Origin of the sequence: Pseudomonas syringae pv. cilantro (assembly GCF_001293775.1) — a bacterium.
Taxonomy (GTDB): Bacteria; Pseudomonadota; Gammaproteobacteria; order Pseudomonadales; family Pseudomonadaceae; genus Aquipseudomonas; species Aquipseudomonas syringae_P.
Window position 1 is genome coordinate 192,636 of record NZ_LGLN01000033.1, and the last position, 57,671, is coordinate 250,306.

38 protein-coding genes and 2 pseudogenes are annotated in these 57,671 nt (G+C 58.5%); 17 read left to right on the forward strand and 23 right to left on the reverse strand.

Going from position 1 to position 57,671, the window contains the following annotated elements; all coding sequences use genetic code 11:
* Window positions 1-145: 145 nt before the first annotated feature.
* From ABJ99_RS07860 to ABJ99_RS07880, 5 genes are all read right to left on the reverse strand, one after another.
* Complete coding sequence (locus ABJ99_RS07860; protein WP_054085338.1) at window positions 146-847, reverse strand: ABC transporter ATP-binding protein; 702 nt, start codon at window positions 845-847, stop codon at window positions 146-148.
* Entirely contained in the window at window positions 848-1,615 is a 768-nt protein-coding gene (gene livG / locus ABJ99_RS07865) for a high-affinity branched-chain amino acid ABC transporter ATP-binding protein LivG (RefSeq protein WP_054085339.1), read from the reverse strand.
* Entirely contained in the window at window positions 1,612-2,877 is a 1,266-nt protein-coding gene (locus ABJ99_RS07870) for a high-affinity branched-chain amino acid ABC transporter permease LivM (protein WP_054085340.1), read from the reverse strand. The genes livG and ABJ99_RS07870 overlap by 4 nt, the downstream gene beginning before the upstream one ends.
* Window positions 2,874-3,797: a high-affinity branched-chain amino acid ABC transporter permease LivH gene (livH, locus tag ABJ99_RS07875; RefSeq protein ID WP_054080074.1), complete on the reverse strand. Its 924-nt coding sequence runs from the start codon at window positions 3,795-3,797 to the stop codon at window positions 2,874-2,876. The genes ABJ99_RS07870 and livH overlap by 4 nt, the downstream gene beginning before the upstream one ends.
* 223 nt (window positions 3,798-4,020) lie before the next feature.
* Window positions 4,021-5,145 carry a branched-chain amino acid ABC transporter substrate-binding protein gene (locus ABJ99_RS07880; protein ID WP_054085341.1) on the reverse strand — a complete coding sequence of 375 codons (1,125 nt, stop codon included), beginning with the start codon at window positions 5,143-5,145 and terminating at the stop codon, window positions 4,021-4,023.
* 328 nt (window positions 5,146-5,473) lie between these two features.
* Here ABJ99_RS07880 and ABJ99_RS07885 point away from each other — a divergent pair, with 328 nt between their 5' ends.
* Entirely contained in the window at window positions 5,474-5,779 is a 306-nt protein-coding gene (locus ABJ99_RS07885) for a DUF2288 family protein (RefSeq protein WP_054085342.1), read from the forward strand.
* Window positions 5,780-5,904: 125 nt separating this feature from the next.
* Here ABJ99_RS07885 and ABJ99_RS07890 read toward each other — a convergent pair whose 3' ends face one another.
* Window positions 5,905-8,217 (reverse strand): putative bifunctional diguanylate cyclase/phosphodiesterase, encoded by a 2,313-nt coding sequence (locus ABJ99_RS07890; protein WP_054085343.1) that lies wholly within the window; start codon window positions 8,215-8,217, stop codon window positions 5,905-5,907.
* Window positions 8,218-8,555: 338 nt separating this feature from the next.
* Here ABJ99_RS07890 and ABJ99_RS07895 point away from each other — a divergent pair.
* Window positions 8,556-8,798, forward strand: a pseudogene (locus ABJ99_RS07895) (MFS transporter); the annotation flags it as partial.
* A 479-nt stretch (window positions 8,799-9,277) separates the two neighbouring features.
* Here the strand turns inward: ABJ99_RS07895 and rapA are convergent.
* On the reverse strand, window positions 9,278-12,124 hold the full coding sequence (gene rapA, locus ABJ99_RS07900) for an RNA polymerase-associated protein RapA (RefSeq protein ID WP_054085345.1): 2,847 nt from the start codon (window positions 12,122-12,124) through the stop codon (window positions 9,278-9,280).
* A 231-nt stretch (window positions 12,125-12,355) separates the two neighbouring features.
* On the opposite strand from rapA, the gene ABJ99_RS07905 reads away from it, so the two are divergent.
* Together ABJ99_RS07905 and ABJ99_RS07910 are read left to right on the forward strand one after the other, a co-directional pair.
* The gene (locus ABJ99_RS07905; RefSeq protein WP_054085346.1) at window positions 12,356-12,703 is read left to right on the forward strand and encodes a hypothetical protein; all 348 of its coding nucleotides are present in this window, start codon (window positions 12,356-12,358) and stop codon (window positions 12,701-12,703) included.
* Window positions 12,704-12,793: 90 nt separating this feature from the next.
* The gene (locus ABJ99_RS07910) at window positions 12,794-12,949 is read left to right on the forward strand and encodes a hypothetical protein (RefSeq protein ID WP_054085775.1); all 156 of its coding nucleotides are present in this window, start codon (window positions 12,794-12,796) and stop codon (window positions 12,947-12,949) included.
* A 229-nt stretch (window positions 12,950-13,178) separates the two neighbouring features.
* On the opposite strand, the gene ABJ99_RS07915 is transcribed toward ABJ99_RS07910, so the two are convergent.
* Both ABJ99_RS07915 and ABJ99_RS07920 read right to left on the reverse strand, forming a co-directional pair.
* Complete coding sequence (locus tag ABJ99_RS07915; RefSeq protein WP_054085347.1) at window positions 13,179-14,783, reverse strand: pectate lyase family protein; 1,605 nt, start codon at window positions 14,781-14,783, stop codon at window positions 13,179-13,181.
* 176 nt (window positions 14,784-14,959) lie between these two features.
* Window positions 14,960-15,430: a MaoC family dehydratase gene (locus tag ABJ99_RS07920; RefSeq protein WP_007248673.1), complete on the reverse strand. Its 471-nt coding sequence runs from the start codon at window positions 15,428-15,430 to the stop codon at window positions 14,960-14,962.
* Between the two features lie 400 nt (window positions 15,431-15,830).
* Between ABJ99_RS07920 and ABJ99_RS07925 the strand changes: the two genes are divergently transcribed.
* The 6 genes from ABJ99_RS07925 to ABJ99_RS07950 all read left to right on the forward strand — a co-directional run bounded on the left by ABJ99_RS07925 (window position 15,831) and on the right by ABJ99_RS07950 (window position 31,420).
* A complete protein-coding gene (locus ABJ99_RS07925) occupies window positions 15,831-17,519 on the forward strand; it encodes a long-chain-fatty-acid--CoA ligase (protein ID WP_054085348.1) in 1,689 nt (562 codons plus the stop codon).
* A gap of 368 nt (window positions 17,520-17,887) precedes the next feature.
* Window positions 17,888-19,579, forward strand: a complete 1,692-nt coding sequence (gene fadD1 / locus ABJ99_RS07930; RefSeq protein WP_054085349.1) for a long-chain-fatty-acid--CoA ligase FadD1 — start codon at window positions 17,888-17,890, stop codon at window positions 19,577-19,579.
* Between the two features lie 325 nt (window positions 19,580-19,904).
* Window positions 19,905-23,816, forward strand: a complete 3,912-nt coding sequence (gene hrpA / locus ABJ99_RS07935) for an ATP-dependent RNA helicase HrpA (protein WP_054085350.1) — start codon at window positions 19,905-19,907, stop codon at window positions 23,814-23,816.
* 241 nt (window positions 23,817-24,057) lie between these two features.
* Window positions 24,058-25,179 carry a beta-ketoacyl-ACP synthase III gene (locus ABJ99_RS07940; RefSeq protein WP_054085351.1) on the forward strand — a complete coding sequence of 374 codons (1,122 nt, stop codon included), beginning with the start codon at window positions 24,058-24,060 and terminating at the stop codon, window positions 25,177-25,179.
* A gap of 175 nt (window positions 25,180-25,354) precedes the next feature.
* Window positions 25,355-30,250: an NEL-type E3 ubiquitin ligase domain-containing protein gene (locus tag ABJ99_RS07945; RefSeq protein WP_054085352.1), complete on the forward strand. Its 4,896-nt coding sequence runs from the start codon at window positions 25,355-25,357 to the stop codon at window positions 30,248-30,250.
* 42 nt (window positions 30,251-30,292) lie between these two features.
* Complete coding sequence (locus ABJ99_RS07950; protein ID WP_054085353.1) at window positions 30,293-31,420, forward strand: GNAT family N-acetyltransferase; 1,128 nt, start codon at window positions 30,293-30,295, stop codon at window positions 31,418-31,420.
* Window positions 31,421-31,507: 87 nt separating this feature from the next.
* On the opposite strand, the gene ABJ99_RS07955 is transcribed toward ABJ99_RS07950, so the two are convergent.
* From ABJ99_RS07955 to ABJ99_RS07970, 4 genes are all read right to left on the reverse strand, one after another.
* On the reverse strand, window positions 31,508-33,340 hold the full coding sequence (locus ABJ99_RS07955) for an ABC transporter ATP-binding protein (protein WP_054085354.1): 1,833 nt from the start codon (window positions 33,338-33,340) through the stop codon (window positions 31,508-31,510).
* Window positions 33,341-33,441: 101 nt separating this feature from the next.
* Window positions 33,442-34,005 (reverse strand): peptidylprolyl isomerase, encoded by a 564-nt coding sequence (locus ABJ99_RS07960; RefSeq protein ID WP_054085355.1) that lies wholly within the window; start codon window positions 34,003-34,005, stop codon window positions 33,442-33,444.
* A gap of 128 nt (window positions 34,006-34,133) precedes the next feature.
* A complete protein-coding gene (locus tag ABJ99_RS07965) occupies window positions 34,134-34,922 on the reverse strand; it encodes an alpha/beta fold hydrolase (protein ID WP_054085356.1) in 789 nt (262 codons plus the stop codon).
* Window positions 34,923-34,935: 13 nt separating this feature from the next.
* Window positions 34,936-35,859, reverse strand: coding sequence for a LysR family transcriptional regulator (locus ABJ99_RS07970; protein WP_054085357.1), 924 nt, complete (start codon window positions 35,857-35,859; stop codon window positions 34,936-34,938).
* 67 nt (window positions 35,860-35,926) lie between these two features.
* Here ABJ99_RS07970 and ABJ99_RS07975 point away from each other — a divergent pair, with 67 nt between their 5' ends.
* The gene (locus tag ABJ99_RS07975; RefSeq protein WP_054085358.1) at window positions 35,927-36,241 is read left to right on the forward strand and encodes a hypothetical protein; all 315 of its coding nucleotides are present in this window, start codon (window positions 35,927-35,929) and stop codon (window positions 36,239-36,241) included.
* A 227-nt stretch (window positions 36,242-36,468) separates the two neighbouring features.
* Here ABJ99_RS07975 and ABJ99_RS07980 read toward each other — a convergent pair whose 3' ends face one another.
* Window positions 36,469-41,301: a M10 family metallopeptidase C-terminal domain-containing protein gene (locus tag ABJ99_RS07980; RefSeq protein WP_054085359.1), complete on the reverse strand. Its 4,833-nt coding sequence runs from the start codon at window positions 41,299-41,301 to the stop codon at window positions 36,469-36,471.
* Window positions 41,302-41,566: 265 nt separating this feature from the next.
* Here ABJ99_RS07980 and ABJ99_RS07985 point away from each other — a divergent pair, with 265 nt between their 5' ends.
* Entirely contained in the window at window positions 41,567-42,445 is an 879-nt protein-coding gene (locus tag ABJ99_RS07985; RefSeq protein ID WP_054085776.1) for a carboxylate/amino acid/amine transporter, read from the forward strand.
* Window position 42,446: 1 nt separating this feature from the next.
* On the opposite strand, the gene ABJ99_RS07990 is transcribed toward ABJ99_RS07985, so the two are convergent.
* Window positions 42,447-43,181 (reverse strand): SDR family NAD(P)-dependent oxidoreductase, encoded by a 735-nt coding sequence (locus tag ABJ99_RS07990; RefSeq protein WP_054085360.1) that lies wholly within the window; start codon window positions 43,179-43,181, stop codon window positions 42,447-42,449.
* 162 nt (window positions 43,182-43,343) lie between these two features.
* Here ABJ99_RS07990 and ABJ99_RS07995 point away from each other — a divergent pair, with 162 nt between their 5' ends.
* A complete protein-coding gene (locus ABJ99_RS07995) occupies window positions 43,344-43,919 on the forward strand; it encodes a DUF1349 domain-containing protein (RefSeq protein ID WP_054085361.1) in 576 nt (191 codons plus the stop codon).
* A gap of 84 nt (window positions 43,920-44,003) precedes the next feature.
* On the opposite strand, the gene ABJ99_RS08000 is transcribed toward ABJ99_RS07995, so the two are convergent.
* Window positions 44,004-44,924, reverse strand: a complete 921-nt coding sequence (locus tag ABJ99_RS08000; RefSeq protein WP_054085362.1) for a LysR family transcriptional regulator — start codon at window positions 44,922-44,924, stop codon at window positions 44,004-44,006.
* Between the two features lie 84 nt (window positions 44,925-45,008).
* Here ABJ99_RS08000 and ABJ99_RS08005 point away from each other — a divergent pair, with 84 nt between their 5' ends.
* Window positions 45,009-45,785: an NAD(P)H-dependent oxidoreductase gene (locus tag ABJ99_RS08005; protein WP_054085363.1), complete on the forward strand. Its 777-nt coding sequence runs from the start codon at window positions 45,009-45,011 to the stop codon at window positions 45,783-45,785.
* 80 nt (window positions 45,786-45,865) lie between these two features.
* Here the strand turns inward: ABJ99_RS08005 and ABJ99_RS08010 are convergent, their stop codons facing one another.
* Complete coding sequence (locus tag ABJ99_RS08010; RefSeq protein ID WP_054085364.1) at window positions 45,866-46,624, reverse strand: SDR family oxidoreductase; 759 nt, start codon at window positions 46,622-46,624, stop codon at window positions 45,866-45,868.
* 99 nt (window positions 46,625-46,723) lie between these two features.
* Between ABJ99_RS08010 and ABJ99_RS08015 the strand changes: the two genes are divergently transcribed.
* Window positions 46,724-47,317 (forward strand): TetR/AcrR family transcriptional regulator, encoded by a 594-nt coding sequence (locus ABJ99_RS08015; RefSeq protein ID WP_054085365.1) that lies wholly within the window; start codon window positions 46,724-46,726, stop codon window positions 47,315-47,317.
* 58 nt (window positions 47,318-47,375) lie between these two features.
* Here ABJ99_RS08015 and dctA read toward each other — a convergent pair whose 3' ends face one another.
* On the reverse strand, window positions 47,376-48,683 hold the full coding sequence (gene dctA, locus ABJ99_RS08020; protein ID WP_054085366.1) for a C4-dicarboxylate transporter DctA: 1,308 nt from the start codon (window positions 48,681-48,683) through the stop codon (window positions 47,376-47,378).
* Between the two features lie 103 nt (window positions 48,684-48,786).
* Window positions 48,787-49,956 (reverse strand): mandelate racemase/muconate lactonizing enzyme family protein, encoded by a 1,170-nt coding sequence (locus ABJ99_RS08025; protein WP_007248651.1) that lies wholly within the window; start codon window positions 49,954-49,956, stop codon window positions 48,787-48,789.
* A gap of 99 nt (window positions 49,957-50,055) precedes the next feature.
* Between ABJ99_RS08025 and ABJ99_RS08030 the strand changes: the two genes are divergently transcribed.
* Entirely contained in the window at window positions 50,056-50,931 is an 876-nt protein-coding gene (locus ABJ99_RS08030; protein ID WP_007248650.1) for a LysR family transcriptional regulator, read from the forward strand.
* Between the two features lie 29 nt (window positions 50,932-50,960).
* On the opposite strand, the gene relB is transcribed toward ABJ99_RS08030, so the two are convergent.
* Together relB and ABJ99_RS08040 are read right to left on the reverse strand one after the other, a co-directional pair.
* Entirely contained in the window at window positions 50,961-51,155 is a 195-nt protein-coding gene (gene relB / locus ABJ99_RS08035) for a type II toxin-antitoxin system RelB family antitoxin (protein ID WP_054085367.1), read from the reverse strand.
* Between the two features lie 460 nt (window positions 51,156-51,615).
* Window positions 51,616-54,222 carry an AAA family ATPase gene (locus tag ABJ99_RS08040; RefSeq protein ID WP_054085368.1) on the reverse strand — a complete coding sequence of 869 codons (2,607 nt, stop codon included), beginning with the start codon at window positions 54,220-54,222 and terminating at the stop codon, window positions 51,616-51,618.
* Window positions 54,223-54,387: 165 nt separating this feature from the next.
* Between ABJ99_RS08040 and ABJ99_RS26770 the strand changes: the two are divergent.
* Window positions 54,388-54,679: pseudogene (locus ABJ99_RS26770) on the forward strand (transposase); the annotation flags it as partial.
* Window positions 54,680-54,958: 279 nt separating this feature from the next.
* On the opposite strand, the gene xopAF reads toward ABJ99_RS26770, so the two are convergent.
* On the reverse strand, window positions 54,959-55,813 hold the full coding sequence (gene xopAF, locus ABJ99_RS29050) for a XopAF/AvrXv3 family type III secretion system effector (protein ID WP_080378074.1): 855 nt from the start codon (window positions 55,811-55,813) through the stop codon (window positions 54,959-54,961).
* A 373-nt stretch (window positions 55,814-56,186) separates the two neighbouring features.
* Window positions 56,187-57,464, reverse strand: a complete 1,278-nt coding sequence (locus ABJ99_RS08050; RefSeq protein WP_054085370.1) for a mechanosensitive ion channel family protein — start codon at window positions 57,462-57,464, stop codon at window positions 56,187-56,189.
* Window positions 57,465-57,671: the final 207 nt, after the last annotated feature.

The window sequence follows — 57,671 nt, forward strand, 5'->3', positions numbered from 1 at the left end:
CCGGCAGCAAAACCAGCCGCCTCGGTGTGCCTGACACAACCGAAGTGACCGGCTTTGGGGCCGCTTCGCAGCCGTCGTAACCTTCTGAAGCTCCTGCGTCATCCGGGCAGAAACCGGGGCGTGGATGACGGTGCCTTGGGCAATCTCAACCGCCCAGGTACGCATCCCGCACTTTCGGATCGACCAGCAGTTCTTCGCCTGTGCCTTGCATGACCACGCGGCCGTTCTCCAGGACGTAGGCGCGGTCGGCGACTTTCAGGGCCTGGTTGGCGTTTTGCTCGACCAGAAACACGGTCACGCCATCCCGGCGCAGCTGTTCGACGATCTCGAAAATCTGCTGGATGATGATCGGTGCCAGCCCTAGCGAAGGCTCGTCGAGCAGCAGCAGCTTGGGTTTGCTCATCAGCGCGCGGCCGATGGCAAGCATCTGCTGTTCGCCGCCGGACATGGTGCCGCCGCGCTGATTGAAGCGTTCCTTGAGACGCGGGAAGAGGTGCAGGACCTTGTCCATCTGCTCCTGATAATCAGCCTTTTCCGTGAAGAAACCGCCCATCGCCAGGTTTTCTTCGACCGTCAGGCGCGCAAACACCCGGCGGCCTTCCGGCACCACGGCGATGCTCTTGCGCATGATGATCGACGATTCCTGACCGACCAGTTCTTCGCCCATGTAACGGATGCTGCCACTCTGGGCGCGGGGTGAACCGCACAAGGTCATCAGCAGGGTGGACTTGCCCGCGCCGTTGGCGCCGATCAGGGTCACTATCTCGCCTTGACGCACTTCCACGTTGACGCTGTGCAGCGCCTGAATCTTGCCGTAGAAGGTGGAAACGTTTTCGAATTGCAGCATTTACGCTTCCCCCAGATAGGCTTTGATCACGTCAGGATTGTCGCGAATCTGTTCCGGTGTGCCGTCGGCCAGCGGGGTGCCCTGATTGATCACTACGATGTGGTCGGAAATGCTCATCACCAGTTTCATGTCGTGCTCAATCAACAACACGGTGGCGTCATGATCGTTGCGCAGCACGCCGATCAGCGCTTTCAGATCGTCGGTTTCCCGAGGGTTCAATCCGGCAGCCGGTTCGTCGAGCATCAGGATGCGTGGGCGGGTCATCATGCAGCGGGCGATTTCCAGGCGACGTTGCTGACCGTAGGCCAGCGTGCCGGCAGGACGGTTGGCGAACTCCCGCAGGTTGACCGCTTCCAGCCAGTGCTCGGCGTAGTCCATGGCTTCGCGTTCGCTGCGGCGGAACGCTGGAGTCTTGAACAGTCCGGACAGGAAGTTGGTGTTCAAATGCCGATGCTGGGCAACCAGCAGGTTTTCCACGGCGGTCATTTCCTTGAACAGGCGCACGTTCTGGAAGGTGCGTACCACGCCTTTGCGTGCGATCTGATGACCGGCCAGGCCTTGAATCGGTTCGCCGTCCAGCAGAATGGTGCCTGCGCTGGGCCGGTAGAAACCGGTAAGGCAGTTGAAGACCGTGGTCTTGCCTGCGCCGTTGGGGCCGATCATCGACACGACCTGCCCTTTATTGACTGTAAGGGCGACACCGTTGACCGCCAGCAGGCCGCCGAAACGCATGCTCAAGCCGGTGGCTTGCAGTAATGGGCGGCTCATTTCGGCAGCTCCGCTTTCAATTTCATTTCGGGCCGCTGCATCGGCAGGAAGCCCTGTGGACGCCAGATCATCATCAGCACCATCAGCGCGCCGAACATCAGCATGCGGTAGTCACTGAACTCACGCATCAGCTCAGGCAGCAGGATCATCACGATGGCCGCCAGGATCACGCCCAGTTGCGAGCCCATGCCGCCCAGCACGACGATGGCCAGAATGATTGCCGACTCGATGAAGGTGAAGGATTCCGGTGTGATCAGACCCTGGCGCGCGGCAAAGAAGCTGCCCGCGAAACCTGCGAAGGCCGCGCCGAGGGTGAAGGCCGAAAGCTTGATCACCGTCGGGTTCAGGCCCAGTGCGCGGCAGGCGATTTCGTCTTCACGCAACGCTTCCCAGGCCCGACCGATCGGCATGCGCAGCAGGCGGTTGATGACGAACAGTGCCGCCAGCGCCAGCAGCAGGGCGATCAGGTAGAGGAAGATGACCTTGTTGATCGAGTTGTACGGCAGGCCGAAATACTCGTGAAAGGTCTGCATGCCCTCGGCAGCCTTGCGCTCGAAGGTCAGGCCGAAGAAGGTCGGCTTTTCGATGTTGCTGATGCCGTTCGGGCCGCCGGTGATGTCGGTCAGGTTACGCAGGAAAATCCGGATGATCTCGCCGAACCCGAGCGTCACAATGGCCAGATAGTCGCCGCGTAGACGCAACACCGGAAAGCCCAGCAGGAATCCGAACAACGCCGCCATCAACCCCGCAATTGGCAGACAGATCCAGAAACCGAACCCGTAGTAATGCGAGAGCAGGGCGTAGCTGTAGGCACCGACTGCATAGAAACCCACGTACCCGAGGTCGAGCAGGCCTGCGAGCCCGACCACGATGTTCAGGCCGAGGCCGAGCATGACGTAGATCAGGATCAGGGTGGCGATGTCCACCGCGCCGCGCGAACCGAAGAAGGGCCAGATGAAGGCCAGCACGATCAACGCTGCCAGACCCCAGCGTTGGGTGGTCGGCCGGGTCAGGAAGTCGCTGGTCTTTTGCGGGATCAGTGGCTTGTCGGAGCCGCGACGCAGGCCGCTGATCTGTGCGGCGAACAGCACGCGCAGAAACAGCAGGACCGAGCATACGGCAATGATGGTCAGGGTCAGCGGGCTGGCATTCTGCACTTGCAGCGTGACGCCGGAGAAGGCCAGCTTCAGGCCGAACACCGGGTAGGCCACTGCCCAGACCAGTGCGGCGCTGAACAGCGCCTGTTTGAAAGACTTGCTCATACTTTCTCAACCTCCGGACGACCCAGAATACCGGTCGGTCGGAACAGCAGCACCAGGACCAGCAGGCCGAAGGCCACGACGTCCTTGTACTGATCACCAAAAATGTCGGCGCCGAAGGCTTCGGCGACACCCAATACCAGGCCGCCGAGTACGGCGCCGGGGATCGAGCCGATACCGCCCAGCACCGCGGCAGTGAACGCTTTGAGCCCGACGAGGAATCCGGCATTGGGGTTGATCACGCCGTACTGCATGCTCAGCAGCATGGCCGCGACAGCCGCCAGTGCCGCACCGACCACAAAGGTCAGGGCGATGATGTTGTTGGTGTTGATCCCCAGCAGATTGGCCATCTTCATGTCTTCGGCGCAGGCGCGGCAGGCGCGACCCATGCGTGAGCGGGAGATGAACAGGGTCAGACCGGTCATGGCCAGCAGGGTGACGACGAACACCACGATCTGCATGTAGGAAATCAGCACTTCCTGCGAACCGCCGGGCCCGAACGACAGGCTGCCGGGCAGCAGGTTGGGAATGGCATAGTTGCCGGAACCCTGGGAAAGCTGAACCGAGTTCTGCAGGAAGATCGACATGCCGATCGCAGAAATCAGTGGAATCAGACGGTTGCTGTTGCGCAACGGACGGTAGGCCACGCGCTCGATGCTGTATCCGTAGGCGCTGGTCACGATGATGGCAGCGGCAAAACCGGCAATCATCAGCAACGGCAGGCTGTGAATCCCCAGCATCGCCAGGCCGGCGAGTGCCATGAAAGCAACATAGGAACCGATCATGTACACCTCGCCGTGGGCGAAGTTGATCATTCCGATGATGCCGTAGACCATCGTGTAACCGATGGCGATCAATGCATACGTACTGCCAATGGTCAGGCCATTGACCAGCTGTTGCATGTAGTGGAATAACTCGGGCATTTACCGCGCTCCTAAAAACCTGATCTGCATTTCTCCGAATCGAGCCGGGGCGCATTCTATCGATGCGTTGCTCGTGACGCTGTCAGAGAACCGCTGGTAACGGTTTTAAGATTTTCAGGGGGCCTCGTTGCGCTGCTCTGCTTTCAGAGCGGGCGAACGGGCCGGGATTTGTAAAACAAAGCCCACTGCACAGGCAGTGGGCTTCGGTGGTTGACGCAGCAGCTTATTTGGCGGCTTCGGTCTTCGGCTTGCCGAAGTGCCACTCGTAGACCACGAACTGGAAGTTCTTCAGATCGCCTTTTTCGTCGTAGCTCAGATCGCCCATCGGCGTTTTGAAGGAGCCCGCATGGATGGCGGCTGCCACTTTCGCGGTGTCTTCGGACTTGGCGGCAGCGATGCCGTCAGCAATGACCTGAACGGCGGAGTAGGACGGGTACACGAACGGGCCGCTCGGGTCTTGCTTCTTGTCCTGGAACGCCTTGGTCAGCGCCTGGTTGGCCGGGTCCTGATCGAAAGATTTCGGCAGGGTCACCAGCATGCCTTCGGAAGCTTCGCCAGCGATTTGCGAGATGGACTCGTTGCCGACACCTTCAGGGCCCATGAACTTCGCTTTCAGGCCTTTTTCCTTGGACTGGCGCAGGATCTGGCCCAGCTCAGGGTGGTAGCCGCCGTAGTAGACGAAGTCGACGTTGGCTTGCTTGAGCTTGGCGATCAGCGAGGAGAAGTCCTTGTCGCCCGCGTTGATGCCTTCAAACAGCGCAACCTTGACGCCTTTGGCTTCCAGAGTCTGCTTCACCGCTGACGCGATGCCTTCGCCGTACTGCTGCTTGTCATGAATGACCGCAACGATTTTCGGCTTGGCGACGTCAGCAATGTAGTTGCCTGCGGCCGGGCCCTGGGCGCTGTCGAGACCGATGGTACGGAATACCAGTTTGTAGCCACGGCTGGTGATGTCCGGGCTGGTGGCGGCTGGCGTCACCATGATGATGCCTTCATCTTCGTAAACGTCGGACGCGGGCTGAGTGGAGCTGGAGCAGAGGTGACCGACCACGAATTTCACGCCGTCGTTGACCACTTTGTTGGCGACTGCAACGGCCTGCTTCGGGTCGCAGGCATCGTCGTACTCGACGGCTTCAAGCTGTTTGCCATCCACGCCGCCTTTGGCGTTGATCTGCTCGATGGCCATCCTGGCACCGTTGAACTGCATGGTGCCGTACTCGGCGACGGGGCCGGTTTTAGGGCCGGCGATGCCGATCTTGATGGTGTCAGCTGCGAACGAATGGCTGGCAACTCCTGCGATAACCAGTGCGGCAAACAGCCGGGACAGCTTATTAGTACCCTTAGTCATGATGCTCCACTCTTGCGTTGTAGTTTTTATAATCCTGATGGCCAAAGCCTCGGGACCGGATTCGGTCACCGGTTTTCCTGCGCGCCGCCAACTGTACCGGAACAGTTTAGAGCGCCGTTCGCTGGCTTGGAAAGCCGGGCGTTCAGGGGCAAACCGGTGCGTGTCGCTTAATCGAAAGAAAGTTACAGAATCCAACCGCTTGAGTGCCTGAAAACACTTCAGATCCATATGGTTATCTGCACTTCCCTGCGACCAATCACCTGCTTTCGGGTTTTTCCCGGAGAGGGTCGGCGCTATCATTGGGCCGATTTTCTTTCTGGTGAAACCCATGACGCAAGAACCTAGCACCCTCTATGCCAAACTGCTCGGAGAAACCGCATCAATTCGCTGGGCAGAATTGCAACCATTCTTTGCCAAGGGTGCCCTGTTGTGGGTCGAGCCACCACTGGATCTCATCGAAGTCGCCGAGGCTGTGGCCGAAAATGAGGCAGCCAGGGTGGCTGCGTGGCTGGCTGACGGGCAGGTTGACAAGGTCTCTGAAACCAAGGCGCTTGAGCTGGTGCAGAGCGATCCGCTGCTGTGGGCAGTCGTAGTGGCACCTTGGGTTCTGATTCAAAACAGGGCGAGCGACTGAGTGCTGCACCCTTAAGGTGCCTGCGCGGCTGGCAGATTGGGTTGGAAGGTAACTGTCCGGGTGCTTGAGTAGCGCAGGGCCACACTTTACGGAGATGCGATTTCAGCGCGTTGATCAGGCGCTCATCAATCGTTGGCGCGAGTGCGCTGTGCACGCGGCGACCGGTAGGCGGAAAGGATGTCGCCGTCTGGCATTTCGCCAAAAAGATCCTTTGAATGCTGGCCGTGGCTCGCGGCCTCGGACATATCCGCTGCCAGCGATGAGGGCAAGGGTCGAGTCGGGACAGGCAGGTTCATTTGCCTGACCAGCGGCAAAATGCGCTCGAGTGGTTGCGGCGTGCTGAACAGGTAGCCTTGTACGTAATCACTGCCAAACTTGCTGAGGAACTCCAGTTGCTCCGGGGTTTCCACACCTTCTGTGACCACTTTCAGGCGCAGCGTGTGCGCCATGACGATAATCGCCTGGACAATTTCCATGTCCTGCGGGGAATTGGGGATGTCGATGATGAACGAGCGGTCGATTTTCAGCGTGTCCAGCGGCAGGCGTTTCAGATAGGCCAGCGACGAGTAGCCGGTGCCGAAGTCGTCGATCGACAGCGAAACGCCCAGGCTGCGAATCTGTTTGAGCATCAGGATGGTGTTGCTGATGTTGCCCATCAAGGCGTTTTCGGTCACCTCCAGTTCCAGCCTGCCGGGGGCGACGTTGGCGTCGGCCAGCGCGTGTTCCACTTCTTCGACCAGCTCGTCGCGGCCCAGGTTGAGCGCTGAACAGTTCACAGCAATGATCAACTGATCGAGGCCTTCCTGGCGCAAGGTGCCCAGATCATGGCAGGCACGGCGCAGCACCCAGTTGTCCAGCTCGGCAATCAGACCGTTAGCCTCGGCAATGCCGATGAACCGGTCCGGCACCAGCAGACCGTGATGCTGATGATTCCAGCGCACCAGCGCTTCCAGCTTGGCGATATGCCCGGTGCGCAGGTCAACGATAGGCTGGTAATACACCTGCAGACCGGTCTCTTCGCGCAAGGCACTGCGCAGTTCTTCCTCCAGATGCAGCTCCATGCTGGCCTTGGTCTTGAGGTCCGGGCTGAAGAAATTGACCCGGTTGCGCCCGGCGTCTTTTGACTGATACAGCGCCAGGTCGGCATGCTTGAGCAGTTCGTCACAGGTGATGCCATCGCGTGGGAACACGGCGATGCCGATGCTGGTGGTCATGACCATGCGCCTTCCCGCGAGGGCGATGGTTTCCTTCATTTTCTGCATGACCCGATGAGCCAGATGTCGGGCCTCTTCGTAGTCGGGGATGCTCAGCAGAATGCAGAATTCGTCGCCACCAAAGCGCGAGACAACGTCCTGCACGCGCGTGGCGCTGCGAATGCGTTCGGCGATAACCTTGAGCAACTCGTCACCGGCATCGTGCCCCAGGCTGTCGTTGATGCGCTTGAAATGGTCGATGTCGAGAAACATCACCGCGAGCATGCCTTTGCCGAGGGTATGTTCCAGCAGTTTCTCGGCAAATATCTGGTTGAAGCCGCGACGGTTGATCAGGTTGGTCAGTGGGTCGTAATGCGCGACTTGCTGCAGTGAGACACGGGCCTGATCCAGCTGGCTGAGCAGGGCGTTGACCCGTTGCAGATCATGCTCTTTGCTTTGCAGCTTTTTGTCAGCCATTGCGGCGCTGATGCTCCCGGCAATAATCAGCAACGTGATGGCGGCGATGGTCAGCCCCAGTTGCTGGCTGTTTCCGGTGCTGGGGGTCAAAAGCTCGGCACCCTCCGGCATGACCAGCCGCAACGCGCGCATGCCCATCAGGTGCATGGTCAGCAGGCCGGCACCCAGCAACAGACTGACGCCATATCGAAACATCTGATGGAACATGCCGTTGTGCTGGCGAAGGTGGCGAGCCAGGGTCAACAGCGCGATGCTGGACAGGATGGCTACCAGGATCGACAGCGAGAACATCTGCGGTTCGTAGTATTGAGTGGCCTCGGAACGCATTGCCGACATGCCGAGGTAATGCATGACGCTGATGCCGATCCCCATGACCACTGAGCTGAACAGGCAGTTTTTCAGGGTCAGCGTCGGTACCGTCAGCGCCCTCATGGCCAGCAGTGCGGTGACCAGCACGATCAGCAGCGATGTCAGCGTGATGGTCAGGTCATAGGAAATGGTCAGCGGTGCCTGGAACGCCAGCATGCTGATGAAGTGCATGGCCCATACGCCCCCCGCCAGACACAACGCGCCCAAGGCCTTCCACAGGCGACGGCTGTTGACGGCTTCGACGTGAATGACCCGGTCGGCAATGTCCAGCGTGGCAAAACAGGAGGCGCACGCCACTCCGTAGGCCAAAGCCACCAGTAACATATTGTGACTACAGTCGATCAGCAGTTGCCCGTCCGCCGGCAGGCCGGCGAACAAGTTTAAACCCAGCCACTCCATAGCGTGCCCTATATATTCACTACCAGGGCGCCGGAGCCTGAAACCCGGCGATCTAAGGTGAGTATAGAGGCTGTTTTCAACCTGCCAATGTCTGAGCTGCCATTTTGGCATCAAAGTGATAGCCGGTGGTTATACCGCGCAATCATGTGCCGAGTTCACACTTATGAATGTTTACAGGCAGAGAGCGTGCAGGCTTCTAGATTGAGGTGACTGGGCGCTGTCGTGGCTGTTGCTGGCGCTGTTCATTTTCTTCATCAAGGAACCGCAGCGCGGTGCGGCTGAAAACTAGCGCATGTCGCAGGCAACGATCGAAAAGCCGATCCGCCGCGTGCTGTCGATCCGATCACTTCGCCCATACGGCCATGGCCGTGGCGGGTGTCGACGTCATGAACGAAAGCTTCAAAGCCATTGGCCTGCACGACGCCACGTACCTGATTCCGGCAGCACTGATCCTGACCCTGCTGTTTCTGTATCAGGCATCGCGATGTTTCAGCCGGGATGCGCAACGGATGACGGCGCGCATGGTGGCTGAAGAGCCAGTGGCAGGGCTGGCGGAAGGGATTGTGGTGGCCAGGCAGTAATCGCGCTGACGACGCGTTATACGGCGGTCTGCGATGGCAGTAAAACCCAGGCCATGCTACTGACTCTCGTTTCTCAGCGTGGGAATGCATTTCATGACGCTCTGCGTCACACAGCGGTTCTGCGATGTCAGAGGGAGGGAGGCTCGACTCAGGTCACCTTTTCGCNCAGAGCTCAGCCGTCACTTACGTCGCAATCTGCGTTGTCAGTGCCATCGTGGTTGAAAAGCACATCAAAAGCATTTGTGTGTCAGCGGCCCACGGCGCGGCATGACGTTTTGCCAAAGCAGAGTGATTGGCACGACGCGGAGCGTCACCAAATGGATCCCCACGCGGAGCACTCGACGTTATACAGAAGTCCGCTTTTGATTCTGGCNCTCCCACGCCCTGCGGGCAGAAGCCTGAACGCCCCAATTTTCCGGGTTCTTCAGGACTCATGTTAGCGATGAGCGCGGAGCATGGGGACAAGAGTCAGCGTGGCTTCAACCCGCGACCAGAACCCGAATCGCCTCCAGACGCAGCGCCGCTTTTTCCAGCATCGCCAGACCTTGCTCACGCTGAGTGCGCAAGGCAACCAGTTCGCTGTCACGTACAGTCGGGTTGACCGCTTGCAGCGCAGTCAGACGCGCCAGCTCCTCTTCGGTATCGGCTGCCAGACGACGCTGCGCTTCGGCCACGCGCTCGGCGTGCTTCGGCGCGATCTTCTCTTCGCCCGCGTTGATCCTCGGTGTCAGCAGATCACGTTGCGCCTGGATAAACTTGTTGGCACTCGCGCGCGGTACGCTTTCGAGCTGATCGTTCAGCGTGTTGAACGACACGCGGCCCGACAGGTCATTGCCGTTTGGATCAAGCAGGCAGCGCAGGGCTGCAGGCGGCAGGTAGCGGCCCAACTGCAACGAACGCGGCGCGACCACCTCACTGACATAAATCAGCTCCAGCAGCACAGTGCCCGGTTTGAGCGCCTTGTTCTTGATCAGCGCCACGGCGGTGTTGCCCATCGAGCCGGACAGCACCAGATCCATGCCGCCCTGAACCATAGGATGCTCCCAGGTGATGAACTGCATGTCTTCGCGAGACAGCGCCTGATTGCGGTCGTAGGTGATGGTCACGCCTTCGTCGTCGCCCAGCGGGAAGCTGGCGTCGAGCATCTTCTCGCTCGGTTTGAGGATCAGCGCGTTTTCCGAGTGGTCTTCACTGTCGATGCCAAACGCGTCGAACAGGGTTTCCATGTAGATCGGCAGACTGAACTGGTCGTCCTGATCCAGGATCGCTTCAACCAGCGCCTCGCCCTCGCCAGCACCGCCCGAGTTGAGTTCCAGCAGACGGTCGCGGCCGGTGTGCAGCTCGCTTTCCAGGCGTTCGCGCTCGGCGCGGGCGTCGTTGATCAGGCTTTGCCACTCGTCATCGTCACCGCTTTCCAGCAGTGGCAGCAGGCGTGGGCCGAACTGATGCTGCAAGGCGTTGCCGGTCGGGCAGGTATTGAGGAAGGCATTGAGCGCTTCGTGATACCACTGGAACAGGCGCGCCTGCGGGCTGGTTTCCAGAAACGGTACATGCAGTTCGATGGTGTGCTTCTGGCCGATCCGGTCCAGACGACCGATACGCTGCTCCAACAAATCCGGGTGCGACGGCAGATCGAACAGAACCAGGTGGTGAGAAAACTGGAAGTTGCGGCCTTCACTGCCGATTTCCGAACAGATCAGCACCTGAGCGCCGAACTCTTCGTCTGCGAAGTAGGCTGCAGCCCGGTCGCGCTCGAGAATGTTCATGCCTTCGTGGAAGACCGTGGCCGGGATGCCGGAGCGCACGCGCAGGGCGTCTTCCAGGTCCATGGCGGTTTCGGCGTGGGCGCAGATGACTAGCACTTTGACGCGCTTGAGCATCTTGAGGGTATCGATCAGCCAGTCGACGCGTGGGTCGAAGCGCCACCAGCGTTCTTCTTCGCTGACGTCCGAATGCGCCTGGAAGCTCACCTCAGGGTAAAGATCGGCGTGCTCGCCAACCGGCAACTCGAGGTATTCGACCGGGCAGGGCAGCGGGTATTCGTGCAGCTTGCGCTCCGGGAAGCCCTGCACGGCGGCGCGGGTGTTGCGGAACAGCACGCGGCCGGTGCCGTGACGGTCCAGCAGCTCGCGAATCAGTCGCGACTTGGCTTCGTCGTCACCGGCATTGACTGCCGCCAGCAGCGTATCGCCTTCAGCACCAAGGAAACCATGGATGGTGGCTTGTGCTTCAGGAGACAGCTTGCCCTTGTCGAGCAGTTCCTGAACGGCCTTGGCCACCGGGCGATAGTTGTCGCTTTCGGCACGGAAGGCTTTCAGGTCGTGGAAACGGTTCGGGTCGAGCAGTCGCAGGCGCGCGAAGTGGCTGTCCTGACCCAGTTGCTCCGGGGTTGCAGTCAGCAGCAGGACGCCAGGGATGACCTCGGCCAGTTGCTCGACCAGCGAATACTCGCGGCTGGCCTTGTCTTCGTGCCAGACCAGGTGGTGCGCTTCGTCGACCACCATCAGGTCCCAGCCCGCTGCAAACAGCGCGTCCTGGGCTTTTTCATCCTCGACCAGCCATTCCAGGGCGACCAGCGCGAGCTGGGTGTCTTCGAACGGGTTGCCGGCATCGCTTTCCATGAAGCGCTCGGCATCAAACAGTGCAACCTGCAGGTTGAAGCGGCGGCGCATCTCTACCAGCCACTGATGCTGAAGGTTTTCCGGGACCAGAATCAGCACGCGGTTGGCGCGCCCCGAGAGCAGTTGGCGGTGAATCACCAGGCCGGCTTCGATGGTCTTGCCCAGGCCCACTTCGTCAGCCAGCAGAACCCGCGGCGCGATACGGTCGGCGACTTCGCGGGCAATGTGCAGTTGGTGCGCGATAGGCTGCGCCCGCACGCCACCCAGGCCCCAGAGCGAGGACTGCAATTGACGGCTGGTGTGCTCCAGCGTGTTGTAGCGCAGCGAGAACCATGACAACTGGTCGATCTGACCGGCGAACAGACGATCGGTCGCCAGACGGAACTGAATGAAGTTCGACAGCTGGGTTTCCGGCAGCGTGACTACTTCGTTCTGTGCGTTCAGGCCGTGATAGACCAGCAGGCCGTCGACATCATCGACTTCGCGAACGGTCATCTTCCAGTTTTCGAAGTGCGTGATCACATCGCCCGGAGAGAAGCGTACGCGGGTCAGCGGAGCATTCCGCAGTGCGTACTGACGCGTTTCGCCAGTGGCCGGATAGAGCACGGTCAACAAGCGGCCGTCCTGTGCCAGAACGGTGCCCAAACCCAGCTCGGCTTCGCTGTCGCTAATCCAGCGTTGCCCCGGTTGATACTGCTGCGCCATGCTGCCTGTCTCCCGCTTGAAAAAGCTGACTATGTTAACGGAACGCGCACCGAAGACCAAAGGTGGCGTGAAAAAACCCTGCCAAAGCGCCTGCTGCGCACTGAATATTCAGTTCCATGACACTTATTTCACTAAAGGCAGTCAAAAAATCCCTATAAATTACTGTAACCCTTTCATATCGGTTCAAGTTGCCCTGCGCACGGCCGAAACCCCGGTAAGAGGAGAACAACCATGCTGCAACCTATGCTTCCTTTAAGTGTGGTGCCCTTGACATCACAGACCGACCCGGCCAGACGCGTGCCGGACATCCCGCCCGTTGCGCGGGTACAGGAGAGCTCCAACGAGACCTCCATCGACCTGCACAATGAAGATACTGAACGCAGCGCATTGCTATTGCGTGAAGAGCAGCAGCGTCAGCAACAGCAGCACGGTCAGCACGGCCGCGGTTCTGAAGAGGCCGAGGAGTATCAGGGGCTGGTGGTTCCCGGACATTCGCTGAATGCCGACAACACGGTTCCGGTTGTACCGCTCATCGATGACGAGCCGCGTCAGGGGCTCTGGGTCGATATTCAGATCTGACAGCAGGTTTTCCCCGGTTTTTGCGCTGGTCATGGCCGCTGCGATTGAGCATTATTGGGTTTGATTTCCCGTGTTCGAGAACCGCAAGCCATGAGCGACGATGAAAAACTGATCGACTTGAGCGCCGAACGTGCCAGGCGCGTGCACGATCTGAACGACAAACGTCTCAATGAAGTGCGCAACGCCTTCGAGCAGGCTATGCCGTTAGGCAAGAAAAAGTCCGGGAAAAAGCCCAAGAAGCGCTGATTCAACTTCTGCTACCGCGTTCTGATCGGCTCGCTACGCTCTGCGTAGACGAATGGCTGATCTGTATCAACTCGCCTCAGGCCACCCTCGTTTATTCTCCATCCATCGATTACAGCGTCGGCGGCCAAATCCGCACGCGCAGGCAATGAGCACGCAAGGCACTTGGGGCGACTTCGGTCGCCCTTTTTTTCGTCTGTGTGCCGGTTGCTCCGTTGATTGCCGGGCGACGTCACCTTACGGCTTCGGCGCCTGCATTGGCCAGGTCATAGGCTCTCGCTGCTTCTGCTGTCTTGATGTCGCGGTTGTAGCTCGGTGTCCAGGCGGTCACAGGTGATTTCTGGGTGAAGCTGACATTGCTGCCGATGTCCTTGAAGTGCGCATCGCCGTAGTCATCCAGCACGCCGCTATTACTGGCCTTTTTGGAAACATCGACACCGTTGCTGAAATAGTTGGCCTGCGACAGGATGGTCGCGTTCCCGGTCGCAGTGAAACCAAGGTGGAATTTGTCTATTGAGTTGTTGAATACGTGAAACTGTCCCTGACGAAACAGACCGGGTCCGCGGACATCAAGGTCGCTGAACACGTTGTTGGCGATGGTCATTCGCGGGTAACCCTTGTACTCGGCCTTGGCGGCTGCCGAGTCGTCCGGCTGACCGAGAATCACGCCATACTCATTGTTCTGGAATTTCGAATTGGTCAGGCTGACGTTATCGGCCTTGCCGCCCACGTAGAGCAGTTTATCCAGCCCTTTGGGGTCTTGATCCTTGGTTCCGGTAGCGGTGATGTGGTCGATCCAGTATTTCTGGCCGCTGTTGATGAACATCTGCATGTCACCGTTTTCACGGTAACGGCTGTCGTGGGTGAAATTCAGGTTCTGGAAAATGTCGTTGCTGGCGGTTTTGCCGCTGGCCAGATAAATGTTGTGCAGACTGTCGCCCTTGTCGGTCCCCAGCAGGGTCTTGTTGGCCCCGAAGTTTATCGACACTTTACTGTCGGCAGACAGATTGGCCCCCAGCTTGACGGTGCGGGCTGTGTCGTCCTCCATGTACTTCTTGAGGTCCGCCACGGTATTGACCGTAACCACTTCGCCGTTGTTACCGCCCGTGGTGTTCGCTTCTTTGGCGAAACCCAGCATGCCTGACATGTCCGCCCCCTGGCCGTGAGCGGCGCGGGGTTGAGGTTTTGCCACTTTTTCTTCGCTGTCAGGTTTTTCGGTGACGGGCGTCGTGGCCTTGGGTTGCACGGCCGGCGTGGTGGCGACAGGTTTGGGCGGCGCGGTCACTGACGTTTTATCTTGAGTCTGCACAGGGCCAGGCGGTGTCGGTGCAGTATTTTTCTGCAGCGTGACAGGCTTGTCCGCCGGATGATCGTTCTGTACTACAAAAGGTTTTTCTGTTGGTGTTGGTGTCGGGGCCGCTGAAGGCGACGAAGGTGACGCGGATGAAGGCGTCTGCGACAGTTGAGAGAAGCTCGGTGCCTGCTCGCGTTGAGTCTGTGCAGGGGGCGGTGCCTGATCCTGCTGCTGATCGCCTTTGAAAAGAGAAAGCAGATCTTTGAGGATGTTGCGAATAGCCTCTACCAGTTTGTTCAGCAGCAATTCGACAGGGTTTTCGGATGCGTCTGCAGCCGTGCGCGTGGCAGGTATCTGCGGCCGTGAGCCAGACAGCGACAGCGATGAGTGCAGACCGTTTACCTGTCGCGGCGAGCTGAAGTCGATCAATTGGCTGTTGTGGCCCGATTTCACGTCCGGTGGCTGGATTCCATCAGACTCTGGATTGACGCTCTGTGTTGTCAGTCCTGAGACGGGGTAAACGTTTCTGTAGATCGTATTCATTACTGATATCCCCGCCTGCGGGCATGAACAATTCGTGATCCCGGATAGAAAGTACTGCTCTGCCCCTGAGTGGAAAGGAGCGGAAAAGAGTTCCGGGATGCATCATGAATTTTGTGTGCAGGCGTAGAAAAAAGATCTGGCACGCGTGTTGGCTGGACGCGCGCCCGGTTCAGCTATCAGCCGAAGGTAATCTCCGGCAATACGGTCAGGTCGACTGTCTGCTGTTTGCGCGGGGCAAGAATTTCGGCTTCGCCGTCTACCACCAGTTCATCGTTCTGGTTGAACACGCGAGTGGCGATACGCACGCGGAATTTCGGCAGTTTTTCCAGAATTTCCAGGCGCACCGTCAGAGTGTCACCCAGTTTTACGGGTTTCTGGAAGGTCATCTGCTGACCGATATAAATAGTGCCAGGGCCGGGCAGCTCGCAGGCGACGGCGGCACTGATCAGCGCGCCACTGAACATGCCGTGGGCGATGCGCTCCTTGAACATGGTCTTGGCCGCGTATTCGGCGTCCAGATGGACAGGGTTGTGGTCACCGGACATAGCGGCGAACAACTGGATGTCACGCTCTTCCACCTTCTTGCTGTAGCTGGCGGTCTGACCAACTTCGAGGGCTTCGTACGGCGTGTTGGTGACTTGAGTCATGTGGCTGTCCTGACAATGAAAATGAATTTAGCGAGCCGGTTCGTTCCGCCCGATACAGCCGCGCCCTTGGGCCGCGGCTGTGGATAGGCGCTGATTTGTAACACTTGATGAGCCGTTGCCGCCATTACACCGGCAAGATCAATCAGACGTTTGTTGGCGCTCACCGGAGCACATCGTTCTGCATAAATAGCTGAGGACCCCGGAATACGGCCATTTCAACACTGAAGCGCGGCCTGATACCGGTTGCCATCGCACGTCGGCAGGGCAGTGTATAGCGCGCAGCGAATGGCAGTCTGAACGGAGGCGAGATTCATGCCGCTTATGGCACTCAGGTGACTTTGCCTGATGCGCGTTAACTGCTAACGTCGGGCCAGGCATAAGCAGGCAAGGGATAAAAATAATGCAAGCTGATTTCTGGAATGACAAGCGCCCGGCCGGCGTCGCCCCGGACGTTGATCTGCAGGCCTGGCAATCGGTCATGGACGTGTTTGATCGCTGTTGTAAGAAATTTGCCGATCGCCCGGCGTTCAGCAATATGGGCGTGACCCTGACCTATGCCGACCTCGAGCGCCACTCGGTGGCCTTTGCCGGGTATCTGCAACAGCACACAGGGCTGCTGCCCGGCGACCGCATCGCCGTGCAGATGCCCAACCTGTTGCAGTATCCGATTGCCGTGTTCGGTGCGATACGTGCCGGTCTGATCGTCGTCAACACTAACCCGCTGTACACCGCGCGCGAAATGCGTCATCAGTTTCAGGATTCCGGTGCCAAGGCGCTGGTCTACCTCAATGTGTTCGGCAAGCTGGTGCAGGAGGTCCTCCCGGACACTGCCATCGAATACCTGATCGAAGTGAAAATGGGTGACATGCAGTCGGCGGCCAAAGGCTGGCTGGTCAACACCATCGTCGACAAGGTCAAGAAACTGGTTCCCGACTACCAGCTACCCCAGGCCATCGGTTTCAAGCGAACGTTGCGCATCGGGCGTGACAGTCAGACCCGATCAGTCGCGCAAGGCCTGGATGACGTCGCTGTATTGCAATATACCGGCGGCACCACGGGGCTGGCCAAAGGCGCGATGCTGACCCACGGCAATCTGGTCGCCAACATGCAGCAAGTCTATGCCTGCATGCGCCAGCAATATCCTGACGGAAGTCGGGCGTTTGAAGAGGGTGTCGAGGTGATGATCGCGCCACTGCCGCTCTACCATATCTATGCATTCACAGGGCATTGCATGTGCATGATGATCGGCGGCAATCACAACATTCTGATCACCAATCCGCGTGATATCGGAGGCTTCATCAAGGAGCTGCGCAAGTGGAAGTTCACGGCCATGATCGGGGTCAATACCTTGTTCGTGGCGCTGATGAACCATCCCGAGTTCAAGAATCTGGATTTCTCCACGTTGAAGAGCACCAATTCGGGGGGCACTGCGCTGGTCAAGGCCACGGCCGAGCGGTGGGCACAGATCACCGGCTGCACGATTGTCGAGGGCTACGGCCTGACCGAAACGTCGCCTGTTGCCAGTGCCAACCCTTATGGAACGCAGGCGCGTCTGGGTACGGTCGGTATTCCGGTGCCCGGCACCGCCATGAAAGTCATCGATGACGAGGGCGTGGAACTGCCGTTCGGCGAGCGCGGCGAATTGTGCATCAAGGGGCCGCAGGTCATGAAAGGCTACTGGAATCGTGCGGACGCCACGGCCGAAGCACTCGACGCCGAAGGCTGGTTCAAGACTGGCGACATTGCCGTGATAGCTGCCGACGGGTTCGTCAGTATCGTGGATCGCAAAAAGGACCTGATCATTGTTTCGGGTTTCAACGTCTACCCCAACGAAATCGAAGACGTGGTCATGACCCATCCGAAGGTCGCCAGCTGCGCCTGCATCGGCGTGCCTGACGAGCGTACCGGAGAGGCCGTCAAGCTGTTCGTGGTGCCGCGGGAGGAGGGGGTCAGCACGGAAGAACTCAAGGCGTTCTGCAAGGAAAACTTCACCGCATACAAAGTGCCCAAGCATATCGTGCTGCGCGATTCGTTGCCGATGACGCCGGTGGGCAAGATTCTGCGCCGGGAGCTTCGCGACAGCGCCTGAGTGCAGTAATCGTCTCTATTTGTGTATCGCGGGACATGTCTGGCCCTGTTGCAGCGTGCTGCAAACGGGGCCGAATCTTTTCAAGTCAGGTCTTTTTTGCGTCTAGACCCCTCTGGAACAATGCTTTTAGCCCATTCAGCCCCGGTTATTGTCCTACACTATAAAGTGACTGAAATATAGAATTCAGTCACTTTAGTGACCGGGCAGCCCACTTTTGCCTCTAGGCGGCCTTTGGCAAAGCTGCTACTCTCGGCGCGCTTTTTGATCAGTCATAAAGCGAAAAAAGCGTTTACTGCACACTTCCAAACACAAGAAAATCATCGCTTCGAGCGATGTGAAGAATTCGCTATCGCTACGGAGTCGGCTGAATGAATGAAAACTTCTGGAAGGACAAGTACCCGTCCGGTATCCCCGTTGATATCAATCCCGATGAGTACCCCAATGTCCAGGCAGTCCTGAAGCAGTCCTGCGAGCGTTTCGCGGACAAGCCGGCATTCAGCAATCTGGGCAAGACCATCACGTATGGCGAGTTGTATGAGCTGTCCGGCGCGTTCGCGGCCTGGATTCAGCAGTACACCGACTTGCAGCCGGGCGACCGTATCGCCGTACAGCTACCCAATCTGTTGCAGTACCCGATCGCCGTTTTTGGTGCGATTCGCGCCGGCTTGATCGTGGTCAACACCAACCCGCTGTACACCGCGCGGGAAATGGAACACCAGTTCAATGACTCCGGCGCCAAGGCGCTGGTGTGTCTGGCCAACATGGCGCATCTGGCTGAAAAAGTCGTGCCCAAGACCCAGGTCAAGACAGTGATCATCACGGAGGTGGCCGACCTGCTGTCGCCGCTCAAGCGCCTGCTGATCAACAGCGTCGTCAAGTACGTGAAAAAAATGGTCCCGGCCTACCACTTGCCGCAGGCTATCAAGTTCAACGACATACTCGCCAAGGGCCATGGCCAGCCAGTGACCGAGGTCGCGCCCGCTGCCGCAGATATTGCAGTTCTGCAATACACCGGCGGGACGACCGGTATTGCCAAAGGGGCAATGCTGACCCACCGCAATCTGATCGCCAACATGCTTCAATGCCGGGCTCTGATGGCTTCGAACCTCAACGAAGGTTGCGAAATTCTCATCACGCCGCTACCGCTGTATCACATCTATGCCTTCACCTATCACTGCCTGGCAATGATGTTGCTCGGTAACCACAACGTTCTGATCAGCAACCCGCGCGACCTGCCTGCAATGGTCAAGGAAGTGTCGAAGTGGAAATTCACCGGCTTTGTCGGCCTCAATACACTGTTTGTGGCGCTGTGCAACAACGAAGGCTTCCGCAATCTTGATTTTTCCGCGCTGAAAATCACGCTGTCTGGCGGCATGGCCTTGCAACAGGCCGCCGCCGAGCGCTGGAAACAGGTCACCGACTGCCCGATCTGCGAAGGTTACGGCATGACCGAGACCAGCCCGGTGGCGACAGTCAACCCGATCCAGAACATCCAGATGGGCACCATCGGCATTCCGGTGCCCTCGACGCTGTGCAAAGTCATCGACGATGCGGGCAACGAGGTGGCGTTCGGCGAGCGCGGCGAACTGTGCGTCAAGGGGCCGCAAGTCATGAAAGGCTACTGGCAGCGCCAGGACGCCACCGACGAGATGCTCGATGCCGACGGCTGGCTCAAGACTGGCGATATCGCGATCATCCAGCCCGACGGCTACATCCGGATTGTCGATCGTAAGAAGGACATGATTCTGATCTCCGGTTTCAACGTTTACCCTAACGAACTGGAAGACGTACTCGCCACTCTGCCTGGCGTACTGCAATGCGCGGCAATCGGCATACCGGACGAGAAATCAGGGGAAAGCATCAAGGTCTTCGTCGTCGCAAGGCCCGGCGTGACGCTGACCAAAGAGAAAGTCATGGAACACATGCGCGCTAACCTGACCGGCTACAAGGTCCCGCGCAGTGTTGAATTCCGCGACGTCCTGCCCACCACTAACGTCGGCAAAATCCTGCGGCGCGAGTTGCGTGACGAGGAAATGAAGAAGCTGGGTGTGAAGAAGTAGGTATTCGGTATCTCCCACGCTCCGTGCTTATCGTCTTACACACTTCCCGATGAGCACGGGAATCGGGGCTCGGACCACGATGATTATCGTTCCAATGCTCCGCGTGGGAACGCCTTTCGTGACGCTCCGCGTCACAAGTCTGCGCTGCACCGCGCATTCAGGATCGGACGCAGAGCGTCCAGAAATGCGTTACCACGCAGAGTGGTAACGATAGTCATCCGCTGAAGTAATACCACCCCGACCGATTAAGCACGGTCGCTCCCACGACCCACCGCAATCTGCGACAATCCGCACCTGCCATTTGAAAAAAGACCCTGCACGCCTGATGACCGACGAATCGCCCTCTATCGACCAACTCTTGAAAAACCTCGACCAAGCGATGATCAGCGAACGTCATCGTCTGCGCCGTCAGTTGCACGAGCTGCGCAAGAAGCCCGATGAGGCGAAGCTGGCGCAGTGGGTGGCGCGGGTTCAGGCGTCGTGCGCCCAGGTGACGGCGCGGCGTGAGAGCGTGCCGGCGATTCGTTATGACGATAACCTGCCTATCGCCGCCAAGCGTGACGAAATCAAAGAAGCGCTGCTCAAGCATCAGGTGTTGATCATCGCCGGTGAAACCGGCTCGGGCAAAACCACCCAATTGCCGAAAATCTGCCTGGAAATCGGTCGCGGCCAGCATGGCCTGATCGGTCATACCCAGCCGCGCCGGATCGCCGCACGCAGCGTGGCCAGTCGGGTCGCCGAGGAGATTGGCACACCGCTGGGCGCGCTGGTCGGTTATCAGGTGCGTTTCGAGGATCAAAGCGACAGCAATACCCTGATCAAACTGATGACCGACGGCATTCTGCTGGCTGAAACCCAGCATGACCGCTTTCTTGAACGCTACGACACGATCATCGTCGACGAAGCCCACGAACGCAGCCTGAACATCGACTTCCTGCTGGGCTATCTGAAAACCCTGCTGCCACGTCGCCCGGACCTCAAGGTCATCATTACCTCGGCCACCATCGACCTGCAGCGCTTTTCCGAGCATTTCAACGATGCGCCGGTGATCGAAGTGTCGGGTCGCACCTTCCCGGTGGACGTCTGGTATCGCCCGTTGACCAGTGAGCAGGACGAAGAGGGCAACAGCGTCGAAGACGATCTGACGGTCGATCAGGCGATTCTGGCCACGCTCGATGAACTGGCAGCCTTCGAACGCAGCGAGCGCAAGAGCCCCGGTGATGTGCTGGTGTTTCTGCCCGGCGAGCGCGAGATTCGCGATGCCGCCGAGGTGCTGCGCAAGGCTCAGCTCAGGCACACCGAGATTCTGCCGCTGTATGCACGCCTTTCGCCCGCCGAACAACAGCGCATCTTTCAGTCGCATCCCGGCCGTCGCGTGGTGCTGGCCACCAACGTTGCGGAAACCTCGCTGACCGTGCCGGGTATCCGTTACGTGATCGATACCGGGACGGCGCGCATCAGTCGCTACAGCTATCGCGCCAAGGTTCAGCGTCTGCCGATCGAAGCCGTTTCCCAGGCCAGCGCCAACCAGCGTAAAGGCCGTTGCGGGCGGGTCGAGCCAGGTCTGTGCGTGCGCCTGTACAGCGAAGAGGATTTCAACGGTCGTCCCGAGTTCACCGATCCCGAGATTCTGCGCACCAACCTGGCGGCAGTGATCCTGCAGATGCTGCATCTGCGATTGGGTGAGATCACCGATTTTCCGTTCATCGAGCCGCCCGACGGCAAGGCGATCAGCGATGGTTTCAACTTGTTGCAGGAACTGTCGGCGGTCAATCGCGAGAATCAGCTGACCCCGCTGGGTCGCCAACTGGCGCGCCTGCCGGTCGATCCGCGCATGGGGCGCATGCTGCTGGAAGCGGCGCAACAGGGCAGCCTGCAAGAAGTGCTGATCGTCGCCAGCGCCATGTCGGTGCAAGACGTGCGCGAGCGGCCGCCCGAACGCCAGCAGGCGGCGGATCAGGCCCACGCGCAATGGAAGGATGCCGACTCGGATTTTGCCGGGCTGGTCAATCTGTGGCGCGGCTTCGAAGAGCAGCGCCAGACGCTGACAGCCAGCCCGTTGCGCAACTGGTGTCGGCGTAACTTTCTGAATTACCTGCGCCTGCGCGAATGGCGTGATTCCCATCGGCAACTGAGCCTGATCTGTCGCGACCTGCAACTGACGGTCAACAAGGAGCCGGCGGACTACCCGAAATTCCACAAGGCCATTCTGTCTGGCCTGCTTAGCCAGATCGGGCAAAAAGCCGACGAGGGCGATTATCTGGGGGCCCGTCAGCGACGCTTCTGGATTCACCCGTCTTCCGGGCTGGGCAAGAAGCGTCCGCAGTGGCTGATGACTGCCGAATTGGTCGAGACCACCAAACTGTACGCGCGCATGGTCGCGAAGATCGATTCAGACTGGATCGAGCCGCTGGCCGGGCACCTGATCAAAAAGAACCATTTCGAGCCGCACTGGGAGAAGAAGCGCGGGCAGGTGGTTGCGTTCGAGCAGATCACCCTGTTCGGCCTGATCGTGGTCGGTCGTCGTCCGGTGCATTACGGGCCCATCGATCCGGTGATATCGCGCGAGCTGTTCATTCGTGAAGGGCTGGTGCGTGGCGATATCCTGTCCCGGGCCAAGTGCCTGAGCGCCAATACCCGCTTGCTGGAACAGCTCGACGAGCTGGAAGCCAAGGCTCGTCGGCGCGATATTCTGGCTGACGAAGACACCCTGTACAGCTTTTATGAAGCACGCATTCCGGCCGAGATTCATCAGACGGCCACCTTCGACAGCTGGTACAAGACCGAGAGCCAGAAAAACCCGCAACTGCTGATCATGCGCGAAGAAGACGTGCTGGCCCGCGAAGCCAGTGAAGTCACCGCAGCCCAGTACCCGGACACCTTGAGCCTGGGTGATCTGAGCCTGTCGCTGAGTTATCACTTCGAGCCCAATCATCCGCGCGACGGCGTGACCCTGCGGGTGCCGGCGCCTTTGCTGTTGTCGCTGCCCGCCGAGCGTCTTGAATGGCTGGTGCCGGGCTTGCTGGAGACCAAGTGCATTGCGCTGGTCCGCAACCTGCCCAAAGCCGTGCGCAAGAACTTCGTGCCGGTTCCGGACTTTATCAAGGCGGCCCTGCAACGCATCACTTTCGCTGAAGGCTCGTTACCGCAAGCGCTGGGCCGCGAGCTGCTGCGCATGACCGGCGCGCGAGTCAGCGACGAAGCCTGGGCCGAGGCGGCGCAACAGCTTGAAGGCCATCTGAAGATGAATCTGGAAATCGTCGACGGTCACGGCAAGTTTCTCGGCGAAGGGCGTGATTTGGCCGAGCTGACGGCGCGTTTCGCGCAAGCGAGCCAGGCGGCGCTGGCAGTGCCGCATAGCGCGAAACATCAGCAGCCGGTGGAGGCCAAGGTCTTCGCCCCGGTGGCGCAGAAGACGCAGCAAAACATTGCCGGGCTGTCGATGACGGTCTATCCGGCACTGGTCGAAGAGGGCGGAACGGTCAAGGAAGGTCGTTTCTCCACTCAGGCCGAAGCCGAGTATCAGCATCGGCGTGCCTTGCAGCGCTTGTTATTGCAGCAACTGGCCGAGCCTGCGAAGTTCTTGCGCAACAAGCTGCCGGGGCAGACCGAGCTGGCCCTGCTGTATCGCGAGCTGGGGCGTATCGATGCGCTGATCGAAGACATTCTGCTGGCCAGTCTCGACAGTTGCGTGCTGGAAGGTGAAGCCGAACTGCCGCGCGACGGTGCCGGCTTGCTGTCGCTGGCCGAGCGCAAGCGTGCTGACTGGACCGAGCATGCCGAGCGGCTGGCGAAGCTGACCCTGGAAATCCTCACGCTGTGGCACGGTTTGCAAAAGCGCTTCAAGGGCAAGATTGACCTGGCCCAGGCGGTGGCCCTGAACGATATCAAGGCGCAGCTCGGCAAGCTGGTGTATCCCGGTTTTGTCCGCGAAACACCGGCGGTCTGGCTCAAGGAGTTGCCGCGCTATCTCAGGGCTATCGAAATGCGTCTGGAAAAACTGCCCGGTCAGGTGCAGAAGGACCGGGTCTGGAGCATCGAGCTGGCGGGCCTCTGGGCGCAATACCAGGCGCGCGCCGACAAGCATGCTCAGGAAGGCAAGCGCGACCCGGAACTGGCGCTGTATCGCTGGTGGATGGAAGAGTACCGCGTGTCGCTGTTCGCCCAGCAGTTGGGCACCCGAATGCCGGTGTCTGACAAACGGTTGAGCAAGCAGTGGAGTCAGGTAGAGGGCTGATGTTGCGCCACCGGTCAGCGGTTTAGCGGATGGCTATCGGGGCTATATTCATTGGCCGATAGCGCTAAAACCGGGCTGTATGGCACACTCCGCGCCTGTCTTCACCGTGTCATGAAATGCTGCTCGTTGTTGTGAGCCGCTTTTACATTTGCACTGGCGTGTGGGCCCCGACAAAGCGCGGGCCTTCGCATGCCGTGCCTGAGCAGGTCATTACCTGCAACTCAATAAAAGAGGAACGACCGTGCACAACGTCGTCATCAGCGGCACAGGCCTGTTTACCCCGGCCAACAGCATTTCCAACGAAGAGCTGGTGCAGTCTTTCAATGGCTGGGTTGCACAGTTCAACAGCGAGAACGCAGCGGCCATCGAGCGCGGTGAAGTGCAAGCGCTCAGCGAATCCAGCGCCGCGTTCATCGAGAAGGCGTCGGGCATCAAAAGCCGCTTCGTGATGGACAAGCAGGGGATTCTCGACCCGCAGCGCATGAGGCCCAACCTGCCGGAACGCAGCAATGACGAATGGTCGATCCTCTGCCAGATGGGGGTTGCAGCCGCCGAGCAGGCGTTGCAGCGTGCAGGCAAAACGGCTGCAGACATCGATGGCGTGATTGTCGCTTGCTCCAACCTGCAACGGGCCTATCCGGCAATCTCCATCGAGATTCAGGAAGCGCTGGGGATCGCAGGCTACGGTTTCGACATGAACGTGGCCTGTTCGTCGGCAACCTTCGGTATTCAGGCTGCCTGCAACAGCGTGCAGCTTGGCCAGGCGCGCGCCATGCTGGTGATCAGCCCGGAGATCTGCACCGCGCATTTGAATTTCCGTGACCGCGACAGCCATTTCATCTTCGGTGATGGTGCGACCGCAGTCGTGGTCGAGCGGGCCGACCTTGCTACCTCGCCTTACCAGTTTGATATCGTCAGCACCCGTTTGCTGACCAAATTCTCCAACAACATCCGCAACAACTTCGGCTTCCTCAACCGCACCTCGGATCAGGGCCAGAATGCACCGGACAAGCTGTTCGTGCAGGAAGGGCGCAAGGTGTTTCGTGAGGTGTGCCCGATGGTGGCCGAGCTGGTCAGTGCGCATTTGCAGGACAACGGCATCAACATCAGTGACGTGAAGCGCTTCTGGCTGCATCAGGCCAACCTGAGCATGAACCACCTGATCACCAAGAAGCTGCTGGGCCGTGATGCCAGCATCGAAGAGGCGCCGGTCATTCTCGACACTTATGGCAACACCAGTTCGGCCGGTTCGGTCATTGCGTTTCACACCTATCAGGACGATCTGCCCAAAGGCGCGCTGGCGGTGCTCAGTTCGTTCGGCGCAGGTTATTCGATCGGCAGCGTGATTCTACGCAAACGCTGAGTGCGCCCGACCATTAGCGCTCCAGGGTCTGTTCCCGTTTCATCGCGGCCGCGATGAAACGGGAGCAGACCCTGGCAAAGAGCGCTACCGGTCATGTCATATCCCGCTATGTCACATGCACCCCTTCGGGTCGCTATCGTATGGGCTTTTCACGAAGCTATCGCCGGTATCGATCATGTTCTCTGTCAACATCGCACCTGAAACGCAGGCAGCGCCTGCTACGCAGCTTCCCGCACAGCAACTCGACGCTGCGCCCTTCGAAGCCGACCATCCCAACGCCCAATTCATCCGTGACAATCTGCCGGCCTGGTATCTGAACGCACCGGCAGCGTTGCGTCAGGCCCTGCACGCCAGCCAGCAAAACAGCATGCGCTCCTGGCATGTGCTGGAGCCCATCCGTAATCGCCTGATATCGGCGCAGAAATTTGCCGCTCCGCTGCTGTCGCAGGCGTTCTCCGAGCGCTTCAAACTCGCATTGGACGTTGAAGCCTTCCAGTTGATGACCTGGCGTTACGACAGTGCCTGGAAGCCTGCGCCCCTTGAACAGACACTTTTGCAGGCCGCCTTGCAGAACTTTGCGAGCAGCAATCGAAGCCGGTTCGATCCTTATTCGGCAATTCTGCGCACAGGTGGCTTGCGGTACTGGCTGATCGACAGCGCTGAACGAAGGTACAAGGTCGAATACAAGGACCGCCTCAATATCAACCTCGAACAGTTCGCTGATTTTTGCCACGACCTGGATCTGGGTGCCCGTTATCAGACTCATCTGAACAGCATATTCAAGCCTTCCACGCCCGATGCTGCAAAAGCGGTTGCGGCTGCTTTCATCGGCTGTGAGCGTGATGCTGTCGAGGTGCTCGCGCACACTGCCATGATGAAAGGTGACATTACCGAGGCGGCTTATCAGATGCTGCTGAACATGGTGAAACCTGCCGATCCGCGACGCTGGGATGGCAAAGGCCTGCGTTACTGTCAGTTGCACATGCTCGATACCTACGCTTTTTCGGGCTGCCTTTTACACGGTGCCCTGCTGATTCAGCAGAATCTTCCCGACCCGGACAGCGGGCCTTGCGTTGTCTATCTGCCGTCGGAGCCCTCACACCCGATCAAGCAGTACGCGTCGCTGCAGGCCCTCAACGCCAGCCTCGTGCAAGCGCTCGACAGCGAAGGTTATCGGCGCTATTTCAGCCGTTTCATCAGCCTGAGCCAAAGTCCGGAGTTCTTTTCCAGGCTGAAATCGCGGCTCTATCCCGCCCCGGCGCACACGCTGGACGTCAACGCCGACCTGCTGTTGCAGACCCAGCCCTTTTCGAAGCCGCCCTGCGAGCTGCTTTACGAACATTTGCTGGCTAAAACCTATGGCGATTCACGGGCCATTGCGGTGCCGTCTGCGCAGGCGGATCAACAAGCCCGTGATGTCCTGCTTGAAAGCCTGAAAGATAACGGCATGAACGTACTCAACGCGGCCGGGCTGTTTGTGCCGGTGCTGGGCGAAGTCATGGCCGTGGTTGCGATCTATCAGCTTGCCAGTGCAGCCTTCGTGGCCTACGAAGACTGGACCCACGGTGAAGTGGAAGAGGCGATGCAACACATTTACGACATCGGCGAAAACGTTGCTCAGATGCTGGTCCTGGGAAGTGTCGCGGGCGCAGTGGCGCGCCTTGAACCGTCGATGTTCATTGAAAGCCTGGTGCAAAAGAGGGTGGACGGATCGATCCGTCTTGGAAAACCTTCGGTCAAGGCTTTTGCGGATACGGTCAGCCTGCCTGAGGGGCTGGCCGTCAATGCCTTGGGGCTCTACGAGTTTGACGGCAAGACCTGGCTGCCTCTGGACGGCAAGCTGTATCGCGTCGAAGCGGATGCGGCCGGTGTCAACTGGCGTATCAAGCACCCGGTGGATGAGCGTTCATACGCGCCCAAGCTGAAACACAATGGTGCCGGCATCTGGCACCACGAATGGGAAAATCCTATGGGCTGGGATGAAGTCAAGGCGTTCCGGCGCCTGAGCCCGGCCTGTGATGCCTTTACCGAGGACGAAATCCACAAAGTCATGCGCATTACCGGCACCAGTGAAGGTGTGTTGCGCCAGATACACGTCGAAAGCCTGCAGCCTCCAGCCCTGTTGAACGATGCCATCCAGCGCGTGGGGATCGAGCGGGAGCTGCAAGGCTGCATTGAGGCACTCAAGGCCGACGACCTGCCGGAAGTCTCGGTCGCGCACATCCAGCCATGGATGAAGCTGCTGGCTTCGTCGCCGCGCTGGCGAACGGATCGGGGGTTGTTGCTGGTCGATGCTGACGGGAACATGCTCGATGCCTGGAACGCAGGCTCGCAGATGACGCTTTCGTCTCATGCGGTGGGGCCGACAGGCAACTTGACCCAGGTGCTGGAGCAATTGCTGGAAGGGTTGACACCCGATGAAAACACGCTTCTGACCGGCACCGGCAGCACAGACAAAACCGCTCGGGTTCAAGGCTTGAAGCATCATCTGGCCAGCTACGCTGAGCGTCATGTGGAGCAACTGCTTGCCGGTGTTCAGGCACTGGAGAATCGCAGCAGCGATCCGCTTGTCGAACTGCTCCAGCGCGACTTTGGCAGACTGCCGGACAGCGTCGCCCTTGAGCTCGTCAGCATGGCGAGTGACGCTGACAAAGCATGGATGACTTCAGAGAAACGAATCCCTCTGGAGCTCGCCGAGCACGCTCGAGAGTATCAGCAGCAACTGAGGATAAACCGCGCTATCGAGGGTTTCTATCGCAATTCGACCGACAATCCCGACACTTATGTTGCAGGGCTTGGTCTGTTGCGAGACCTGCCGGGCTGGCGCGGTGATATTTCCATCGATCTGCTCAAGGACACGCTGGAAGGGGATGAAATCGCGAACCTTGAAAGCACCCAGGCCGGCGCCGTGCACCGGATTCTGGTCAGCACCGGGGAGGGGTTTCAGCGCTTCAGCCACTCGGGCGATTCCATCGGCGACGCCGATCAGCCTTTTTTCAGTGCCCTGCTGGACACCCTTACTGATGAGGCGCGCATCAATCTCGAGTTGCCGCTGAATGCGGACGCGGAGCAACTGCGCAGTCTGTCCGGGCGTATCGCATCGGGCCGACGTGACCGGGTTGCTGAGCTATTGCGCATGCAACCGATCAAGCCCGGGCTCAAATGGCCGCAGCGTTTACCGGATGGTCGAACGGGTTACCCCATGAGCGGGCGCTTGCGCGGTTTCTTTCGTCGGCTGGGTATCGGTGCTTTCAGTCATTCGCCCGAGCTTGCGGTAAAAAGTCTGTACCCGGATTTTTCCGGTGCCGAGGTGGCGAGCTTTCTGAGCGAGTTGCGTGCCGAACATACTGGAGCCGCCGGGCAGTTGCAGGGCTTCGTTCGGCAAAGGTTGCGCAGCCTCGCCGATGAGCTGAGCAACCTTCAGACCACCTTGGGCGCCTGGGTAGATGAAACGCCGTTCTCTGCGCTGCGCACTGCGAGAGAAGTTGCGACGAGGCGCATTCACGGATGCTGGAGAAGACTCAGCGTGCACTGCAGAAACTTTCAGGGTGAGTTTTTAGGCTATGCGCTCGATCTGGACAATCTACGCGTAGGAGAAATACCGGACATCGCCGCCAGCTTTGCGCATGTGGCAGTCCTGAAAGCGCGCAACATGCAGCTGACTCAATCGCAAACGGACGCACTGCTGAGAAATTTCAGCAACTTGCGATCGCTGAGTCTGGACTTCAATAATCTGCAATCCATGCCGGAGTCGATAGCACACATGACCCTGCTGGCAGAGTTGTCACTCAGCCATAACCCTTTGCAGTGGACTGAAGCGTCCAACACTATTTTGCGAAATCTGAACCGACTGGAGATTCTGGACCTTAACTTTTGCGCGCTTGGCGCCGACGCGAGCATCAGTGCAATCAACTCATTGCGCCTGCTGTTTTTGCGCAGCACGGGTATTGAAACATTACCCCGATGGAACTGGTTACGGTCTGATTTGCTTCGTATCGATCTGCGCGATAACCGCATCTCGGAAATATCGCTCGATGAACTGGATAACATCGATCGCTCGCTCAGTTCCTCCCGCCTTCACCTGCACCTGAACGGCAACCCGCTGAGTTCCCCGACACTGGCGCATATCAGGCTGTTTCGCGATGGCAGGCTACGATCGCGCTGGGGGGTTACTGTTACCCCGAACCGTCAGCCGCTTGCGGCCGGGCCAGACAGCACGCCATGGCTCGCCGGTCTTGATCGTGAGCGGATGAGTGCCCGGACAACGCTTTGGCAAGACCTGCGAGCCAGCACCGGATCTACGGATTTCTTTCAGATGCTGAGTGATCTGACGCACTCGGCTGACTTTTCCAACAACCGGGAAGAGCTCACCGAACGCGTCTGGGCGATGATCACGTCGGCCGCTGCAAGCAGGGAGCTGCGCCTTCAGTTATTCGATCTGGCTGCACATCCTCAGACATGTGGCGATGGACTGGCATTGATATTTGGCGATATGGAGATTCATGTACGGCTGTTCTCGATCATGTCGTCCGCGTCTGAAGCCGCGCAGCCTCTGGCGCTGTTCAAAATGAGCCGTAGCCTGGACCGTCTGGATCAACTGGAAAAAATTGCCCGGCGGGACATCGCGCGTCGTCAGGAAATGCGCGAGCCCGTGGATGAAGCGGAAGTGCGGTTGACCTATCGCATCGGTCTGCAGGCGCGACTCGAGCTGCCCGGTCAGCCCAGGACCATGTTGTTCAGCAACATGGCGCGGGTCACTGATACGGATCTGGATGCTGCGTACACTGAAATAACCACCCGCGAAGGCACTCGGGCGTTTTTCGAGTCGCTGGTCGCCAGGGAGTTCTGGATGAGTTATCTGGAAGTTCGTTATGCCCCCGATTTCGAGCCGGTAAAAATGCCGTTTCTCCAGCGCCTCGCCGCCCTGGATGAACTGCCGCCGAACCAGCAGTCCGATCAGCAGTATCTCGATCAGATTGCGCAAATCGCCAAAGAGCGTGAGCAGGCAGTCAATGACTTCGCGATCAGTCTTTCCAGGCAGATTTCGACCACGATGAACATAAGGCCTTAATAAGGGATACTCTTCACAACGTCTGCTCACCGGGGAACCTGCATGCCCGTTCACGTTATCGACAGCCTCAGCACCGTCGCGCCTGCTCAATGGGACGCACTGGTGCCGGGCAATCAGCCGTTCCTGCGCCATGCCTTTCTCAGCTCGCTGGAAGACAGCGGCAGCCTCGGACCGCGCTCCGGTTGGCGTGCCGAGCATATACTGCACTACGAAAACGATCAGTTGGTGGCGGCGTTACCGGCTTATCGAAAGTGGCATTCGTACGGCGAGTACGTGTTCGACCACGGCTGGGCAGACGCCTGTCGCCGTGCTGGCATTGCTTATTACCCCAAGCTGCTGGTGGCCGTGCCGTTCAGCCCGGTCGGCGGCTCGCGCATTCTGTCTGCAACGCCTCAGGGCGGCATGGAGCTGCTCAGCGATTTGCCGGCGTATCTGCAGAGCGAAGGGCTGTCGAGCGCCCATGTGAATTTCACTGACCCGGCTGCCGATGCTTTGCTTGAAACGCAGTCGGGCTGGCTGCAGCGGATTGGTTGCCAGTTCCACTGGCATAACCGTGGCTACCGGGATTTTCAGGACTTTCTTGACGCATTGAGTTCGCGCAAGCGCAAACAGATGCGCAAAGAGCGTGAACAGGTGGCGGGGCAGGGCATCGCGTTTGAATGGCTACAAGGCGCGCAGATGACCGAAGTGCTGTGGGACTTCGTCTATGCGTGCTACTCCAACACCTACGAAGTCCGTGGGCAGGCGCCTTACCTGACCCGTGAATTCTTCAGCCTGCTGGCCGAGCGCATGCCCGAGTCGATCCGGGTGGTCATCGCGCTGCAAGGTTCCCGCCCGGTGGCCATGGCCTTCAGCCTGATCGGTGGCGACAGCTTCTACGGTCGCTACTGGGGCTGTCTGGCTGAATTCGACCGCCTGCACTTCGAGACCTGTTTCTATCAGGGCATGGACTACGCGATAGCCCACGGCCTGCAACGATTCGACGCCGGTGCGCAGGGCGAACATAAACTGATCCGCGGTTTTGAACCACAGATCACCCGTTCATGGCACTACCTCATGCATCCTGGCTTGAAGGATGCGGTCAGCGACTTTCTGCAGCAGGAGCGAGCGGGCGTGCTGGCGTATGCAGAAGATGCGCGCAGTGCGTTGCCGTATCGGCAGGCGGAGTAGCAAATGGATCACTGCCCCTGAGGATCTTGTGGGAGCGAGCCGGGCGACGCTTCGCTTGCTCGCGAAGAGGCCAGCAGCCTCCCCATATTAATCCACCCCTACAAATCCACCCGTCTGATGCTGCCATAACCTGGCATACAACCCGCCACGGGCCAGCAATTCTGCGTGAGTGCCGGTTTCGGCGATCTGGCCTTTTTCCAGGACCACCAGCCGATCCATCCGGGCGATGGTCGACAAGCGGTGGGCGATGGCGATGACCGTTTTGCCTTGCATCAACGTCTCCAGGCTCTCCTGAATCGCCGCCTCGACTTCGGAATCGAGCGCCGAGGTGGCTTCGTCCATGATCAGAATCGGTGCGTCCTTGAGCAGCACACGGGTGATCGCGATACGCTGGCGCTGACCGCCGGACAGTTTCACGCCGCGCTCACCGACGTGAGCATCAAAGCCGGTGCGGCCTTCGGAGTCCGACAGCAGTGGAATGAACTCGTCGGCACGGGCCTTGTGAATGGATTCCCAGAGCTGTTCATCGGTGGCGTGCGGATTGCCATACAGCAGGTTTTCGCGAATCGAACGGTGCAGCAGCGAGGTGTCCTGGGTGATCATGCCGATCTGCGCACGCAGGCTTTCCTGCGTAATCTCGGAAATATCCTGGCCGTCGATCAGAATCCTGCCACCTTGCACGTCGTACATGCGCAACAGCAGATTCACCAGCGTCGATTTGCCCGCGCCCGAAGGCCCGATCAAGCCGATTTTCTCACCCGGTTTGATGTCCAGGTTGAGGTTGTGAATGATCCCGTTGCCATTGCCATAATGAAAATCGACGCCATCGAACTTCACGCCGCCCTTGTCGATCTTTAGCGGCAGGGCGCCTGGCCGGTCGTTGACCGTGACCGGTTGCGAAATGCTTTCCAGGCCATCCTGCACCGTACCGATGTTCTCGAAGATGCCGTTGACCACCCACATGATCCAGCCGGACATGTTGACGATACGAATCACCAGGCCTGTGGCCAGCGCAATTGCACCGACCGAGATCATCGATTGGGTCCACAGCCACAGCGCCAGCCCGGTGGTGGTGACAATCAGCACGCCGTTCATGCTGGTGATGGTGGCGTCCATCGAGGTCACGACGCGGCCGGCCAGCTGACTTTTTTCGGTGTGATCGCGCATCGCCTCGCGGGCGTATTGCTGTTCGTGATTGGTGTGGGCGAACAGTTTCAGCGTGGTGATGTTGGTGTAGCCATCGACAATCCGGCCCATCAGCCTGGAACGGGCATCGGACGAATCCACCGAACGCTGTTTCACTCTGGGCACGAAGTACATCAGGGCGAGGATGAACGCTGCGATCCAGGTGCCCAGCGGAATCATCAGGCGCCAGTCCGCTTCGGCGAACAGCACCATGGCGCTGACCGCATAGATCAGTACATGCCACAGCGCGTCCACCGACTGCACCGCCGAGTCGCGCAGCGAGTTACCGGTCTGCATGATGCGCTGGGCGATGCGCCCGGCGAAGTCATTCTGGAAGAAGTTCACGCTCTGCTTGAGCACGTAGCTGTAGTTTTGCCAGCGAATCAGGTTGGTCATGCCCGGGCTGATGGTCTGATGCACCAGCAGGTCGTGCAGGCCGACAAAGATCGGGCGCAGCAGCAAGGCCACGACCATCATCCAGATCAGCTCCGAGCCGTGAATGCTGAAGAAGTCCTTGGGCGGTGTGCTTTGTGCCAGGTCGATGATGCGGCTCAGGTAGCTGAACAGCGATACCTCGATCAACGCCCCGATCAGCCCGACACACAGCAACGCGGTGAAAGTCGGCCATACCTGACGCAGGTAGTACAGATAAAACGCGAAGACGGTATTGGGCGGGGCGGCGGTAGGAGCGTCTTTGAAGATGTCGATCAGCTTTTCAAAACGACGATAAAGCATTGGCTATCAGACCCACGCAGGGTGGGCTCTCCTTGATAAATAGAGGCTGTCCCGGCCGCGCCGCACGGGCCGGAAAGGCTTCGTGCGGTACAGGTTTCCGATCAGTCGACGCGCTTGGCGGACTTGATCAGGATCGGGTCGACAGGCACGTTTTGCATGCCTTTCTGGTTGTTCGTGCGGGCGTTGACGATGTTGTCGACCACGTCCATGCCTTTGACGACTTTGCCGAATACCGCATAACCGAAGTCACGGGCACCGTTGTCGAGCATCGCGTTGTCGTTGGTGTTGATGAAGAACTGGCTGGTGGCCGAGTTCACGTCCGAAGTACGGGCCATGGCAATCGTGCCGCGCACGTTATGCAGGCCATTTTGCGCCTCGTTCTTGATCGGGCCCTTGGTGGGCTTCTGAACCAGTTGCCGGGTGAAGCCACCGCCCTGGACCATGAAGCCCGGAATTACCCGGTGAAAAATGGTATTGCTGTAAAAACCGCTATCGACGTAACCCAGAAAATTCGCGGTGCTGAGCGGCGCTTTGGTGTCTGCCAGTTCGATTTCAATCTGCCCGAAGCTGGTGTCGAATACCACATGCGTGGCCTTGTCTTGAGCTGCCATCAGGTTGGCGGCAAACAGCACGGAGCAGGCGGTGAGAGCGATTTTTTTCAGCATGTGGCAACACGTCCTTCATTGAGAGATATCGACTGTGGCCGCCAAGGAAAGCACGTTTGGCTTTTTTTGCCCAGCTTTTGCCTCGCCAAGGTCTGCGCTGCCGCAGGCGAACGATCCGCACACGGTTTTCAGACCCCGGTACTGTCGATGAATTCCAGCAGCGTGCGGTTGAATCGCTCAGGCTGATCCAGCGGCGTGGCATGCCGTGAGTCGCTGATGACGACCAGTCGGGCGTCAGGCATGCGTTTCACGTAATCCTCTTTGAGCGATACCGGCGTGTAGTCATGCTCTGCCGCGATGACCAGGGTCGGGCAAGTGATGCGCGCCAGATGCTGTTCCACGCCCCAGCCGACGATGGCGTCAAAACTGGCGAGGTAGGCGCGCTTGTCATTCCGGCCCCAGCGCTCGGCCATCGTGCGCCGCAGCTCGGCCTGCTCCGGTTTGGGAAACAGCAGCTTGCCCAAGGCCTGCCCCAGGGTTGCCATGCCGACAACGCGCGACAGCGTCCAGCGTCTGGCCCATTGCCAGAGATCACCCGGGCTTCGGACTTTGACCTGCGGCGCGCTGTTGACGATGCACAGGCTCTTGAGCAACGCCGGCTGATCGACGGCCAGTTGAAAGCCGACCATGCCGCCCATCGACAGGCCGACCACATGCACCGGGCCGAGTCGGAGATGTTCGATCAGCGCTTGCACGTCGTTGCTCATGCCCTGAATGCTGTAGCGCTCATGGGGCTTGTCCGAGCGCCCGTGGCCGCGCAGGTCCATGACGATGACGCGATAGCGCGCGGCCAGCGCCGGGATCTGGTACTCCCAGTCCTGACAGCTGGACCCCAGGCCGTGCAGCAGCAGGACCGGTTCGCCCTGGCCGTATTCTTCATAGTGCAGCGTGCACTCGTCATGTTCGAAGAACGCCATCTGCCTACTCCTGTCAGGCGTGTCGGGGTGCTGGCAGCGCAGCAGTCAGTGGTGCGGTATCAAAACCGCGGATCAGGTCGACCAGAATCTGCGTCGCCGGGCCCAGCGGTTTGTCTTTGCTGGAGTAAAGATAGAACGTCGGGTTGCGGACGCCACCCTTGTCGAGCGGCAGGGGCTTGAGCAGCCCTTCGCGCAACTCGCGTTCGATCATGTGCCGGGGCAGCCACGCAAAACCCAGGCCGTTGCTGACAAAGGTCGCCGCCGTGCCGAGACTGCCGACCGTCCAGCGCTGTTCGGCGCCGAGCCAGCCGAAATCTCTCGGCTGCTGCCTGCCTGAGTCGCGAATCACCACCTGCAACTGGCTTTCCAGGTCTTGAAAGGTCAATTCGCGATTGGCCTGATGCAGTGCGTGGTCCGGGTGGGCAACGGCGACGAACTCGACCGAGCTCATTTCCGTGCCGAGATGGCCTGCGATGCTGTAGCCGCTGATGGCCAGGTCTGCGACCCCTTCGAGTAACACTTCCTCGACCCCGGACAGCACCTCTTCGCGCAGACGAACCCGGCAGCCGCGGCTTTGCGGCATGAACGCGGTCAGCGCCCTGACCAGCCGTGCCGATGGGTAGGCCGCGTCGATCACCAGTCGCACCTCGGCTTCCCAGCCCTGTTCCATGTGATGGGCGAGGTCTTCCAGCTGGCTGGCCTGCTTGACCAGTTGCCGCGAGCGACGCAGCAACACGCCGCCGGCCTCGGTGAGCACAGCCTTGCGCCCGTCGATACGCAGCAGCGGCACGCCGAGCTGTTCCTGCATGCGAGCCACGGTATAACTTACGGATGATTGCGAACGATGCAAGGCTTCGGCCGCCTGGGCAAAACCGCCATGATCGACAACGGCTTGCAACGTGCGCCACTGGTCGAGCGTCACGCGGGGCGCTTTCATGCTGTAATTCCTCTTTAATGTGCTGGCTATTGTTCTACTCTGACAATCCCGTCCCGGAGACCGCCGAATGAATCGACTGTGTTGTTTACTGCTGGTCATGTTGCCTGTCACAGCGTTTGCGTACCCTATCGAAGTGGAAAAGCAGTACCAGGACGTGAAGATCGACTACGCAACCCATGATGTCTATCACGACACCGGGGCGATCACCGTCAACAACTACGGTGACGTAGACGCCAGATGTTCAGTAGTGTTCACCAATGGGCCAGAAGCGCCGCGCACCCGGCGTGTGCAGGTGGGGGCAGGCAAGAGCGTTGACGTGTCGTCCAAATTCAATCGCAGCATTATCAAGTTGCGCATCAGACTCACCTGTCAGCCAGCCTGAGAGTAGAGCGCTCTTATGGATAAAACAAATTTATGGATGAGGGGGAGAGAGGCTTCGCGTTTTTGATCGAAACGTTGATTTTGAAGTGAGATTTTGGCGGGTGGGATTCACAAATCTGCACCGCGCCGCACACTCAAGATCGGACGCGGAGCGTCCAGAACTGGATGTCGACGCAGAGCGTCGCACGATAGTTGATATTCGACCGTGAGCGCGGAACGTGGTCGCTCTCAGACGATAACGTCAGCCGCCTGCAGGCTCTGCACGCCGGTCAGCTGGATTTCGAAATCCGCGCCGACGTTGTCGTCGATGTTGCCGTACAGCATGCCATCGGCAAAGCGCAGCTCGCCTGTGTTAGCGGCACTGAACGCAGCATTGCCGATGAACACGAAAGCATCCGCGTCATCGGTGAGCGGCCGGGCATCGAAGGCAGAGAAGTCCAGCTTGTCGCCTTCGCCCACCTTGAAGCCATTGATGATGTCACGCAAGTCGTCGCGGCCCACCTCGTCGATGCTGTTGAAGACATAGTGGTCAGCACCGGTGCCGCCAATCAGCGTATCCGCACCTGAACCGCCGATCAGCACATCGTCGCCTGCGCCGCCCGATAACGTGTCATTGCCTTCGCCGCCGATCAAAACGTTGGCGTTCTTGTTGCCGGTCAGCGAGTCGGCGAACTGGCTGCCCGTCAAGTTTTCCGTGCCCTTGATGGTGTCCAGGCCGGAGCCGCCAGTGACCTGCTGAGCGCTGGTATTCAGCGCGACCGTGACGCCGGTGGTGGCGAACAGGTAAGACACCGTGTCATTGCCATCGCGGCCGTCGAGCACGTTATCGCCAGCGCCTGCATACAGCATGTTGTCCAGCGCGTTGCCGGTGGCGTTGGCGGCGGCGCTGCTGGTGATCACCAGATTTTCCAGATTGGCCCCGAGGGTGTAACTCGCCAGTGAGCTGTACACCGTATCGATGCCGCCGGTCTGGGCGTCAGTCGCGGTTTCGACCACCCGGTCAGCTACGTCATCGACGACGTAGCTGTCCGAGCCGTCCCTGCCCGTGAGCAGGTCAGCGCCCGTGCCGCCGTCGAGGATGTTGTTGGCCGCATTACCGGTGATGACGTTTTTCAGCGCGTTGCCCGTGGCATTGATGGCAGAAAACCCGGTCAGCATCAGGTTTTCCACGTTAGTCCCCAGCTTCCAGCTGACGGACGACACCACGGTATCAATCTGCGACGGCGAATCGTTGCTTTCGGTGACGGTGTCCAGAGCGTTATCGGCGACATAAATGTCATTGCCGTCGCCGCCTGTCATGTCGTCCGCGCCCTGGTCACCGTCCAGAATGTCGTTGCCGGTGCCGCCAACCAGTGTGTCGTCGTCGCTGGTGCCGAAGATGTTGCCACCTTCGTTCTGACCGCCGCTGACAATATCGGCCGGATTATTGTTGTCGGCGGGATTGCCGCTGAAGCCCAGGTCGTTGGCGATGAAATCGGCCAGCCGCTGACCGACTATTTCGGCGGACTCTTCATGCAGGTGCCAGACGTCATCGGGGTACACCAGCGGGTTGACCTCATAGCGCAACGGCAGATCGTTGTAATCCACCGCCAGCTTGACGTCGGCGCGCTCATGGGCGATGGCTTCCTGCGCATTGCGCACATACCCCACGCCTTCGACGATAGCGCTGATTTTTTCCTCGGTGTAACCGCGGGCCCTGGCCGCGTCCGTCTGGTAATGACCGGTTTCGACCATGTACACCGTGAAGTCGCCGATCTGCGCGTGCAGGTAGTCGAACACTTTGAGGGTCGACGCTTTGTACAAATCGGCTGCCGCCTGTTTGTCGGTGGCGCGGGCTATTTCCTGAGCGCCTTCTTCGCCCTGGCTCCAGACAATGCCGGTGGTGACTTGATCGAGCGTACTCAGCGTCGCCAGTTGGGCCTTGAGCAGTTCGGTGGCGCGCAGCAGTGCCGGTCCCGGCTGATCGGTGTCGGTTAGCCACCAGGAAACACGCTGTTCTTCCTGCGTGCCGGTCGAGTAGCCAACCACGGTGCTGCCGCCCACGGCGAGGTCGATGGGGTCACCGTTGGCATCGTTGAACTGGCTGCGCACGTCGTAATCGGTGTAACGGGTCAGGTCCTTGACCATCTCCGAGGTGCCGGACTGGTTATCGTCTTCGGTCATGCGCAGCAGTCGCGCGTTGGATTGACCCAGTGTCGGCAGGTAGAGGATTTCCTGGGATTCACGCTGACCGAACACGAAATCGGCTTCGGTCAGGGTATCGATCAGATTGCCGCTCAAGGCAATTTCGAAGCGATTGCCATCGGCGTCGGGCGTTGCAGACTTGACGTAAGTCTTGTCGCCCGCCTCGTTGAGGGTCATGTACAGCGTGTGGTTTTCGCCGCTGCCCAGCCCCACGAAGCCCAGCGCAGAGACGTCGATCTTGTCCTGGCCGGAGGTGAAGTCAGCGATCGTGTCGGTGGCTGTCAGGCCGCCCGCTTCATAATTGCGGTAGCTGTCGGTGAGCGTGCTGTAGATGAAGGTGTCGGCATTCGCTCCGCCGTACAAGGTGTCACGGCCTGCGCCGCCGTTGAGGATGTCGGCGCCGGTATCGCCACGCAGCGTGTCGTCGCCGCCCAGGCCCAGAAGCGTGTCGTCGCCCTCGGTGCCGTACAGCGTTTCGGCGTTTTGAGAGCCGGTCAGCGTGCCCGGCGCGACGTTGCCCACGTTGATGGCGAAGCTGTCAGCCACCGAAGCGCCGGTGGCGTCGCTGGCCGTCAGCAGTATTGAGTACAACCCGGATGCCGTGCCGCCAGGCGTACCGCTGAAGGTCAGGGTCTTGCTGTCGAATGTCAGCCAGTCGGGCAGGGCGCTGTTGTCGGCCAGGGTCGCGCTGTAAGTCAGCGCGGTGCTGTCCGGGTCGCTGAAACTGCCGGGTTGCACGGCGTAGGAAAACGCCTTGAGTTCGGTCACGTTCTGATCGATCAGCGGCGTATTGAGCACCGGAGCCTGATTGGTGGCCGACGTGTTGGAAAAAATGAAGTTGGACGCGCTCAGTTTGTCGAGCAGGTTGCCTTCCAGTGCGATTTCGAAGCGGTTGCCGGTGGTGTCGACGGCGTTGGTCTTGACGTAGGTCTTGCTGCCATCAGCATTCACCGACAGGTAAATAGTGTTGGCGCTGCCATCGCCCAACCCGCGCAGACCGATGCTGGACAGGTCGATGCGGTCTTCGGCGGTGTTGAAGTCGGTGATGGTGTCGCTTTGCTTGGTGCCGCTGGCGTTGTAGTTGCGATAGCTGTCCAGCCGCGAGGTGTAGATGAAAAGATCCGCCCCGGCGCCGCCGGTCAGGATATCGGCATCGGCACCGCCGGTGAGGGTGTCCGCACCCGCGCCGCCGTTTAGGCGGTCCACGCCTGCATTGCCGTTGATGAGGTCGTTGCCCTCAGTGCCGGTCAGGGTATCGCCGCCTGCGGTGCCTTCAATAACGCGCTGGAACATGAAGTGGCTGGCATTCAGCGTGTCTTTCAGATTGCCGCTCAGCCCCAGCTCGAAGCGGTTGCCGCCGCTGTCCGCGTCGAGCGACTTGATGTAGGTGCGGTCGAGGGTCGCGTTGTAGCTGAGGTTCAGTGTTCCGGCCTTGCCGCTGCCCAGCCCGGTGAAGCCGAGGTTCGAAAGGTCGATGCGGTCCTGGCTGATGTCGAAATCGGACACCAGGTCGGTCGCGCTGACAGTGGCGGTGCGATAGCTGTCGGTCAACTGATCGAAGCGGAAGGTGTCGGCACCCGCGCCACCGCTGAGCTTATCCGCACCCGCACCGCCGACCAGAATGTCGTCGCCTGCGCCGCCGTTCAGGGTGTCCTTGCCCGCGAGGCCGAAAATCAGCTCGTTGGCTGCGCTGCCCGTGATGATGTCGTTGGCTTCAGTGCCTTGCACGGTGATCAGCGGGAACGCGTCGCCGGCAAAGCTGCCATCGCCGTAGACCAGGGTCAGGCCCTTGCTGGTGTGGCTGATGGTATTGCCCACGATGCTGTTGCGGTCGGTGCCGTCTTCGTTACGCTCGGCAACGCCATAAGTGGAGTTGTCGCTGCCGGTGATCACATTGCCGCGGATCAGGTTGTCGCTGCCGCTGAAGAACTTGCCGGAAACGCCCGAAGTGTCATCGTAGGACTGGATGATAATTTCTGGTACCGGAGCACCGAGGGAGTTGTTGCTCAGCGTGTTGTCGAAAACATCCACCCCGGTGCTGCCGTAAATGCGCACGCCCGCGCTGCCGTTGTCATGAATATCGACGCCGCTGACCGACACCTGGCTGGACAGCTTGATCAGCACGCCCTCGGCACCGTTGCCATAGACTGCGCCGCCGGTGATGGTGATGTTGGCGGGCGACGGAATATTCTCGCTGCCGCGCTGCACCACAATGCCGGTGCTGCCGTTGCCGTAGGCGATGTTGTTGCTCAGGGTGAAGTCGTGGGTGCTGGTGACCACATTGAAACCGTGGCGATCGTTGTCATACGCCACGTTGTTTTCGAACACACTGTCGCTCAGGTAGTCGGCCACGAAGCCGTCCAGACCGTTGCCATGCGACACGCTGTTCTTGATCACCATGTTGACGGTCTGCTCGTGCGGGTCGAAGCCATAGCCCGAGCAGTCCTTGATTTCGACGCTGTCGAGCGTGACGTTCGAGTCCTTGCCGTCAGAGCCCGGAATATAGCCGTTGAACCAGCCGTCCACTTTGCCAGTGGTGGCGTCCCGGTTGCCGTCCAGGGTCAGATTCTTCATGCCGAAGTCATGCGTTTCTTCGCCGTAGGCCGAGCGCACGATGCCGGTCACCTTGGTGTCCGAGCCGTCGGCGAGCTTGATGATCGTTTCGCCCATCCCCGCGCCCGACAGAGTGACGTTGCTCTTGAGCATCAGACAGCCGTCGGAAGGCTCTTCGCCGCCGGACACGATGTAAGTGCCAGCCCCCAGAGCGACTTCGCCACCTCCCGCTGCTGCCGCCGCATCGATCGTGGCCTGTATGGCGGCCGTATCGTCGGTGATCCCGTCGCCCAGTGCTCCGAAGTCTTTTGTGTTGAATATCATGGGGTTGCTCCAGGCGGCGAAGGTTTCAGGTGGGGAAGTCAATATTGCATCGCCGAAGGGTAAGACCTTTCGCACAAGAAAAGTTGCGCGATATGGTTTATATTTTCGTCGAAATGGTAGCGATAATCGTCAATCCAATGGCTGTCGTATTTATGGCGGTCGAAATGTATTGCGCCGACCGGCTGACGTCAGAAATAGAGGGATGGCTGGTGGACAATTGCGCCTGCAAACCGCTATGGTCGCGCCCTTCAAAATCGGGGGCGGCATGGGTTATCTACTGTTTGTCACACTGATTCAGGCGTTTTCGTTCAGCCTGATCGGTGTCTATCTGGCGGGGCACGTCGACAGCTACTTTGCGGTACTGGTCCGCGTGGTGCTGGCCGGGCTGGTGTTCATTCCGCTGACGCGCTGGCGTCAGGTCGAGCCGCGCTTCATGCGCGGCATGCTGCTGATCGGCGCGCTGCAATTCGGCGTTACCTACGTCTGCCTGTACCTGAGCTTCAGGGTGCTGACGGTGCCCGAGGTGCTGCTGTTCACCATCCTCACGCCGTTGCACGTGACCCTGATCGAAGACGCGCTGAACCGGCGCTTTAATCCATGGGCGCTGCTGGCAGCTCTGGTCGCGGTACTGGGGGCGGGGGTGATTCGCTACGACGGCCTGGATGGCGACTTCCTCGGTGGTTTCCTGCTGCTGCAACTGGCCAACTTCACCTACGCCGCCGGGCAGGTGCTGTACAAACATCTGGTTGCACGGCATCCCAGCGACTTGCCGCACTATCGACGTTTCGGCTATTTCTACCTGGGCGCGCTGGCGGTGGTGTTGCCTGCGTTCCTGATGTTCGGTAACCCGCAACACCTGCCCGATGCGCCGACCCAATGGATCGTGCTGCTGTTCCTCGGCCTGTGTTCGACGGCGCTGGGGATGTACTGGTGGAACAAAGGCGCGTGCATGGTCAACGGCGGAACGCTTGCCGTGATGAACAACCTGCATGTGCCGCTCGGCCTGCTGATCAATCTGCTGATCTGGAACCAGCACGAAGACCTCACCCGCCTGCTGGTTGGCGGCGGGGTGATCGTGGCGTCGGTGTGGATCAGTCGTCTGGGTATTCGGAGCAAGCCGGAAGGTATTCCCGGCTCCCGGTGAATCAGACGTGTTGCCCGCCGTTGACGTGAATTTCCGCACCGTTCACGTAGGACGCGCCAGCGGTACACAGAAAGTAGATCAGCGAGGCGACTTCCTCGGGCTTGCCCAGCCTGTGCATCGGCACCAAGCGCTCGACAATCTCCGCCGTGCCGGGTGACAGGATCGAGGTATCGATCTCGCCCGGCGCGATGGCGTTGACTCGCACGCCATGCGGGCCGAAATCGAAGGCCATCTCGCGGGTCAATGCCGACAGCGCCGCTTTCGACGTGGCGTAGGCGACCCCCGCAAACGGGTGCACCTTGGAGCCCGCAATCGAGGTGACATTGATGATGCTGCCCTTGGCCGCTTTCAACTCATCGAACAGCCCGCGTGCCAGCAGTGCAGTAGAGAACAGGTTGACGTTGAAGACCTTGATCCAGGTGCTGTAATCCGACTCCAGCACGCCCATCCGGCCGCCTTCCTCGGTCTTCGGTGACACGCCCGCATTGTTCACCAGCGCATCCAGGCGCCCGCCGAGCTTGTCCTTGATCGCCGCCATGCTCGCGCTGACGCTATCGATGTCTTCCAGGTCCAGATGGATATGATTGAGCAGCCCTTCTGCCCACGGACAGTCATCCACCCAGTTCTGCCTGGAGGCGGTGAACACTTCCCAGCCTGCGGCATTGAAATGCTTGACCGTGGCGTGACCAATCCCACGGCTTGCGCCTGTCAGCAACAGCTTCTTCTTGTCGCCCATGAGTGCGTTCCGGTGTGTGAGTTTGGATGCATGCTGTTTTTTGGTGAGCGGGGTGTCAATGACGGCGCAGTGACAGGGTTGCGTGTCTTATCGAACGACCAGAGATATCGTGTTTGCCAGTCAATAACCTACCCTCAGCATCAAACCCACGCAGGAGGCAGCATGTTCGACAACAGTATCTGGCTAAACGAACCCAGGCAGTGGAGCGTGAAGGACCAGCGCCTGACTGTCATCACAGACCCCGAAACCGATTTCTGGCAGCAGACGCACTATGGCTTCTGTCGGGATACCGGGCATTTTCTGGGTGTTTCCGTGACAGGTGATTTCACCGCGCAGGTGCATGTGCAGGGTGATTTCAAGACGCTGTATGACCAGGCGGGCCTGATGGTGCGGGTCGACGAGCGCAACTGGGTGAAAACGGGCGTCGAGGTCAGCGATGGTGCCCTGATGCTGGGTAGCGTTCTGACCTGCGGGCAGTCGGATTGGGCCACGGGCGCGTTCGATGACTCCTCATCAGGGCTCTGGCTGCGAGTGACGGTCGCCAAGGGCGTACTGCGCATTCAGCATTCCAGTGACGGGCTGCGCTGGCCATTGCTGCGTCTGGCACCATTCCCGCTGAGCGAGGGTTATAACATCGGGCCGATGTGCTGCAGCCCGGAGCGGGGAGGGCTTGAAGTGGTGTTTTCACATTTCGAAGTGATGCCTGCGCTGGGCAAGGACCTGCATGACCTGACGTGAGTGGCGCTTCAACCGGCTTGCACAGGCCAGTTGAAGAGTACTACGCATCGATGCGATGACTAGGTGATGGGGGAGTAACATCAATCAAATCTCTGCATGGGAATCTGTTTCCAGCGTCGAGGCGATGAGTTCGCGTAGCCACCTATGGGCGGGATCCCGGTGCAGTCTTTCGGGCCATAGCATGAGCATTTCAAAACCCGGAATGACGAGTGGAGGCGCCTGGACATGAAGTGTGGGCTCATCTCGCACCAGCCTTTCCGGGACCACCGCAACCAGGTCGCTGTGCGCCAATGCCGAGATGAGCGAGTTGAAATTAGACACTGATAATACGACTCGTCGTTCCAGACCTTTAGCTGCCAGCGCCTGGTCAGTACTCCCGACGAACCCACCGCCATTCGGTGACATAACGGCATGTTCAAGGCCACAGAACGCTTTGAGCGATAGCTTGGTCGCCAAAGCGGGATGACCGCGCCGCCCTGCCAGCACATAGCGTTCGTGAAGCAAAGACCGCTGACGCAGTTTTGGCGGCGCTTCGTCGCGAGTGTGCAACGCCAGATCGAGCTGGCCGTTTTCCAGGTCATTGGCAAGGCCGATGGGATGTTTGTTCAACAGCGCCAAACGGGTTTTTGGGGCCAAGCGTCTGAGCAGCGCCAACGATGGCCAGACTAAAGCTGTAGTTGCGTAATCACTGGCAGCAACCCTCCATGTCTGTTCCGACAGCGCTGGCTCGAAAGTGGCAACAGGGCTCAGCGCGCCTTCCAGAGCAACCAGCGCTTCACGCAGTGGCCCGCGCAACTCACGAGCACGCTCGGTAGGCGACATGCCTCGGGGGCCGGGCAGTAACAATGGATCGTCCAGAATTTCTCTCAATCGACCCAGTTGCAGGCTGACGGTCGGCTGGGCGAGATTGAGCAAACGCGCCGCCCGTGTAACGTTCTGCTCGGCTAACAGCGCATCCAGCGTCACCAGCAAATTAAGATCCAGACGACGTAAGGTATTGTGCATGGAAATACCACATGTTTCGGAAATTCATTTCTAGCATAGCGGATTCGTCGTTACGGTGAGGAGCACATCCACTTGGAGCCCCTCATGAAGATTCTGCTGATTTACGCCCACCCTGAACCCCGTTCGCTTAATGGCTCGCTCAGGGACTTCGCGATTGCTCACCTGAAAACCACAGGTCACGAGGTCAAGGTCTCAGACCTGTACGCCATGCGCTGGAAAGCACCCATTGACCCGGACGACGCCCCAGGCTACGACGATGAAAACCCGTTCAACCCGGCCATTGAATCGCAGCGTGTATTTGCCGCCGGCACGCAACCGGCAGACATTGAGGAAGAGCAAGCCAAACTGCTTTGGGCAGACGCCGTCATCTTTCAATTTCCCCTTTGGTGGTTCTCGATGCCAGCGATCCTCAAGGGCTGGGTCGAGCGGGTCTACGCCTGTGGATTTGCTTATGGCGTCGGCGAACACAGCGAAAACCATTGGGGTGACCGCTACGGCGAAGGGAACCTGTCAGGAAAGCGTGCAATGTTGGTGGTGACCATGGGCGGATGGGAGTCCCATTACAGTGGCCGAGGGGTGAACGGTGCGCTGGATGACCTGCTGTTCCCGATCCAGCATGGGGTGCTTTTCTATCCGGGTTTTACGGTCATGCCACCGTTTCCGATCTATAAAACCGGCAAAATGGACGCCGCTCGGTTCGATCAGTTATGCGCAGCCTATGCAACTCGGCTGGATAACCTGTTCAGTGATCAGCCCTTGCCGTTCCGTCGCCAGAATGGCGGGGATTATGAAATTCCGGCGTTGACGCTCAAGCCGCATCTTGCACCCGGGCGTCACGACTTGGGCATCCATAGCAGATAACCGCACGTGGATGATTTGAGCGCGACGGTGATGCCATCTGTTCACCACGATGGCGTCACCTGCTGCCCACGGCGGCAGCATCAATCTGTCGTTGGTTTGTATCCCGTCAGCATTTTCAAGACTTCGCCATGTGAACCGCTTGCTTCAGCAAACCGCAACGGCTTGGCGCGTTCGACGACCAGTTCTTGTGGGGTCGGAGAGGTCTTGAGCAGTTCAAAGATTTCGTCCAGAAACTCCTCCAACGGCATCGCATGCTCGTCATTTTCTTGCCCAAGCAACGTGGTACGCACGCCCGGCGGTGCCAGCTCGATAACCTCGACCGGCGAGCCTTCCAGCTGCACCCGCAGGCTTTGAGTGAACGAATGAACGGCCGCTTTGGTTGCGCTGTAGGTCGGTGTGGCGGGCAGCGGGACGAATGCCAGCGCCGAACTGACATTGATGATCGTTGCATTGGGCTGCTTGAGCAGATGCGGCGTAAATGCATACACCATGCGAATCGTGCCAAGCAGGTTCGTGGTCACAATGTCTTCGGCTGTGCTCAGGTTGTGCGGATCAGTCAGATCCTCCCAGTGCATGATGCCTGCGTTGTTGATCAGAACATTCAGATGCGGATGGCTGATCGCAAGCGCCTCGCTGTTGCGCTGGATGGATTGTGGATCGGAGACGTCCAGCACTACGGATTCAATACCCGGATGTTCCGACACTATCTTGTCCAGCAGAGCTTTGCGACGCCCTGCGATGATGACTTTATTGCCCGCCTTGTGAAGCCTGAGCGCAAGGCCAAGGCCTATGCCTGAGGTGCCGCCAGTAACCAGAATCGTATTGCCAGTGCTGTTCATAGTAAACTCCGGAAATAATAGGTAAGCGGACAATTGTCCGTATCGAAACTTACCGGACAGCTGTCCGTTTAGCAATGCGCCCAAGGAAAATCTTTGCTCATGAATGACGAGTTGGTGATGCGTTCTGACGCCAGGAAAAACCGCGAGCGGATACTGGAGGTCGCGGTAGTAGAGCTGACTCGCGATCCTGCTGTGGCGCTAAGCGCGATTGCGAAGAAGGCCGGGGTGGGGCAGGGGACTTTTTATCGCCACTTTCCTACTCGAGAGAAACTGGTATTCGAGGTTTATCAATTCGAAATGCAGCAAGTGGCTTCACTGGCAGAACAACTGCTCGCCACCAGGCCACCCAAGGAGGCGCTCCGGGAGTGGATGGACCACCTCGTTGAATATGCAATGACCAAGGCGGGTCTCGCCACCGCTATCCGGCAGGCCGCGTCTGTTTATGAATTTCCGGGGCAGTCCGGATACGCACCCGTTCAGTCGGCAGCCGAGCTGCTCTTGCGGGCCAATGAAGCTGCTGGAACGATTCGCAGCGGGGTGACTACCGACGACTTTTTTCTCGCCATTGCAGGCATATGGCAAGTTGATTCTCAAGGCGAATGGCGCTCACGTATCGCCAGATTGATGAACCTGGTGATGGATGGCTTATGTGCGGGCAGCCCCGAAAGCTTGAACAAGAGCGCTCAGCTTTAAAACCGCAAACCCTGACGTCATGCCGTATTTGAACGGCATGACCGGGGCGCGCTGAACGTTATTTTTGCGCCAGCACTGCCTTTCTCGCCGCTTTTTCATTGTTCATGGCGGCGATTTCACGCGCGCAGGTCTCGGCATCGAACGAGTTGTCCCACTTCGCGATCGCGAGGGTGCCGATACCGTTGCCAATCAGGTTGGTCACGGCCCGGGCTTCGTTCAGGAACCGGTCAATGCCCAACAGCAAAACCAGCCCTACCAGCGGAATGGAGTGGATGGTGGTCAATGTCGCAGCCAGCGTCACGAATCCCGCACCGGCCACGCCCGCCGAGCCTTTGGACGTCAGCAGGAATACACCGAGCAGAATCATCTGATCCACAAAGGTCAGGGGCGTGTTGGTGGCCTGAGCGATGAAGATGGCGGCCATGGTGAGATAGATGCAGGTGCCGTCCGCATTGAAGGTGTACCCGGTAGGCAACACCATGCCCACAACCGATTTTTTGCAGCCCAGTTTTTCAAGCTTGACCATCATGTGCGGCAGTACCGCTTCGGTTGAACAGGTGCCCAGCGTGATGAGAATTTCATCCTTGAAATACCGAAGAAACTGCATGAGCGGCATGCCAGACCATCTGGCAACCGTACCCAGCACAACCACGATAAAAATCAACGTGGTGATGTAGAGCGCAACCAGCAACTGACCGAGTGACAGCAACGTACCAATCCCGTACTTGCCGATAGTGAATGCCATACCGGCACCCGCACCAATCGGCGCCAGGCGCATGACCATCGCGACAATTCTGAACAGACCTTGCAGGAACAGATCGATGGTATTGATCAGCGGCTTGCTGGTTTCGCCCATTTGAACCAGGGCAACGCCCATCAATACCGACAGCAAAATAACTTGCAGCATGACGCCATTCGAGAATGCGCCCATGAACGTGTGCGGGATAATGTTGAGAAAGAAATCAACTGTACCGCCTTGCTCGCTGGCCGCTTGGCTGTACTTGCTGATAGCACTTCCATCGAGCGCGCCGACGTTGATGTTCATCCCGACGCCCGGCTTGACGATGTTGACCACAACAAGGCCGATGACCAGTGCAATGGTGGAAAGAATCTCGAAGTAGATCAGCGCTTTTACGCCGATCCGCCCGACTTCTTTGATACTGCCCATCTTCGCAATACCGACAACGACCGTGCCGAAAATAATGGGGGCCAAAAGCATCTTGATCAGTTTGATAAAGCCATCGGCAAAGGGTTGGAGCCTGGCGCCGATATCGGGCATGAAGTAACCGATGGCGGCACCTACCACGATGCCGATCAGCACTTGCACATACAGCTGGCCATACCAGCGGGATTTGGAGATTTCCACGGAAGCACCTCATTTTATTGTTGTGATGGGCATGTGGCCTGGTGTCAGCAGGTAAAGCCTGCGTCTGCGGCCGCTGGCGAAAGGGGCCGCAGAGCGAGGTTGATCAGCCTTCGCCCAGTTCGCGCATGACGGCGTACAAGGCGGACTTGGCTTCGAAACCAACCCCCGGAATATCCGGCAGGCCGACATAGCCGTTTTCTACCTTGATCCCGTCTGCGAAACCGCCGAAAGGCTGGAACACGTCGGGGTAGGACTCGTTGCCGCCCAAGTGCAAGCCGGCGGCGATATTCAGGGACATCTGATGGCCGCCGTGCGGAACCACGCGGCGCGAAGACCAACCCATTTCTTCCATCACCTTGAGGGTGCGCATGTACTCCACAAGCCCGTAGGACAAAGCGCAGTCGAACTGCAGAAAGTCTCGATCGGGACGCATGCCGCCGTGGCGCAGAAGGTTGCGGGCATCCTGGTGAGAGAACAGGTTTTCCCCGGTCGCCATGGGCAGTTCATAGTGATTGGCCAGCTCGGCCTGCAACGCGTAGTCCAGCGGATCGCCGACTTCTTCGTACCAGAAGAGGTTGTACTTTTTGATGGCTTCGGCATAAGCGATGCCGGTCTGAAGATCGAAGCGACCGTTGGCATCGACCGCCAGTCGACGACCGTCCCCGACCACTTCAAGCACCGCTTCGATGCGACGGATATCTTCGTCCAGTGGCACCGCACCGATCTTCATCTTGACGACGTCGTAGCCACGATCCAGATAGCTCTGCATTTCTGCCTTGAGCTTGGTCTGGTCTTTGCCAGGGTAGTAATAGCCACCGGCCGCATAGACCCAGACCTTGTCATCCGCCACGCCGTCGCGATAGCGGTCAGCCAGCAGGCGATAGAGCGGTTTGCCTTCAATCTTGGCCACGGCATCCCATACCGCCATGTCGATGGTGCCCACCGCGACCGAGCGCTCGCCGTGGCCGCCCGGCTTCTCGTTGGTCATCAGCGCTTTCCAGATGGCGAACGGGTCCAGGTTGTCGTTTTCAGGGTCGACGAGGGTGTCCGGATCAGCTTCGGTAATCCGCGCCAGAAAGCGATCACGCATCAACGCGCCTTGACCGTAGCGGCCATTGGAGTTGAAGCCGTAGCCGATAACAGGTTTGCCGTCGCGAATCACATCAGTGATGACCGCCACGACCGAGCAGGTCATTTTCGAGAAATCGATATAGGCGTTGGCAATGGGCGAGGCAATGGAAACGGTTTTTTCACGAATGTCTACGATGCGCATGACGGGCTCCTCTTGTTGTTCGTGGAGTCACGTTATGCGTTGCGACACCACCCGCCCAATGCTATTAATGCCGCACCCTATGCACAGAAGGCATGGCCCGTGGAACTGGTTTGGCTCGAAGATCTTTCAGCGCTCGCGGAGTACGGCAGTTTTGTGCGCGCCGCTGAAGCACGGCATGTTACCCAGCCAGCCTTCAGCCGCAGAGTTCGGTCCCTGGAAAACTGGATGGGGGTTCAGCTGTTTGTGCGCACGCCACAAGGCGCAACCCTTACCGAGGCCGGCCGGCAGATTTTGCCCAGTGCCCAGGAAGCTGCCCGACATTTGTACCGAATGCGCAGCGAGGCCCAAGAGGTGGCCGGAGTAGCCGCCAGGTCACTGCAGTTCGCCGCAACGCACTCCCTGTCGTTCACGTTTTTCCCCAAGTGGCTCAGAAACGCCGGAAACGGTGCGCCGATCGAGGCCGTGCAACTGCATTCGGACAGCATGGCGGTCTGTGAGCAGATGCTGATCCATGGCCAAGTGCAGTTCCTCCTCTGCCACCGCCACCCCGACGTCCCTCCGTTGCTAGCACCCGATCAGTTCGTCAGCAAGAAAGTGGGCGAGGACGTTCTCGTTCCGCTTGCCAGCGCCTCCGCCAACGTAGGCACCTCACCCGCGGCGCTACCCTACCTCGCGTACACCCACGAATCCGGACTGGGACGCATCGTCGCCCACCGACTGCGCGGCAAGGAAGATTACCTGCACCTCAAACCGCTGTTCAGCAGCCACCTTGCGGCGGTGCTCATGTCCATGGCGTTGGAAAGCAAAGGAGTGGCGTGGCTGCCCAAGAGCCTCACCGAACAGGAGGTGCTGGACGGGCGTTTGGTCAGGGCACTCGATGAGAGCTGGGATATACCGTTGGAGATTCATTTGACCAGGCCGAAGGCAATTCTTAGCCAGTCGGCGGAAGCGTTCTGGGGGAGGGCGGGGTGGTGATGTGGTCGTCGGTATCGTCCGTGTGGTGTTCAGTCGGAGTATGTGGCGGTGATTTGCTTCGACTCTAGAAGCGCACGCATCTCGGCCATGACCTGATCGTGTGGGATATTGGGGGCTGGATCGTTGATTGAAGCCGAGACCTGTGTACGAAACCATTTGTCGTGGGTGGCGGATGGTTCTTCAGTTTCAAGTTCTGGCACGATTGGAGAAATCCTAGCATTCATGGTCAAGCTCCTTTTGATGTGAGTCCATTTTGAGCGCTCAGTTGCGCATTGTCTGTGCCTTTCAGCCTTAACGTTCTGTAGGAAACGTCTCTGCCGTTTGCGTGGTAGGGGGCAACTGATTCCGGCGGATTTCGGGTCCTGAGTATGCTAACGAATTCGAAGAAACGGGTGTCGTTCGATGTGATGGCTGGCTCGAGTTTGCCAAAGCTGGTCGTGCGAGGTTGAAGCTTTAGCTCAGTGGAGGTAAAGCTGAGTGTAGATCCTGTGAGTCGTATATTCCTTCCTGACATTGGCGATCTACTGATTTAACGACGCGGTTTTTGGGCGGTACGTTTACATTAAGTGGATTGCCAGCCAACTGACACGGTGACCGAAGCGAAGTGCAACCTTCGCTCCAGCAACAATAGCCGCCTAGCTTACCGTAGATGTCTTCGATGCTCGGAAGGTCTGACGGTGTGCGTCAAGCAACTCGCTTTGCGTAATTCTCCATCCAATCCGCAAGCAACTGCATATCGGCTTCGAGCTGAACCAGCTCAGGTGGCACGGCGGGTAGATCGTCTGCCTGCGAATGCTCATACACCGAATACCTAGTCATCAAGTCGTCGATCAGATCACAGTCTTCTTGAGTGATATTGCTAAGCTGCCTGAGTAGACCTTTGGTCATGACCTCTCGACGGAATCGCAGCACGACGTTGTTCAGCATCACTACCTCAACAGTGCGTTCCACGATGATCCGGAAGTCACTGCAAACACTTTTGGCCATGATGTCGTAGCTATCGACATCGCCTTCACTCTGGTGCTTTTTGAGGCGAGGTAAAGTCTCTTTCAGTAGTTTGTTGATTGCTGATTTTGGTTTCGAGTCGCGAGCACTTTGCCCGGTCAGAATGCCGGATGTTTTGTCTAGGCGTCGAAGCGTCTGGACTACGTGGAGCACGTCCAGAAGATCTGGATTGTCTTTCACTTTTTTCACAGCACTATCCAGCAGGGTGACCAAGGACAGCCTGTGTGTGAAGATGATCACCTGACGGGTCTGTGCCAAATCGACCAGGCGCGCGACAACTCGCTCTTCAAAGTCTTGATCGAGTGAGGAGATCGGATCGTCAAATATAAACGGCGCTACCTGATTCGAACCGGTGATATCGGCCAGAAATGCAGCCAAGGCCACAATTCGTGTTTCACCTTCACTGAGAATTTGTTCTGGCGGGCGGGTTCCTTTCGCACCAACAAGCGTCAGTCCGAACGTCGTCCTGCCTTTACCGACTGTCTTGCTTTGGGGGGCTACGGGCAACCTTGAGCCGCCCAGTAGCTTGAGTTCTGCTGCAAAGCGAGTTTGGTAGCCGGCCTCCACCTCGGATTTCGCTAGGTCGTTGTTCTTGCTCGTCAGTGTGTTGGTCGCGGTCAGTCGGATGGCCTTACCGTACAGGTCAACTGCCAATAGCCGGTCACGTTCGGCCAAGATGGCGGGTTTGTTTTGTGCCAACCACTGCATGCCTCTCAGCTTGCGAAGTTTGTCTTCCATCTGCTGCCGTTTGCCGTTCTGCAGCAGGTCGCTCAACGATTTTTCTTCGATGGCGAGTTGCTCGGTTTGTACGGCCAAAGCTTGATCTACCGGTGACCAGTCGAACGCAGAAATCTCTTTGGTTTGCTCAGCGGTGTCGAGATCGGTGCGCCTTTTCAACAAGGCTATGTACAGATCGTTGGCCTGCTGTTGTTCCAGTTTGAGCAGAGCCATATGAGCTTGCCATCCTTGTTCATCTGGCAACGAGGGCACGGCTCGGAGTAAACGCTGATAACTGCCATCTGCCTCTTTAGCTGCCTTCTCCAACCCCTCGGTGACGAACTGCTCGAAGTGCAGCAATCGAGTGCTGGCGTCTTCATTGAGTTCCTGCTGACAGAGCACGCACTTTGCCTCCTCACCAATAACGGGGAATGGTTGGTCGGGGTAAGCGTGAGTTTGAGAGAACAACCGTGCCTGTGCCCAAAGCTGCTGCCATACAGCTTCGCCCACCCCTTCAAGCGGTGTCTCAGCAAAAAGCTGCTGAGCAGATTTCTGGGCGGCTTGGCGCTTTAGCTTTGTATCGGAGTGGGCACTCACGATTATCTTTGCTACGTCGTCAGAAAGCTTTTCCTTGAGTTGACTCATGGCTGACCGAACGGATGCCAACCCCTGCTTTTCTTTGTTGATTGAAGCCAATCTTCCAGCGATGTCCTTCTGGGCTAGCGCACCTTCTGTGGCGATTCGGTCGGCATCTAGCTCTTGGGTGAATAAACACGTTTTGTCGATGGCTGCGTTAGTGGTCGTCGACTTAAGACTGGCAAGCCAGCGACTCTCGTCGGTCACTCCGAGATATGCAGGAAATTGCGGTAATGCGCTTAGCAACGCATTTTTCGACGCTGTGAGGTGCTGATTGACCTTGTCTGACACAGCGATCAATGACGCTACGAATTTCATCTGGCTTGGCTCGTAGCTGGCCTCGCTTTTACCCATGTACTGGCTAGCCGTTTTGGTGTCGAAGATCTGGGCGTGGCGTAGTAGGGGGTCTGCACCCTGGGCAAGCGTCCAGTCGATTGTTCGCTGATTTTCTCCCGCTGAGACCTGGAATTTAGCGCTGCAGGCCACCGGCTCTTCGACGAAGACGTTAGGGTGAATCTCATCTTTCGACCTTGAGCCGCATGCTTGTTTCAGAAGGCGTGCATACCCGCTTTTTCCCGAACCATTTTGGCCGTAGAACACTGTAACGTTGCCGGGGCCAAAAGGTAGCGAAGCACCGGGTTTGATTGCATTCAACCCGTGGACTTCTGATATCCCTTCAATTCTGATGGCTGGACGATTAGCAGCGAGGGCCAAAGAGCTAGGTGTTACGGTGCCGAAGCCTGGGTCTTGTTCCTTTTTCGATTCGACGATGCAAAGTCGAGCAAGCTCTGTGATCTGATCATCGGTAGGGGGCTTCTTGGTCTCGATTAGATTCTTGGCAGCTGTCTGCAGCCACCGGTTCCTTTCGCCAAGCCAAGCTTCAAAGTCGTCGGTAACGGGCGTGCCCAGTCCATTCACATTCGGAACAGCCATCGAGATCTCTCCTTGAAAATACTGCGGAAGATCAAGCATAGACGAGTGGTGGCTAATTGCTATTTTTACTGCGCCAGCAGCTAGCAGCTCATTATTGAAAGCAAGGCTCACTGAGGGCTTCAGGTGGGCTCGGGTTGGTTGCGCTACTGGCGCGGTTATGTGCATATGGAAAAAACTGCTATACAGAGTTTAGGATCTCGTGGATCTGTTTTGCCAGATGCATCGTCTGCGCTGCGTCGCTGGATAAGCCAGCTCCAGCAGGAGCGTAATTCCGTAACGCCTCAGAGCAAAGTCCTGACGCCCGAGCAGCAAGAAATCCAAGAGCTGGAAGCTCGGATCGCCCGTCTTGAGCGGGAGAAATCTATTTTAAAAAGGCTACCGCGCTCTTGATGTCGGAAGAACAGGATCGCATGCGCTGGTCGATCAGCTCAGTGCCCATAAGCCGATCGAGTTGCTGACCACTACACATCACGGCGGTGCTGGCTCAAGAAAGAGACCGAGGGCGCAGCATCAGGGATCAAATACGGGCTTGGAATGCCAGGATCATGGATCACTCATTTTCTGCCAGAGCATTAGTTATCTTCAGATCTACGGTGCGCGAAGATCACGCTTCCGTTACGTACTTAGCCCGCACGGCGCGGGCTAGTGGTTCCAGATGAAATACCTACACGTGAATCGCGTCGATTACAGGTTTGTAGGTTTTATTTGAGGTTTTTATAGGTAGCACTTTATTGAATTATGAAGCGACCAAGTGTTTTATGAAGTGAGTCGAGTTGTCATCTAAAATTACGGCGCCAAGCAGTGTTTCAGACGTTCGGTTTGCACAGGTCTCGTCAAATTCAAGCGGGATCCCTTCATCAGCAAACAGGCCTTTTAATGCCTGCGCAGTGCTGACTGAGAAATCACCCTCTGTATTCCCTCCATGCATGGCTACGCGCATTGTCAGCCCCTGTTCCTTGGTGGTTCGCAGATAGTCACGTACAGAAGCTAGAACTTCTTCCGGCACAAGATCTTCGCGGCGAAAAGGGAGCAGATGGAACACGCGGACTTTCGCCCCCGGTCTACGTTCACCCGTTCCAGCAGCCACGTTTTCCGCCGCACACGCGACAGCAATGCATGCGCTCATGTTGTCTGCGATGACAGGCATGTTTATCTGACTCGTACCAGCGCTGTATAAATGCCGAGTCCCTCTATCATTGGGGACAGAGCAGTTGAACCCAGCCACTTTAACAGTCGTGGTTCTGTCGATCTGGAAGCTGTAATCCAAACCTTTTTTAGAATGATAGACCTGGACCCATGGGAGTATGGATTGACTACGATCTTTTATTAAATTACCGCGATGCCGCCTTTCTGCTTGATAAGCCGCTGAAGTAACCATGCTAAGCGTATAATCTCCACCGCACCGCGCGAGTTGAAAGTGAGAAAACGTTGCAGGACGTTCATCCACCTCGTCTGATGCTATATCTCTCGCAGATGCCGTTTGATGACTGGAGACAGACCTGGCGTTTGGAGGGCCTGCAGGCACTTCCCAACGGTCGCTATCACTGTAGCTGTAACCGCTACCAGAGTTTTTTGAAATACATAGCCCCATGACGGTTCTCTCTTTAATGCAGGATTAAACTTTAGGATCGTAGCGGCACAGCCGAAAACTTGGAGTGGCGGTTACCACGCCTCATATAGTTACTGCATAGGGTTCGCTAGTTTTTTTCCGTTTGTGACGTGATAGTTGAATTTCGATGGCGACACTACTTAAGGTCGAGTGGGCGGCCCATGTTTGAAATGGTATGTTTGATCACAGGTGCTGAAAAGTTTGATACTCGCATGCGTGCAGCTCAAAAAAATAAAGCTACTGAGTGGCTAAAACTCTTCATTGGTTCCATATCCCCAAATCACGATAGCTGGGAGCAATGGAACCACTGCACCGTTCCAAACGCTTTCAAATCTCAATCTCAACGCTACCGCCCCTAATCAGCGGTAGCCTGGCCTACAGCCTTCCCACCCAACCCCACCCGCATATCCGCCCCACTCGGCTGCTGATACAACCCCAGCCCGAACTCCGGCATCACGGTAATCAAATAGTCAAAAATATCCCCCTGTATCCGCTCGTAATCCACCCACACCGTCGTGCGGGTAAAGCAGTAGATCTCCAGTGGAATACCCTGTGAAGTGGGCTCCAGCTGGCGAACCATGCAGGTCATGCCGGGGTTTATTTCTGCGTGGCTTTTCAGGTACGCCAGGGCGTAGGCGCGGAAGGTGCCGATGTTGGTCATGCGCCGGCGGTTGGCGGACATTTCTGCGACGTTGCCTTGTGCCTCGTTCCAGGCCCGGAGTTCGGCCTGTTTGCGGCCGATGTAGTCGGTGAGCAGGTGGATTTGCATGAGTTGTTGTTCTTCGTCGTCACGCACGAAGCGCACGCCGCTGGCGTCGATGAACAGGCTGCGTTTGATGCGGCGTCCGCCGGATTGCTGCATGCCGCGCCAGTTGCGGAATGACTCGGACATCAGACGCCAGGTCGGGATGGACACGATGGTTTTGTCGAAGTTCTGCACCTTCACGGTATGCAGGGTGATGTCCACCACGTCGCCATCGGCGCCCACTTGCGGCATTTCGATCCAGTCGCCGACGCGCAGCATGTCGTTGCTGGTCAGCTGTACGCTGGCGACGAATGACAGCAGGGTGTCCTTGTAGACCAACAGAATGACTGCCGACATGGCGCCAAGGCCGGAAAGCAGCAACAGCGGCGAACGGTCGATCAGTGTGGCGACGATGATGATTGCGGCGAACACATACAGAATCATCTTCGACAGCTGCACGTAGCCTTTGATCGAGCGCGTGCGGGCGTGTTCGGTGCGCGCGTAGATATCCAGCAGGGCGTTGAGCAGTGCACCGATGGCCAGGGTCATGAACAGGATAGTGAAGGCCATGGCAATGTTGCCGATCACGTTCCTGCCTGCGGTGCTCAGGCCGGGCACCAATGTCAGGCCGAACTGGATGACCAGCGACGGCACCATCTGCGCCAGTCGGTGGAAAACCTTGTTATGGCGGAAGTCGTTGACCCAGTGCAGGGACGGCTGGCGGCCGAGCATTCTGACCGCATGCAGCACCAGAAAACGCGCAACGCGGCCCAGCACCAGGGCTGTGGTCAGCAACAGGATCAGTGCCAGCCCGGTGCGTACCCACGGGTGCTGATCGAGCATGTCCCAGAGTTCCTGGGTCTTGAGCCAAAGCGCGTGAATATCCATTAAAACGAGGTTCTCCTGGGGGATGAGGGGGCACGATTAAAAAACATTAACGATGTTCTGTCAGGCAATGGCTGGCAAAATTGTTTTGCGAAAGGCTGACGCACACGCGTAGCGCAGCATAACGTCCGGGCATGACGCTGAGTGTGGTTACATCCTTGAGCCCCATCATTATCCAGAGCAGGAGTGGCAGTGTGCAGATTTCAATCA

What these genes read in the sequence shown, in the direction of transcription:
- ABJ99_RS07860 (WP_054085338.1), bottom strand. Translation starts at nt 847, where the DNA reads ATGCTGCAATTCGAAAACGTTTCCACCTTCTACGGCAAGATTCAGGCG.
- livG (WP_054085339.1), bottom strand. Translation starts at nt 1,615, where the DNA reads ATGAGCCGCCCATTACTGCAAGCCACCGGCTTGAGCATGCGTTTCGGC.
- ABJ99_RS07870 (WP_054085340.1), bottom strand. Translation starts at nt 2,877, where the DNA reads ATGAGCAAGTCTTTCAAACAGGCGCTGTTCAGCGCCGCACTGGTCTGG.
- livH (WP_054080074.1), bottom strand. Translation starts at nt 3,797, where the DNA reads ATGCCCGAGTTATTCCACTACATGCAACAGCTGGTCAATGGCCTGACC.
- ABJ99_RS07880 (WP_054085341.1), bottom strand. Translation starts at nt 5,145, where the DNA reads ATGACTAAGGGTACTAATAAGCTGTCCCGGCTGTTTGCCGCACTGGTT.
- ABJ99_RS07885 (WP_054085342.1), top strand. Translation starts at nt 5,474, where the DNA reads ATGACGCAAGAACCTAGCACCCTCTATGCCAAACTGCTCGGAGAAACC.
- ABJ99_RS07890 (WP_054085343.1), bottom strand. Translation starts at nt 8,217, where the DNA reads ATGGAGTGGCTGGGTTTAAACTTGTTCGCCGGCCTGCCGGCGGACGGG.
- rapA (WP_054085345.1), bottom strand. Translation starts at nt 12,124, where the DNA reads ATGGCGCAGCAGTATCAACCGGGGCAACGCTGGATTAGCGACAGCGAA.
- ABJ99_RS07905 (WP_054085346.1), top strand. Translation starts at nt 12,356, where the DNA reads ATGCTGCAACCTATGCTTCCTTTAAGTGTGGTGCCCTTGACATCACAG.
- ABJ99_RS07910 (WP_054085775.1), top strand. Translation starts at nt 12,794, where the DNA reads ATGAGCGACGATGAAAAACTGATCGACTTGAGCGCCGAACGTGCCAGG.
- ABJ99_RS07915 (WP_054085347.1), bottom strand. Translation starts at nt 14,783, where the DNA reads ATGAATACGATCTACAGAAACGTTTACCCCGTCTCAGGACTGACAACA.
- ABJ99_RS07920 (WP_007248673.1), bottom strand. Translation starts at nt 15,430, where the DNA reads ATGACTCAAGTCACCAACACGCCGTACGAAGCCCTCGAAGTTGGTCAG.
- ABJ99_RS07925 (WP_054085348.1), top strand. Translation starts at nt 15,831, where the DNA reads ATGCAAGCTGATTTCTGGAATGACAAGCGCCCGGCCGGCGTCGCCCCG.
- fadD1 (WP_054085349.1), top strand. Translation starts at nt 17,888, where the DNA reads ATGAATGAAAACTTCTGGAAGGACAAGTACCCGTCCGGTATCCCCGTT.
- hrpA (WP_054085350.1), top strand. Translation starts at nt 19,905, where the DNA reads ATGACCGACGAATCGCCCTCTATCGACCAACTCTTGAAAAACCTCGAC.
- ABJ99_RS07945 (WP_054085352.1), top strand. Translation starts at nt 25,355, where the DNA reads ATGTTCTCTGTCAACATCGCACCTGAAACGCAGGCAGCGCCTGCTACG.
- ABJ99_RS07950 (WP_054085353.1), top strand. Translation starts at nt 30,293, where the DNA reads ATGCCCGTTCACGTTATCGACAGCCTCAGCACCGTCGCGCCTGCTCAA.
- ABJ99_RS07955 (WP_054085354.1), bottom strand. Translation starts at nt 33,340, where the DNA reads ATGCTTTATCGTCGTTTTGAAAAGCTGATCGACATCTTCAAAGACGCT.
- ABJ99_RS07960 (WP_054085355.1), bottom strand. Translation starts at nt 34,005, where the DNA reads ATGCTGAAAAAAATCGCTCTCACCGCCTGCTCCGTGCTGTTTGCCGCC.
- ABJ99_RS07965 (WP_054085356.1), bottom strand. Translation starts at nt 34,922, where the DNA reads ATGGCGTTCTTCGAACATGACGAGTGCACGCTGCACTATGAAGAATAC.
- ABJ99_RS07970 (WP_054085357.1), bottom strand. Translation starts at nt 35,859, where the DNA reads ATGAAAGCGCCCCGCGTGACGCTCGACCAGTGGCGCACGTTGCAAGCC.
- ABJ99_RS07975 (WP_054085358.1), top strand. Translation starts at nt 35,927, where the DNA reads ATGAATCGACTGTGTTGTTTACTGCTGGTCATGTTGCCTGTCACAGCG.
- ABJ99_RS07980 (WP_054085359.1), bottom strand. Translation starts at nt 41,301, where the DNA reads ATGATATTCAACACAAAAGACTTCGGAGCACTGGGCGACGGGATCACC.
- ABJ99_RS07985 (WP_054085776.1), top strand. Translation starts at nt 41,567, where the DNA reads ATGGGTTATCTACTGTTTGTCACACTGATTCAGGCGTTTTCGTTCAGC.
- ABJ99_RS07990 (WP_054085360.1), bottom strand. Translation starts at nt 43,181, where the DNA reads ATGGGCGACAAGAAGAAGCTGTTGCTGACAGGCGCAAGCCGTGGGATT.
- ABJ99_RS07995 (WP_054085361.1), top strand. Translation starts at nt 43,344, where the DNA reads ATGTTCGACAACAGTATCTGGCTAAACGAACCCAGGCAGTGGAGCGTG.
- ABJ99_RS08000 (WP_054085362.1), bottom strand. Translation starts at nt 44,924, where the DNA reads ATGCACAATACCTTACGTCGTCTGGATCTTAATTTGCTGGTGACGCTG.
- ABJ99_RS08005 (WP_054085363.1), top strand. Translation starts at nt 45,009, where the DNA reads ATGAAGATTCTGCTGATTTACGCCCACCCTGAACCCCGTTCGCTTAAT.
- ABJ99_RS08010 (WP_054085364.1), bottom strand. Translation starts at nt 46,624, where the DNA reads ATGAACAGCACTGGCAATACGATTCTGGTTACTGGCGGCACCTCAGGC.
- ABJ99_RS08015 (WP_054085365.1), top strand. Translation starts at nt 46,724, where the DNA reads ATGAATGACGAGTTGGTGATGCGTTCTGACGCCAGGAAAAACCGCGAG.
- ABJ99_RS08025 (WP_007248651.1), bottom strand. Translation starts at nt 49,956, where the DNA reads ATGCGCATCGTAGACATTCGTGAAAAAACCGTTTCCATTGCCTCGCCC.
- relB (WP_054085367.1), bottom strand. Translation starts at nt 51,155, where the DNA reads ATGAATGCTAGGATTTCTCCAATCGTGCCAGAACTTGAAACTGAAGAA.
- ABJ99_RS08040 (WP_054085368.1), bottom strand. Translation starts at nt 54,222, where the DNA reads ATGGCTGTTCCGAATGTGAATGGACTGGGCACGCCCGTTACCGACGAC.
- xopAF (WP_080378074.1), bottom strand. Translation starts at nt 55,813, where the DNA reads ATGGGGCTATGTATTTCAAAAAACTCTGGTAGCGGTTACAGCTACAGT.
- ABJ99_RS08050 (WP_054085370.1), bottom strand. Translation starts at nt 57,464, where the DNA reads ATGGATATTCACGCGCTTTGGCTCAAGACCCAGGAACTCTGGGACATG.